The sequence below is a fragment of the Sphingomonas sp. SRS2 genome, from assembly GCF_000971055.1.
Taxonomy (GTDB): domain Bacteria; phylum Pseudomonadota; class Alphaproteobacteria; order Sphingomonadales; family Sphingomonadaceae; genus Rhizorhabdus.
Genome location: NZ_LARW01000059.1, coordinates 1 through 51,763, shown reverse-complemented (window position 1 = coordinate 51,763; position 51,763 = coordinate 1). Strand labels below are relative to the sequence as shown.

60 protein-coding genes, 1 tRNA gene and 2 pseudogenes are annotated in these 51,763 nt (G+C 65.0%); 18 read left to right on the top strand and 45 right to left on the bottom strand.

Annotated elements, in window-relative coordinates; genetic code table 11:
- Positions 1-111 (top strand): annotated as a pseudogene (locus WP12_RS25725) (IS5/IS1182 family transposase); the annotation flags it as partial.
- A gap of 13 nt (positions 112-124) precedes the next feature.
- On the opposite strand, the gene dcd reads toward WP12_RS25725, so the two are convergent.
- The 5 genes from dcd to WP12_RS05325 all read right to left on the bottom strand — a co-directional run bounded on the left by dcd (position 125) and on the right by WP12_RS05325 (position 3,240).
- Positions 125-679, bottom strand: coding sequence for a dCTP deaminase (dcd, locus tag WP12_RS05345; RefSeq protein ID WP_046192723.1), 555 nt, complete (start codon positions 677-679; stop codon positions 125-127).
- A 17-nt stretch (positions 680-696) separates the two neighbouring features.
- Positions 697-1,149 carry a cytidine deaminase gene (locus tag WP12_RS05340; protein WP_046192733.1) on the bottom strand — a complete coding sequence of 151 codons (453 nt, stop codon included), beginning with the start codon at positions 1,147-1,149 and terminating at the stop codon, positions 697-699.
- A 10-nt stretch (positions 1,150-1,159) separates the two neighbouring features.
- On the bottom strand, positions 1,160-1,642 hold the full coding sequence (locus WP12_RS05335) for a UPF0262 family protein (protein WP_046192722.1): 483 nt from the start codon (positions 1,640-1,642) through the stop codon (positions 1,160-1,162).
- Positions 1,643-1,765: 123 nt separating this feature from the next.
- On the bottom strand, positions 1,766-2,800 hold the full coding sequence (locus WP12_RS05330) for an HlyD family secretion protein (protein ID WP_235398975.1): 1,035 nt from the start codon (positions 2,798-2,800) through the stop codon (positions 1,766-1,768).
- Positions 2,801-2,808: 8 nt separating this feature from the next.
- Entirely contained in the window at positions 2,809-3,240 is a 432-nt protein-coding gene (locus tag WP12_RS05325; RefSeq protein ID WP_084690977.1) for a MarR family winged helix-turn-helix transcriptional regulator, read from the bottom strand.
- Positions 3,241-3,395: 155 nt separating this feature from the next.
- Here WP12_RS05325 and WP12_RS05320 point away from each other — a divergent pair, with 155 nt between their 5' ends.
- Positions 3,396-4,907 (top strand): replicative DNA helicase, encoded by a 1,512-nt coding sequence (locus WP12_RS05320; RefSeq protein ID WP_046192719.1) that lies wholly within the window; start codon positions 3,396-3,398, stop codon positions 4,905-4,907.
- 62 nt (positions 4,908-4,969) lie between these two features.
- On the opposite strand, the gene WP12_RS05315 is transcribed toward WP12_RS05320, so the two are convergent.
- From WP12_RS05315 to WP12_RS05265, 13 genes and pseudogenes are all read right to left on the bottom strand, one after another.
- Complete coding sequence (locus WP12_RS05315) at positions 4,970-5,734, bottom strand: phosphoadenylyl-sulfate reductase (protein ID WP_046192718.1); 765 nt, start codon at positions 5,732-5,734, stop codon at positions 4,970-4,972.
- Positions 5,727-6,152 (bottom strand): DUF934 domain-containing protein, encoded by a 426-nt coding sequence (locus WP12_RS05310; protein WP_046192717.1) that lies wholly within the window; start codon positions 6,150-6,152, stop codon positions 5,727-5,729. The genes WP12_RS05315 and WP12_RS05310 overlap by 8 nt, the downstream gene beginning before the upstream one ends.
- Before the next feature lie 140 nt (positions 6,153-6,292).
- The gene (locus WP12_RS05305) at positions 6,293-7,927 is read right to left on the bottom strand and encodes a nitrite/sulfite reductase (protein WP_046192716.1); all 1,635 of its coding nucleotides are present in this window, start codon (positions 7,925-7,927) and stop codon (positions 6,293-6,295) included.
- Between the two features lies 1 nt (position 7,928).
- On the bottom strand, positions 7,929-8,225 hold the full coding sequence (locus WP12_RS05300) for a DUF2849 domain-containing protein (RefSeq protein ID WP_046192715.1): 297 nt from the start codon (positions 8,223-8,225) through the stop codon (positions 7,929-7,931).
- Positions 8,222-9,031, bottom strand: coding sequence for a uroporphyrinogen-III C-methyltransferase (cobA, locus tag WP12_RS05295; RefSeq protein ID WP_046192714.1), 810 nt, complete (start codon positions 9,029-9,031; stop codon positions 8,222-8,224). The genes WP12_RS05300 and cobA overlap by 4 nt, the downstream gene beginning before the upstream one ends.
- Before the next feature lie 95 nt (positions 9,032-9,126).
- Positions 9,127-9,576, bottom strand: coding sequence for an HGGxSTG domain-containing protein (locus WP12_RS25495; RefSeq protein WP_200894462.1), 450 nt, complete (start codon positions 9,574-9,576; stop codon positions 9,127-9,129).
- Between the two features lie 239 nt (positions 9,577-9,815).
- Positions 9,816-10,067: a type I restriction-modification enzyme R subunit C-terminal domain-containing protein gene (locus WP12_RS26425; RefSeq protein ID WP_443027853.1), complete on the bottom strand. Its 252-nt coding sequence runs from the start codon at positions 10,065-10,067 to the stop codon at positions 9,816-9,818.
- Positions 10,050-10,649: pseudogene (locus WP12_RS05285) on the bottom strand (DEAD/DEAH box helicase family protein); the annotation flags it as partial. The pseudogene WP12_RS05285 and the gene WP12_RS26425, both read right to left, overlap by 18 nt.
- A 308-nt stretch (positions 10,650-10,957) precedes the next feature.
- On the bottom strand, positions 10,958-11,212 hold the full coding sequence (locus tag WP12_RS25490; RefSeq protein ID WP_200894461.1) for a hypothetical protein: 255 nt from the start codon (positions 11,210-11,212) through the stop codon (positions 10,958-10,960).
- On the bottom strand, positions 11,191-12,408 hold the full coding sequence (locus tag WP12_RS05280) for a class I SAM-dependent DNA methyltransferase (RefSeq protein ID WP_200894460.1): 1,218 nt from the start codon (positions 12,406-12,408) through the stop codon (positions 11,191-11,193). Before WP12_RS05280 ends, WP12_RS25490 begins: the two co-directional genes overlap by 22 nt.
- Positions 12,409-12,584: 176 nt before the next feature.
- Positions 12,585-14,366, bottom strand: coding sequence for an SLC13 family permease (locus WP12_RS05275; RefSeq protein WP_235398977.1), 1,782 nt, complete (start codon positions 14,364-14,366; stop codon positions 12,585-12,587).
- Positions 14,367-14,749: 383 nt separating this feature from the next.
- Positions 14,750-14,941, bottom strand: coding sequence for a hypothetical protein (locus tag WP12_RS05270; RefSeq protein ID WP_046192711.1), 192 nt, complete (start codon positions 14,939-14,941; stop codon positions 14,750-14,752).
- A 161-nt stretch (positions 14,942-15,102) separates the two neighbouring features.
- Positions 15,103-15,441 (bottom strand): hypothetical protein, encoded by a 339-nt coding sequence (locus tag WP12_RS05265; RefSeq protein ID WP_046192710.1) that lies wholly within the window; start codon positions 15,439-15,441, stop codon positions 15,103-15,105.
- Positions 15,442-15,631: 190 nt separating this feature from the next.
- Here WP12_RS05265 and WP12_RS05260 point away from each other — a divergent pair, with 190 nt between their 5' ends.
- Entirely contained in the window at positions 15,632-16,465 is an 834-nt protein-coding gene (locus WP12_RS05260) for an NYN domain-containing protein (protein ID WP_046192709.1), read from the top strand.
- 69 nt (positions 16,466-16,534) lie between these two features.
- Here WP12_RS05260 and rsgA read toward each other — a convergent pair whose 3' ends face one another.
- Positions 16,535-17,533: a ribosome small subunit-dependent GTPase A gene (rsgA, locus tag WP12_RS05255; protein ID WP_046192708.1), complete on the bottom strand. Its 999-nt coding sequence runs from the start codon at positions 17,531-17,533 to the stop codon at positions 16,535-16,537.
- Between the two features lie 67 nt (positions 17,534-17,600).
- The gene (locus WP12_RS05250; protein WP_046192707.1) at positions 17,601-17,978 is read right to left on the bottom strand and encodes a response regulator; all 378 of its coding nucleotides are present in this window, start codon (positions 17,976-17,978) and stop codon (positions 17,601-17,603) included.
- A gap of 249 nt (positions 17,979-18,227) precedes the next feature.
- Here WP12_RS05250 and WP12_RS24735 point away from each other — a divergent pair, with 249 nt between their 5' ends.
- Positions 18,228-18,410, top strand: a complete 183-nt coding sequence (locus tag WP12_RS24735; RefSeq protein ID WP_152663901.1) for a hypothetical protein — start codon at positions 18,228-18,230, stop codon at positions 18,408-18,410.
- A 94-nt stretch (positions 18,411-18,504) separates the two neighbouring features.
- Here WP12_RS24735 and rnk read toward each other — a convergent pair whose 3' ends face one another.
- The 6 genes from rnk to WP12_RS05215 all read right to left on the bottom strand — a co-directional run bounded on the left by rnk (position 18,505) and on the right by WP12_RS05215 (position 21,731).
- Positions 18,505-18,906 (bottom strand): nucleoside diphosphate kinase regulator, encoded by a 402-nt coding sequence (gene rnk, locus WP12_RS05240; RefSeq protein ID WP_046192705.1) that lies wholly within the window; start codon positions 18,904-18,906, stop codon positions 18,505-18,507.
- Between the two features lie 3 nt (positions 18,907-18,909).
- Positions 18,910-19,158, bottom strand: coding sequence for a hypothetical protein (locus tag WP12_RS05235; RefSeq protein ID WP_046192704.1), 249 nt, complete (start codon positions 19,156-19,158; stop codon positions 18,910-18,912).
- 87 nt (positions 19,159-19,245) lie between these two features.
- The gene (locus WP12_RS05230; protein WP_046192703.1) at positions 19,246-19,602 is read right to left on the bottom strand and encodes a hypothetical protein; all 357 of its coding nucleotides are present in this window, start codon (positions 19,600-19,602) and stop codon (positions 19,246-19,248) included.
- 299 nt (positions 19,603-19,901) lie between these two features.
- Entirely contained in the window at positions 19,902-20,588 is a 687-nt protein-coding gene (locus WP12_RS05225) for a CDP-alcohol phosphatidyltransferase family protein (RefSeq protein WP_046192702.1), read from the bottom strand.
- Between the two features lie 57 nt (positions 20,589-20,645).
- Positions 20,646-21,134 (bottom strand): glutathione peroxidase, encoded by a 489-nt coding sequence (locus tag WP12_RS05220; protein WP_046192731.1) that lies wholly within the window; start codon positions 21,132-21,134, stop codon positions 20,646-20,648.
- Between the two features lie 93 nt (positions 21,135-21,227).
- The gene (locus WP12_RS05215) at positions 21,228-21,731 is read right to left on the bottom strand and encodes a MarR family winged helix-turn-helix transcriptional regulator (RefSeq protein WP_046192730.1); all 504 of its coding nucleotides are present in this window, start codon (positions 21,729-21,731) and stop codon (positions 21,228-21,230) included.
- Between the two features lie 130 nt (positions 21,732-21,861).
- Here WP12_RS05215 and WP12_RS05210 point away from each other — a divergent pair, with 130 nt between their 5' ends.
- Positions 21,862-22,743, top strand: a complete 882-nt coding sequence (locus WP12_RS05210; RefSeq protein WP_046192701.1) for a branched-chain amino acid aminotransferase — start codon at positions 21,862-21,864, stop codon at positions 22,741-22,743.
- A gap of 150 nt (positions 22,744-22,893) precedes the next feature.
- Here WP12_RS05210 and rarD read toward each other — a convergent pair whose 3' ends face one another.
- The 9 genes from rarD to WP12_RS05170 form a co-directional block, all read right to left on the bottom strand.
- Complete coding sequence (gene rarD, locus WP12_RS05205; protein WP_046192700.1) at positions 22,894-23,790, bottom strand: EamA family transporter RarD; 897 nt, start codon at positions 23,788-23,790, stop codon at positions 22,894-22,896.
- Between the two features lie 35 nt (positions 23,791-23,825).
- On the bottom strand, positions 23,826-24,584 hold the full coding sequence (locus tag WP12_RS05200) for a sulfate ABC transporter ATP-binding protein (protein WP_052730227.1): 759 nt from the start codon (positions 24,582-24,584) through the stop codon (positions 23,826-23,828).
- 1 nt (position 24,585) lies between these two features.
- Positions 24,586-25,458, bottom strand: coding sequence for a sulfate ABC transporter permease subunit CysW (gene cysW / locus WP12_RS05195; protein WP_046192699.1), 873 nt, complete (start codon positions 25,456-25,458; stop codon positions 24,586-24,588).
- Positions 25,455-26,297 carry a sulfate ABC transporter permease subunit CysT gene (gene cysT, locus WP12_RS05190; protein WP_046192698.1) on the bottom strand — a complete coding sequence of 281 codons (843 nt, stop codon included), beginning with the start codon at positions 26,295-26,297 and terminating at the stop codon, positions 25,455-25,457. The genes cysW and cysT overlap by 4 nt, the downstream gene beginning before the upstream one ends.
- Positions 26,298-26,373: 76 nt before the next feature.
- On the bottom strand, positions 26,374-27,909 hold the full coding sequence (locus WP12_RS05185) for an OprO/OprP family phosphate-selective porin (RefSeq protein ID WP_046192697.1): 1,536 nt from the start codon (positions 27,907-27,909) through the stop codon (positions 26,374-26,376).
- Between the two features lie 108 nt (positions 27,910-28,017).
- A complete protein-coding gene (locus tag WP12_RS05180; RefSeq protein ID WP_046192696.1) occupies positions 28,018-29,031 on the bottom strand; it encodes a sulfate ABC transporter substrate-binding protein in 1,014 nt (337 codons plus the stop codon).
- Positions 29,032-29,172: 141 nt separating this feature from the next.
- Entirely contained in the window at positions 29,173-29,340 is a 168-nt protein-coding gene (locus WP12_RS25485) for a DUF5818 domain-containing protein (protein WP_200894459.1), read from the bottom strand.
- Between the two features lie 26 nt (positions 29,341-29,366).
- Positions 29,367-30,047, bottom strand: a complete 681-nt coding sequence (gene pyrF / locus WP12_RS05175) for an orotidine-5'-phosphate decarboxylase (protein WP_084690974.1) — start codon at positions 30,045-30,047, stop codon at positions 29,367-29,369.
- The gene (locus WP12_RS05170) at positions 30,044-30,355 is read right to left on the bottom strand and encodes a lipopolysaccharide assembly protein LapA domain-containing protein (protein ID WP_046192695.1); all 312 of its coding nucleotides are present in this window, start codon (positions 30,353-30,355) and stop codon (positions 30,044-30,046) included. Before WP12_RS05170 ends, pyrF begins: the two co-directional genes overlap by 4 nt.
- A 272-nt stretch (positions 30,356-30,627) precedes the next feature.
- Here WP12_RS05170 and WP12_RS23925 point away from each other — a divergent pair, with 272 nt between their 5' ends.
- Positions 30,628-31,869, top strand: coding sequence for an HWE histidine kinase domain-containing protein (locus WP12_RS23925; protein WP_084690973.1), 1,242 nt, complete (start codon positions 30,628-30,630; stop codon positions 31,867-31,869).
- Between the two features lie 91 nt (positions 31,870-31,960).
- Here WP12_RS23925 and WP12_RS25210 read toward each other — a convergent pair whose 3' ends face one another.
- The 3 genes from WP12_RS25210 to WP12_RS05150 form a co-directional block, all read right to left on the bottom strand.
- Positions 31,961-32,131 carry a hypothetical protein gene (locus WP12_RS25210; RefSeq protein WP_160299158.1) on the bottom strand — a complete coding sequence of 57 codons (171 nt, stop codon included), beginning with the start codon at positions 32,129-32,131 and terminating at the stop codon, positions 31,961-31,963.
- A 113-nt stretch (positions 32,132-32,244) separates the two neighbouring features.
- Positions 32,245-34,596, bottom strand: a complete 2,352-nt coding sequence (locus WP12_RS05155; RefSeq protein ID WP_046192693.1) for a patatin-like protein — start codon at positions 34,594-34,596, stop codon at positions 32,245-32,247.
- Between the two features lie 145 nt (positions 34,597-34,741).
- Complete coding sequence (locus WP12_RS05150; RefSeq protein WP_046192692.1) at positions 34,742-34,951, bottom strand: hypothetical protein; 210 nt, start codon at positions 34,949-34,951, stop codon at positions 34,742-34,744.
- A 15-nt stretch (positions 34,952-34,966) separates the two neighbouring features.
- Between WP12_RS05150 and radA the strand changes: the two genes are divergently transcribed.
- From radA to WP12_RS05130, 4 genes are all read left to right on the top strand, one after another.
- Positions 34,967-36,334 carry a DNA repair protein RadA gene (gene radA / locus WP12_RS05145; protein ID WP_046192691.1) on the top strand — a complete coding sequence of 456 codons (1,368 nt, stop codon included), beginning with the start codon at positions 34,967-34,969 and terminating at the stop codon, positions 36,332-36,334.
- Between the two features lie 170 nt (positions 36,335-36,504).
- On the top strand, positions 36,505-37,074 hold the full coding sequence (locus WP12_RS05140; protein WP_046192690.1) for a CvpA family protein: 570 nt from the start codon (positions 36,505-36,507) through the stop codon (positions 37,072-37,074).
- 147 nt (positions 37,075-37,221) lie between these two features.
- Positions 37,222-38,310, top strand: coding sequence for a PA0069 family radical SAM protein (locus WP12_RS05135; RefSeq protein ID WP_046192689.1), 1,089 nt, complete (start codon positions 37,222-37,224; stop codon positions 38,308-38,310).
- An 83-nt stretch (positions 38,311-38,393) separates the two neighbouring features.
- Entirely contained in the window at positions 38,394-38,945 is a 552-nt protein-coding gene (locus tag WP12_RS05130; RefSeq protein ID WP_046192688.1) for a hemerythrin domain-containing protein, read from the top strand.
- 155 nt (positions 38,946-39,100) lie between these two features.
- Here the strand turns inward: WP12_RS05130 and moaB are convergent, their stop codons facing one another.
- From moaB to WP12_RS05115, 3 genes are all read right to left on the bottom strand, one after another.
- Positions 39,101-39,628, bottom strand: coding sequence for a molybdenum cofactor biosynthesis protein B (gene moaB / locus WP12_RS05125; RefSeq protein ID WP_046192687.1), 528 nt, complete (start codon positions 39,626-39,628; stop codon positions 39,101-39,103).
- Between the two features lie 148 nt (positions 39,629-39,776).
- Positions 39,777-41,546: a lytic transglycosylase domain-containing protein gene (locus WP12_RS05120; protein WP_046192686.1), complete on the bottom strand. Its 1,770-nt coding sequence runs from the start codon at positions 41,544-41,546 to the stop codon at positions 39,777-39,779.
- Positions 41,546-42,313 carry a uracil-DNA glycosylase gene (locus WP12_RS05115; RefSeq protein ID WP_046192685.1) on the bottom strand — a complete coding sequence of 256 codons (768 nt, stop codon included), beginning with the start codon at positions 42,311-42,313 and terminating at the stop codon, positions 41,546-41,548. The genes WP12_RS05120 and WP12_RS05115 overlap by 1 nt, the downstream gene beginning before the upstream one ends.
- 110 nt (positions 42,314-42,423) lie before the next feature.
- On the opposite strand from WP12_RS05115, the gene WP12_RS05110 reads away from it, so the two are divergent.
- Entirely contained in the window at positions 42,424-44,073 is a 1,650-nt protein-coding gene (locus WP12_RS05110; protein ID WP_046192684.1) for an electron transfer flavoprotein-ubiquinone oxidoreductase, read from the top strand.
- A 33-nt stretch (positions 44,074-44,106) separates the two neighbouring features.
- Here WP12_RS05110 and WP12_RS05105 read toward each other — a convergent pair whose 3' ends face one another.
- Positions 44,107-44,373: a hypothetical protein gene (locus WP12_RS05105; protein ID WP_046192683.1), complete on the bottom strand. Its 267-nt coding sequence runs from the start codon at positions 44,371-44,373 to the stop codon at positions 44,107-44,109.
- A gap of 85 nt (positions 44,374-44,458) precedes the next feature.
- Here WP12_RS05105 and WP12_RS05100 point away from each other — a divergent pair, with 85 nt between their 5' ends.
- Positions 44,459-44,824: a hypothetical protein gene (locus WP12_RS05100; RefSeq protein WP_046192682.1), complete on the top strand. Its 366-nt coding sequence runs from the start codon at positions 44,459-44,461 to the stop codon at positions 44,822-44,824.
- On the opposite strand, the gene WP12_RS05095 is transcribed toward WP12_RS05100, so the two are convergent.
- Together WP12_RS05095 and WP12_RS05090 are read right to left on the bottom strand one after the other, a co-directional pair.
- Complete coding sequence (locus WP12_RS05095; RefSeq protein ID WP_046192726.1) at positions 44,821-45,669, bottom strand: 4-(cytidine 5'-diphospho)-2-C-methyl-D-erythritol kinase; 849 nt, start codon at positions 45,667-45,669, stop codon at positions 44,821-44,823. The two genes, WP12_RS05100 and WP12_RS05095, sit on opposite strands and share 4 nt — an antisense overlap.
- Positions 45,670-45,679: 10 nt before the next feature.
- Complete coding sequence (locus WP12_RS05090) at positions 45,680-47,335, bottom strand: tetratricopeptide repeat protein (protein ID WP_046192681.1); 1,656 nt, start codon at positions 47,333-47,335, stop codon at positions 45,680-45,682.
- A 273-nt stretch (positions 47,336-47,608) separates the two neighbouring features.
- Here WP12_RS05090 and WP12_RS05085 point away from each other — a divergent pair, with 273 nt between their 5' ends.
- Positions 47,609-48,199 (top strand): peptidylprolyl isomerase, encoded by a 591-nt coding sequence (locus tag WP12_RS05085; protein WP_046192680.1) that lies wholly within the window; start codon positions 47,609-47,611, stop codon positions 48,197-48,199.
- Between the two features lie 113 nt (positions 48,200-48,312).
- Here the strand turns inward: WP12_RS05085 and WP12_RS05080 are convergent, their stop codons facing one another.
- Entirely contained in the window at positions 48,313-48,801 is a 489-nt protein-coding gene (locus WP12_RS05080) for a flavin reductase family protein (RefSeq protein WP_046192725.1), read from the bottom strand.
- A gap of 254 nt (positions 48,802-49,055) precedes the next feature.
- On the opposite strand from WP12_RS05080, the gene infA reads away from it, so the two are divergent.
- The 5 genes from infA (at position 49,056) to WP12_RS05055 (ending at position 51,307) form a co-directional block, all read left to right on the top strand.
- A complete protein-coding gene (gene infA / locus WP12_RS05075; protein ID WP_010162480.1) occupies positions 49,056-49,274 on the top strand; it encodes a translation initiation factor IF-1 in 219 nt (72 codons plus the stop codon).
- Positions 49,275-49,435: 161 nt separating this feature from the next.
- Positions 49,436-50,020 (top strand): Maf family protein, encoded by a 585-nt coding sequence (locus WP12_RS05070; protein WP_046192724.1) that lies wholly within the window; start codon positions 49,436-49,438, stop codon positions 50,018-50,020.
- A complete protein-coding gene (locus tag WP12_RS25480) occupies positions 50,013-51,014 on the top strand; it encodes a hypothetical protein (protein ID WP_046192679.1) in 1,002 nt (333 codons plus the stop codon). The genes WP12_RS05070 and WP12_RS25480 overlap by 8 nt, the downstream gene beginning before the upstream one ends.
- Entirely contained in the window at positions 50,992-51,165 is a 174-nt protein-coding gene (locus WP12_RS05060; protein ID WP_235398973.1) for a DNA gyrase inhibitor YacG, read from the top strand. Before WP12_RS25480 ends, WP12_RS05060 begins: the two co-directional genes overlap by 23 nt.
- 66 nt (positions 51,166-51,231) lie before the next feature.
- Positions 51,232-51,307 (top strand) — tRNA-Phe (locus WP12_RS05055).
- Positions 51,308-51,763: the final 456 nt, after the last annotated feature.

Here is a 51,763-nt window from a genome sequence, read left to right as displayed (position 1 = left end):
TTCTTCTGCAAACTCAAAGAGTTCAAGCGCATCGCCATGCGCGCCTGCAAAACCGATCTAAGCTTCTCCGCAATGATCTACCTCGCCGCAGCCGTCATCAACTCGCGATGAATCCCCACAACCCCTAGAGCTTCGGCAGAGTTACGCCCTGCTGGCCCATATATTTGCCGGCGCGGTCGGCATAGCTGGTCTCGCAAGGCTCGTTGCCCTGCAGGAACAGGAACTGGCATGCGCCTTCATTCGCGTAGATTTTCGCGGGGAGCGGTGTCGTGTTCGAGAATTCGAGCGTGACATGGCCTTCCCAGCCGGGCTCGAGCGGAGTCACGTTCACGATGATGCCGCAGCGCGCATAGGTCGATTTGCCGAGGCAGATGACCAGCACGTCGCGCGGCACCCGGAAATATTCGACTGTGCGCGCCAGCGCGAAGCTGTTGGGCGGGATGATGCAGACGTCGGTCTCGCGGTCGACGAAGCTATTGGGCGCGAAGTTCTTCGGGTCGACCGTCGCCGAGTCGACGTTGGTGAAGATCTTGAACTCGGGCGCGACCCGCGCGTCATAACCATAGGAGGACAGGCCGTAGCTGATGCAGCCGTCGCGGCGCTGGGCCTCGACGAAGGGCTCGATCATTCCGTGCTTCTGCGCCTGTTCGCGAATCCACTTGTCCGACATGATCGACATGAAATTCTCGTCTCCCCCTATTTCACGCCGAGATCGGCGGGGCCGAAGGCATGCGGCAACAGCTCCGATGCCCGAAAATAGGCGAAGGCGCTACCGTCGGCCGACGCGCAGTAGATATCGATGTCGCGCCCGGCGAGTTGGGCCGCTTCGTTGATGATCTGGCGGCAGCGGCCGCAGGGGGTGACCAGCGCCGAACCGCCGAGCGTCCCGTCCTTCGCCAGCGCGCCGCCGATCACCCCGATCGCGACGATTTCGCGCAGCCGTCCCTGGCTGTTCGCGGTGGCCAGCGTGACCGTCTCGGCGCAGAGCGACAGCCCATAGCTGGCGTTTTCGAAATTGGCGCCCGTCACCATCTGCCCGTCGGCGAGCAGCGCCACCGCGCCGACGCCGAAATGGGAATAGGGGGCGTGGGCGTGGGCCGCGGCTTCGCGCGCGGCGTCGATCAGGACGCGGCCGGCAACCTCGCGCATGTCGACGGGCTCAGCCACGAATGTGCAGCACGCAGATGAGGGTGAACAGGCGGCGCGCGGTATCGAAATCGACGTCGATCTTGTTTTCGAGGCGCTCCTTGAGCAGCTGCGCCGCGTCGTTGTGGATGCCGCGTCGCGCCATATCGACGGTTTCGATCTGTTGCGCGGTCGAGGTACGGATCGCAGCGAAATAGCTGTCGCAGATCGCGAAATAATCCTTGATCGGGCGGCGGAAGCTGCCGAGCCCGAGGATCAGCGTTTCGAGCAGCTCGCCGCTCTCCGCATTGACGTCGATAGCCAGCCGCCCCTCCTCGACGCGCAGCTTGACGCGATAGGGGCCGGCATAATCCTGCGGATAAGCGCGCAGCGGCCTGAAATGATTGGCTTCGAGCAGGTCGAAGATCGCGACGCGCCGTTCCTGCTCGACATCGGCATTTCGCCAGATGATCGTCTTTTCATCGAGATCGATGGCGATGATGCGCGGGTCGGACATGAGCGCTCCGCTCTTAAAGCGTGATCGGGCAGGGTGGAAGCGCTTTGCGTGTCGGTATCGCCGGCAAAAATGAAGCATGCAAACCATGGTCTGCATGCTTCCAGTTTGCCTCGGGGGAGGAACTCAATCGGCGACGCGCACCGTGACATGGGCGCTCCAGCCCGCGACCAGTGGCCGGTCGAGCCTGTCGTCGATCTGGATGCGGACGGGGACGCGCTGGGTGACTTTCACCCAGTTGCCGGTCGCATTCTGCGGGGGAAGCAACGAGAATTGCCCGCCGGTGCCCGCGTTGATGCCGATGACGTGGCCCTTAAGGGTGCGGCCGGGCATGGCGTCGATCTCGATCTCGGCGCGCTGGCCGATGCGGATTTTGTCGAGCTGGGTTTCCTTGAAATTGGCGTCGATCCAATAGCCATGGTTGCTGACCACATTGGCGAGCGGCAGCATCTGGACCGCCATCGTTCCGGGCTGAAGCTTTTCAGCCTGGCTGATCGTGCCGTCGATCGGCGCGCGGATTTCGGTGTGGGTCAGGTCCAGCTGGGCCTTGTCGCGTGCGGCCATCGCAGCCTCCACCTGTGGATGCCCGCCAGCTTTGGAGGTGCCCAGCACGGCGCGGGCCGATTCGGCGTCGGATGCCGCCGACATCCGCTCAGCCTGCGCCGCCGCCAACCCGGCCTTGGCCGCGTCGAAGCTGGCGCGGGTCGTGAAGCCCCGGGCGAGCAGTTCCTGCTGGCGGCGGAACGTGTCGCGCGCGAGGCCGACATCGGATGCGCTCTTCTGGGTGTCGGCCTGTTTGGCGTGGTAGGTGCTTTGGAGCTGGGCAACGGTCAACTGCGCGTTGCCGACTGCGGCCTCGGCCTCCATCAATGCGATCCGATAGGGGGCGGGATCGATGCGGAATAGAAGGTCGCCCTTTTTCACGGTTTGATTCTCGCCGACATAGACGTCGACCACGCGACCCGCGACCTCCGAGGTGACTTCGACGACATGGGCGTTGATCTGTGCATTGTCCGTGGAAACGGTCCGCCCGCCGGTCAGCCAGAAATAGAGCCCGACCACCGCCAACAGGGCGGGCACCGAGAGCATCAGCGCCAGCCGGCCCAGCCGGCGTTCCTCCACCGGCGCCCCGGCGACCGCCTCGGCGGCTATGCTGCTCATGTCGTTCATCACCGGCCACCGGCGGGCATGGGCAATGGCTGGTCGTCGCCTTCGCGCATATTGTCGCGAACCTTTATCAGTAAATTGGTCAGTGTCTCGCGTTCCGCGGGGGAAAGCGGCTGCAGGATATTATCCTCCATCTCATCGGCGATGGCGCCGAGTTGCTCGATCACCGGCGCCGCGCGATCAGTGAGATGCAGCCTCCAGACGCGCCGGTCGGACGGGTCTGCCCGCCGTTCGACCATCCCCGCCTCCGCCAGCCTGTCGACCATCCGGCACAGCGTGATCCGCTCGACATCCAGGATATCGGCCAGTTCGCTTTGGGTTGGACCATCGGTGCGTGCGAGATTGAACAGAACGCGCCATTGCGCCCGCGTCGACCCGGCCGAGCGTGCGCGCGCGTCGAACAAATATCGCGCGCGTCGCGAGATGTCATGCATCAGGAACGGTACCCGGCGACTCGAATCTGTAACCATACTTACATTGTGGTCACTCTCAATAAGGATGACAAGTACGGAATATCCACAGATCGGCCCCCGCTTCTTTTTATCCGCGGCGCTTGCGGAGAGGGCGCGTCGGGCGGATAATCGCGTTCATGGTTGAGCCGATCCGAGCATATCCCGCCCCTGCGGCCGAACCCGCGTCCCTTCCGCAGAATATCGAGGCGGAGGCGGCGTTGCTCGGCGCGATGATGCTCGACAACCGACTGGTCGAGGATATCCAGATCCGGTTGCGGCCCGAGCATTTCTTCGAGCCGCTGCACGGCCGCATCTATGATGCGATCCTGCGCCTCATGGACCGTAATATGCTGGCGACCCCGGTCACGCTGCGTCCGATGTTCGAAGGCGACGTCGGCATGCGCGAGTTGGGCGGACCGGCCTATCTGGCGCAACTGACCGGCAGCGGCGCCGCGCTGATCGGTGCGCGCGACTTCGCCAGCCAGATTTATGATCTCGCACTGCTGCGCGCACTGGTCGGCGTGGGACGCGGCATGGTCGAAACCGCGCTCGACACGTCAGAGGATGTCGACCCCAAGGTTCAGATCGAGCAGGCGGAAGTCGCGCTCTATCGGGTGGCCGAAGAAGGCGGCGAGGAGGGCAGCGTCAAGAGCTTCGCCCAGGCGACCAAGATGGTCATCGAGACCGCGAGCGCCGCGCTCAATTCGGGCGGGCATGTCGCGGGCCTCACCACCGGACTGGAACGGCTCAATGCGAAGATCGGCGGCCTGCACCCTTCGGACCTCATCATCCTTGCCGGACGCCCCGGCATGGGTAAGACTGCGCTCGCCACCAACATCGCCTTCAACGTGGCGATGCGTCATGTCCGTGACCAGGAAGCCGGTATCGAGCGATCGGTCGGTGCGCCGGTAGCCTTCTTCAGCCTCGAAATGTCGGCCGACCAGCTGGCGACGCGCGTGCTGGCCGAACAGGCGGAGATCAGCGGCGAGCAGATCCGCATGGGCAAGATCAGCAACGCCGAGTTCACCTCCTTCGCGCGCGCCGCGCAGAATCTGGAGAACCTGCCGCTGTTCATCGACGACACGCCGGGCCTGACGATCGCCGCGCTGCGCACCCGCGCGCGGCGGCTGAAGCGGCAGAAGGGGATCGGGGCGATCATCGTCGACTATCTCCAGCTGCTCCAGGGATCGGGGCGCAGCAGCGAGGCGAACCGCGTTCAGGAAATCTCCGAGATCAGCCGCGGCCTCAAGCAGCTCGCCAAGGAACTGAGCGTGCCGGTGATCGCGCTGTCGCAGCTCAGCCGTCAGGTCGAGCAGCGCGAGAACAAGAAGCCGGTGCTGTCCGACCTGCGCGAATCGGGATCGATCGAACAGGACGCCGACATGGTGTGGTTCGTCTATCGCGAGGAATATTATCTCAACCTGACGAGCCCCAAGGCGGCGTCGATCGAGGCAGGCGATACGGCGGTCGAGGTCACGGCGTTCGAGGACTGGAAGATCAAGATGGAGCGCGCACACAACCGCGCCGAACTGATCATCGCCAAGCAACGCCACGGCTCGACCGGGAGCCTGCCGCTCAAGTTCGAGAGCAAGTTCACCAAATTTTCCGACCTTGCGGACGAATATTATGGCGGCACCGACTACGAATAAACCCGCCTGACACAGCCCCCGATCGGGATGTGTTACGCCACATTACCGAAGCCGCGGGATCGTCAGAAGACGGGTTCCTCGCCCGGGCGGACGATCGGTTCGCCATGGATGCCGCATTCGACCTTGTCCCACCCGCGCCAGCGGCCCGCGCGCGGATCCTCGCCCGGCTTGACCACGCTGGTGCATGGCGCGCAGCCAATCGACAGATAGCCCTGCGCTTCCAGAGGATGACGCGGCAGATCGCGGCTTTCGAACCAGGCGTCGAGATCGGCCTTGGTCCAGTCACCCAGCGGATTGAACTTGATCCGGTCGCCATCGAGCTCGAAGCGCGGAATGCCCGTCCGGGTTGCGGCCTGGAAGCCCTTGCGCCCGGTGATCGACGCGTCGAAATCCTTCATCGCGCGGGCGAGCGGAAGCACCTTGCGGATCTCGCAGCAGCCGTCGGGATCGTAGGACCAGCGTAAGCCGGTCGCGTCCTTCGCCTCGATCGCCAGGGCGTCGGGGGTGATGTTGCGCAGGCCGGTGAGCCCGAGCCGTTCGGCGAGCAGATCGCGATAGGCGAGCGTTTCGGGAAACATCTTGCCGGTCTCGAGGAACAGCACCGGGGTCGAGGGATCGGCGCGCGCGACGAGATCGAGCAACACCGCGGACTCGGCGCCGAAGGACGACACCACCGCGATCTCGCCGAGCAGCTTCTCGGCAAGCACCGTGCGGATCACCTCCTCGGTCCCCACTCCTTCGAAGCGCGCGTTGAGGCGCGCGACATCGGCCGCGGTGAAGCGGGGCGCGGAATCGATCCGGTCGATGACGCGCGCTGGCTCAGCCATGCCGGCGGGCCCAGATGGGCGCGCGGCCATCGACGGTCTTCTGATAGACATCGTCATAAAGCGCGCCGAGCTTCGCCAGCGTGTCGCGATCGATCTCGGCCTCCGACAGGAAGGCGTCGAAGCCGCAGCGCCGCATCGGCCCGATCTGATCGACCAGCACGTCGCCCGCCGCGCGCAGCTCCCCGGTATAGCCGGCCTCGCGCAGGATGCTGCCGATCGAATAGCCGCGCCCGTCGCGGAACTTCGGGAAGGACACCTCGATCAGCGACAGCCGCTGAAGATGCGGGATCAGCGCGCGCGGATCGTCGGTCGGCTCAAGCCGCACCGCGGTCGCGTTCGATTGGCCGAGAAAGGCGTCGAGCGTCACCGACGGCTCCTCATGCGCTTCGTCGTCGCGGAAGCGGACCAGATCACCCATGATATACGCTCCCCGTTATCCTATCCGTCATGCCAGCGAAGGCTGGCATCTCGTGAGGCAAGCGATGCATTCCACCTGCTGAGATCCCAGCCTTCGCTGGGATGACGGAAGGGAGAATGACGGGGAGGGGAGAATGGAGATCACCCATAGATCGCCTCCTTGAACGGGGCATCGCCGACGCGACGATAGGTGTCGATGAAGCGTTCGCCGTCGGCGCGCAGCGTGGTGTAGACGTCCACCGCCTTTTCGATCGCGTCGACGACGCCGTCTTCGGAGAAGCCGGGGCCGATGATCTTGGCGATGCTGGTGTCCTCCGCCGCCGATCCGCCGAAGGAGAGCTGGTAATTCTCCTCCCCCTTACGATCGACGCCAAGGATGCCGATGTGGCCGGCATGGTGGTGGCCGCAGGCGTTGATGCAGCCCGAGATCTTGAGCTTGAGCTCGCCCAGGTCGCGCTGCTTGCCGAGATCGGCGAAGCGGCCCGCAATCTTCTGCGCCAGCGGGATGGAGCGGGCATTGGCGAGGCTGCAATAATCGAGGCCCGGGCAGGCGATGATGTCGCCGATCAGGTCGAGATTGGGCGTGGCCAGCCCTGCCGCGTCGAGCTGCTGCCAGATCGTATAGAGGTCGGCCTTCTTCACATGGGGAAGGACGACATTCTGGGCATGGGTGATGCGCAGCTCGTCGAAGCTGTACGCCTCGCCGAGATCGGCCATCAGGTCGATCTGCGCCGAGGAGGCGTCGCCCGGAATGCCGGTGGTCGGCTTCAGGCTGATATTGACGATCGCATAGCCGGGCGTCTTGTGCGGCGCGACCTGCTGGTCGAGCCACAGCGCGAAATCCGGGTCGCTGCGGTCGATATCGTCGGACAGGCCGGTTTCATAGGCGGGCGGCGCGAAAGTGGCGGCGATCCGCGCGAACTCGGCTTCGGGCGCGTCGAGGCCCAGCGTCTTCGTATGGAGGAACTCCTCCTCGACCTGACGGCGATATTCGTCGGCCCCGATCTCGTGGACCAGGATCTTGATCCGCGCCTTATAGAGATTATCGCGGCGGCCGAAGCGGTTATAGACGCGCAGGCAGGCTTCCATATAGGCGAGGAAATCGGCCTTTGGCAGGAACTCGCGGATCACCGGGGCGATCATCGGGGTGCGGCCCATGCCGCCGCCGACGAAGACGCGGAAGCCGGTCTCGCCCGCATCGTTGCGGTGCAACTGCAGCCCGATATCGTGGAGCTTGACCGCAGCGCGATCCTCCTCGCAGCCGACGACCGCGATCTTGAACTTGCGCGGCAGATAGCTGAACTCGGGGTGGAAGGTGCTCCACTGGCGCAGCAGCTCTGCCCAGGGGCGCGGATCCTCGACCTCGTCGGCGGCCGCGCCGGCATATTGATCCGACGAGATGTTGCGGATGCAATTGCCGCTGGTCTGGATGGCGTGCATCTCGACCGTGGCCAGTTCGGCGAGGATATTCGGCGCGTCGGACAGCTTGATCCAGTTGTACTGGATATTCTGCCGAGTGGTGAAGTGCCCGTAATCCTTGTCATAGGTGCGCGCGATATGAGCGAGCATGTGCATCTGCTTGCCCGACAGCGTGCCATAGGGAATGGCGACGCGCAGCATATAGGCGTGCAGCTGAAGATAGAGGCCGTTCATCAGCCGCAGCGGCTTGAACTGGTCCTCGCTCATTTCGCCGGCGAGGCGGCGGTTCACCTGATCGCGGAATTCCTCGACACGAGCGTCGACGATCGCCTGATCATATTCATCATAACGGTACATATCAGATCACCCAGTCGCCGATCGAGGGATCAGCGGGTTTGAGGCCCAGATCGGTGCGCACGGTGGGGCCGATCGCGCGGATGCGGTCCTTGATGTGCGCGGGGCGGGGGCCGGCATCGGTCGGTTCGGCCTGGATCACATAGGGCCCGTTGACGCGGCGCGCGGCTTCCTCGCGCGCGCCGATTGCATCGCCCTGACTGTCGACATCGACGGCGTGCTCGACATGGCGCGACCAGCCGTCACCCGTCCACCAGATGACGTCGCCGGTCACCAGATCATTGCCTGTCACTATCTTCACGCTTCGTCTTTCGTCGTTTCGGCCTGGCGTTCGGCCAGCGCCGCATAGCCCTTGAGGCGGTTGTCGGCATCGGAGAGCAGCACGACTTCCCCCACCACGATGATGGCGGGGCTCACCACCTTCTCGCGCAGGATCATGTCGCCGAGATCGGCGAGCAGGGTGCGCATCGCGCGCGATCCTTCGAGCGTGCCGCGTTCGAGCACCGCGACCGGCATATCGGGCGCGACGCCATCGGCCATCAGCTTGTCGGCGATCGCCGTCGAGCAGGTGACGCCCATATAGATGACCAGCGTGCGGCCCTGCCCGGCGAGGCCGGACCAGTTCTGCTCGCTCAGGCCCTTGCAGGTGCCGGCGACGAAGCTGACCGCGCTGGACCAGTCGCGATGGGTGAGGGGCAACATCACCTCGGCGGCGCAGCCGAGCGCCGACGACACGCCGGGAATGACCTCGACCGGCAGGCCCGCCGCGCGGACCGCCTCGACCTCCTCGCCACCGCGCCCGAAGACGAAGGGATCGCCGCCCTTGAGCCGGACGACCACCGATCCCGCCTTCACATGGGCGATGATCAATGCGTTGATCGCCTCCTGCGGCAGGGTGTGACGGTCGCGCTGCTTGGCGACCGAGATGCGTTGCGCCGCCGCCGGCGCATGATCGAGCACGCGCATGTCGATCAGCCCGTCATGGACGACGACATCGGCGACGCGCAGCGCCTCGACCGCGCGCACGGTGAGCAGGCCGGGATCGCCGGGACCGGCGCCAACCAGGATGACGCGCCCGCGCGCTTCAGGATCAAGCAGGGATACCATGCCTGCCACATGGCCCCCGATGCCGCATTGCGCAAATCAAGGATGTTTGCAGGTGGGCCAAGTTTTCTTTGCCTCAATAGCTTAGCCACTGTCTCTCACCCCTCCCCACGGGGGGAGGGGCCGGGGGTGGTGGGCCGCGCCGAAATGCGCTCCTCCAGTTGCGACCGGTTCGCTGGAATCCGGGGTGCATGGGGTTGATGTCGCGATTTCGTGTTTTTTTTATTTTCCGCCGTCTCCCCCGGCGCGCCGGGCGTGCCGCCCGCGGTGGCGTCCATGAAGCCGCCCTCGACCCGCCCGGCAAAGGCGCCGGGGCCGGTGGCGCGCAGATAGCGGACGATCGCCCTGATCCGGGCGGAGTGCCAGCCATGCTTCCACGCATTGCGATTGCCACGCGGCGCACCGCTGCCCTTGCCGCCGTGCATGCGGCAACGATGGTGGCCGCGTATGGCCGGGGAACGGCAGGGGGCGCCGGTGCGGGTGCGGGCCCCGCAGCGGGGGGCATTGGCGAGGACCTCGGGCTGGGTGGGTTTGGTCGGGTTCGGCATGATCGATCTGGCTCGGTGTTGGCAGGACCGGCCAATTTGGGAGGCTAAACCCTACATCGCAAGAACAAAAAAAGAACGAATTGCGCTTTCATGTTCGGCGCTTTTCTAGTGTGCCCGGTAGCGGGCTTCAGGCTTCGACCGGCCGAAGCTTCCGCCCGCTCGCCTCGACATTCCGCCGGTAATCGACCGGCTGGCTTTAGGCCGTTAGCCGACTGTCCGCTTTCCAGCCGCCGACCCGCTCAGTTGCTCTCGCCTTCATACAGTCCGCGCTGGAAGCCGAGGAACGTCGAGCGGATTTCGGCCACCGATCCAAGCTCACGCACGGCATCCATGGGCGTGCCGTATTTCAGTTCCAGCAGGGCCGGCAGCTTGCCGTCGTCCAGTTCGCTTTCGCCAACGGTGGCATATTGCGACAGGACGAAATCAAGGAAGTCGCGCTGCTTTTCGTCATAGCGGGAGAGGATCGCGTCGCGCCGGGTGCCGTCCTCCACCTCGCCCTCGATCACGGCATCGTCGGAGGTGTAGACATATTCGTCGATCGTCGTGCCGATCTGGCGGACCTTGAACGGCGTGAGATAGCCGTCGTTGATCCCCTCTTTCAGCGAGTAGGTGTAAACCGGCTGACCGAAATAGGCGTAGGTATCGGCGTTGTTCTTCCGCTTTGGCGTGGCGGTCAGCCCGATCTGTACGGCCGGCGCGAAATAGTCGAGGATCGCGCGCCATTCGCTTTCGTCCTTGGCGCCGCCGCGATGGCATTCGTCGATAATGATGCAGTCAAAGAAATCTGGCGGATAGTCGCCGAAATAGGGCGCGGGATCGCCATTGGTGTCGGTGCCGCTGGTGAAGGTCTGGAAGATGGTGAAGAACACGCTGGCGTTCTTCGGCACCGCGCCTTTCTTCCGAATGTCGCCCGGCGTGATCCGCGCCAGCGCGCCATCGTCGAAGGCGGCGAAGCTGTTGTAGGCCTGATCGGCGAGAATGTTGCGGTCGGCCAGGAACAGGATGCGCGGATGGCGTGTCGGTTCGCCTGCCGCCTTCCAGTCGGTGAGGTTCCAGCGGGCATTGAAAAGCTTCAACCAGTACCAAAGATAGCGCCTATCAAGGACCGCACTAGCCAAAAGAGGCATCACCTCGGTTGAACAATGCCCCGCGAAATCGGGAACCAGAGATTTGTTTAAGTACGGCCTTAGCCGACCGTAAAGAACGTGCCGATCGTCAAATCCGAAGGTTGTGCTCTTCACAGTCTCAGTAGGATCATTGCCTGACAGGCGGCCGGTGTTGCTCTCAATGTCTTCAAGGCCAACGTAGCGTCGTCCTTTCCACAGGCGCTGATCCCGATCGATCGAGACGACATTGCCGAGACGCACTGAAGCAAAGCTGTTCACAGCAATTCCCTCACCCGCGCTAGAATCTGCGCACTTTTGGCATCCAGCGCGGCGATCTCGTCGAGTATTTCCTGCGGGCTGCGTAGCGTTTCGGCTTCGGGCGCATTGGGATTGCGCACGGTCAGGTCGAAGGCGGCGGGATCGAGCGTGTCTGCCACAACACTCCAACTGTTCGGCCCATCGGTGAAGCTCGCCTGCCGCGCGATGAAATCCGCCATATCGGCATCGTTCAGCGGGTTCGTCTTGCCCATGCTGCGGCCGGGATCGAGCTGATAGAACCAAATGCTCCGGGTCGGCTCGCCTTGTCGAAGAACAGCACCACGGTCTTGACGCCTGCGCCCTGAAAGGTGCCGCCGGGCATGTCGAGTACGGTGTGCAGATTGCAGCTTTCCAGCAGCTCGCGGCGCAGCGCCACGCTGGCATTGTCGGTGTTGGACAGGAAGGTGTTCTTGATCACCACCGCCGCCGATCCGCCCGCGCGCAGCGACTTGATGAAGTGCTGGAGGAACAGATAGGCCGTCTCCCCGGTCTTGATCGGGAAGTTCTGCTGGATTTCCGGCCGCTCCTTGCCGCCGAACGGCGGGTTGGCCAGAATCACGTCGAAGCGGTCCTTCTCCTGAATGTCCAGCACCTGTTCGGCCAGCGTGTTGGTATGGACGATGTTGGGCGCTTCGATGCCGTGCAGGATCATGTTCATCGTGCCGATGACATAGGCGAGGCTCTTCTTCTCCTTGGCGAAGAAGGTGCGCTTCTGGAGCCGTTCGAGGTCGCCAGCAGTCTTCGCCAACGGCCGGAGATAGTCATAGGCTTCGCACAGGAAGCCGCAGGAACCGGCCGCGCCGTCATAGACGGTATCGCTCAGCGTCGGCTTCACCACCCTGATCATCGCGCGGATCAACGGGCGCGGGGTATAATATTCTCCGCCGTTTCGCCCAGCATTGCCCATGTTCTTGATCTTGGCTTCGTACAGCTCCGAAAGCTCATGCTTCTGAATCTGGCTGCCGAAGGACAGTTCGTCGATCGCGTCGATCGCATCGCGCAGCGAATAGCCCGACTGGAACTTGTTGCGGATTTCGCCGAAAATCTCACCAATCTTGTATTCGATCGTGTCGGCGCTGGTGGCGCGGCCCTTGAAGCCTTCCAAATAAGGAAACAGCTCACGATTCACATAGGTGATCAGGTCCGGCCCGGTCTTGGCGCGGTTGTGATCGAGCTTGCCGGCGGCATCCTTGGGCGCGGCCCACAGGCCCCAGCGATGCGCGGCGTCGATAATCGGCGTGTAGGTCTGCCCGCGCAACTCGGCATCGGTGGCGCGGCTGGTTTCCAGATCGTCGAGGTATTTCAGGAATAGCAACCAACTGGTCTGTTCAGTGTAGTCTAGTTCCGAAGCGCAGCCGGCTTCCTTGCGCAGAATATCGTCAAGGTTCTTGAAGGTCTGTTCGAACATGCGCGAGAGGTAGCAGCGCCCGGCGGCGGATCACAAGCCGAGATCGTCGATGCCCTTTCGTCATCCGCAGTCACCTGAGTGGTTTCTCGGATAGCGGGTACAGGCCGACAGTAGGGCAGCTTTCGGGATCGACCTGATGGTTTCGGAATGACGGGATTTAGCGCAAAGCTGTCTATTCAGAGCGGCCAGGCCCACATCACGAGGGGGGTGCCGACAATCACGACCAAGATAGATAGCGGTGCTCCCAGTCGTGCATAGTCGCTGAACCGGTAGCCGCCGGGGCCCAGCACCAGCGTATTGCATTGATGGCCGATCGGGGTGAGGAAGTCACAGCCTGCGCCTATCGCGGTCGCGATCAGAAAGGCTTCGGGGCGATAGCCCAGATCGTGCGCAAAGACGGCCGCGATCGGCGCCATGACCAGCACGGTGGCGGCATTGTTGAGGAAGGGCGTCACGGCCATCGCCACGACAAGGATCAGTGCGACGGCGCCCCATGCCGGAAGGGTGGCGCCGAACGTGGCGAGATTGCTGGCGATAACGTCAGATGCGCCCGTCGTGCGGAGCGAGTCGCTGACAGGAATAAGCGCGCCGAGCATCACCAGGATCGGCCACTCGACCGCATTATAGGCTTCGCGCGGAGGCAGTGCTCCGGTTGCCATCACTAAACCCGCAGCTGCGAAGAAAGCTACCGCGACCGGAACGAGCCCACTCGCGGTGGCCGCCATTGCGATGGCGAGTATGATCAGCGGCAACCAGCTTCGGTCGGAATTGCCAAGGCGCAGCGCTCTCTCCGCGAGTGGAAGCACGCCGAGATCCCGCAGACGTTCAGGCAACAGGCTGAGCGGCCCCTGCAACACGATGACGTCGCCGGGATTGAGGCGCGTCTTGCCCAGTTCGCGTGTCAGCCGCTCGCCCGCACGCGCCACCGCGATCAGGTTGATGCCATATCGTTGCTGGAGCCGCAGACGGGCCGCCGTCTGTCCTTCCAGGATGGAGCCCGCGCCGATCACGCCCTCCGCGACGCCGATGTCGTCGCCCTCACTTCCTTCGGGTACCTGCCTCTGCTCGCCGTCGAGCGCCAGGCCATCGCCGGCAATCACCCGCTCGAGCGCGTCGGGCTCACCCGATAGAATGAGCGTATCGCCTTCATGGAGCGTCAGACCAAGCGAAGGCACCGTCCGCATCCCGGCGCGCAGCAGGCCGCTGACGCTGACGTCGCGCTCGTGTCGGGTGACGAACTCGCGCACCGTCTCGCCGATCGCCGGCGAACCATCGGCGATCGTCACCTCCGTGACATAGCTCGAAATGTCCAGAGCTTCGCCGAGGGTTGCCGTCGCGCGGCGCTCCCGCGGGAGCAGCCTGTAACCGAAGCGCAGGAACAGGAGTCCGACGACGAGGAGGCCAAGCCCCGTCGGAAGATAGTCGAACATGCCAAAGGGCTTGCCCGTCATCTCTTCGCGTACCCGGCTGACTATGATGTTCGGCGACGTGCCGACGAGCGTCATGAGCCCGCCCAGCAGCGAGGCGAATGCCATCGGCATCAGGAAGACCGATGGGCTGGCGTCATTCTTTTTCGCCATCTGGAAGGCCGCGGGCATCAGCATCGCCAGTGCCCCGACATTCTTCACCAGAGCAGAGGCCACCCCGACCGATGCCGTCAGCACGAGAAGCTGCGATCGGACGCGTGTAATATATTTCGCGATGAAACCGAGCGCGCGCTCGATCAGCCCCGACCGCTGCATCGCCGCCGACATGACCAGCGCCGATCCGACGATGATCACGATGTCGTCCGAGAAGCCGGAAAAGGCATCCTTGGGGCTGACAATTCCCAACGCCAGCGCCGCCAGGAGCGCGATGATCGCGGTTACATCATAGCGGAACCGACCCCAGATGAAGAGCGCCATCATCCCGACAAGCGTGGCGATCGAAAACCATTGCGGCGTGGTCAATGACGGCACCCTTCCCGAAGATGGGCACGAGGTTCGCGTCCATAGAGCGGCAACGCGCCAGTGGAGCGCAAGTCGCATCGCCAGTTTTCTTAATGGTCGTTGTCGCGGTGGGGCTATGAAGCCTGGGGGATCTACCCAAGACGCCCCTCCGATCTCTCGGAATACTGCAGTTCTTCGTCATTCCGAGCCTGGGCGATCCCGCCGTCCAGCAGGCGCTGTTCGCCGCGCTGATCGTCGCTGTCCGCGCTGAGGTCGCTGTCGCCTTTGCGTCAGGTCGGTTCGTCTCCCAGCTCCCGACCCCAGCCATCCTGCGGCGCAAAGCCGACCGGCCGGTTACCGGCACGCCGTCTTCCCGCCCGATGCTCGGCCAGCATCGGGCGTCGATCGGTCGCTTATTCGCGCGAGGCCACCGCGGCGTGGAATTCGGCTTCGGCTGCTTCGAGCGAGGTGAAGGAGCGTGTGCCGGGGGATCTGTCGTCGGTCAGGACGTAAGTCGTCTTGACGAGGCGGGCGCCTTCCATCAGCTCCACCTGTTCCAGGCGAACGCCTACCGATTTCTGCTTCAGAGTCCGTTTCGCCGCCATAGAGTATTTCCTCGGTTGTTGCTGACGCCGCCCTCTAGCATGGGAGACGGAATGCGAGTCTAGCCCTGTTAAGCGAAACGAGGCGAAGTCGTTGGTGCTTTGCCCGATCTATCGAGCTTCCCGAGTTCGCCGATCGGGTAGCGGGCCAGCCACGCAACCGATCAGCGTTTCTTCCTGGCGAGGGTCGCCGTGAAGTCGGGATCCTTGTTCGCGACCCAATCGACGAATTTGCGGACGTTGGGATTGGCCAGGAGGCTTTCGACATCCATCCCGTGGCGCTGCAGCTCGGAATTGGTGAAATTCAGCGTCAGCGTCTGCTGGCAGATCGCGTGCATCGGCACCACGTCGCGTCCGCCCCGGCTCTTCGGCACCGGATGATGCCAGATGATCGTCTTGCCGGTGGCGCGGCCGCAGAGCCAGCAGGATGGCGGCGGCGCCGGAGCTTCCTCCTCGCCGTGCGAGTCGCCATAGGGATCCTGTTTCGAATGTCTGCGGGCCATCGGTCTGCCTGAATTGCCTGAACGTGCGCTGCGCACCTACCGCCGTGCGGTCAGCATGACCACAAGCATCTCCGCCTTTGCATCATGCCGACTGCGTAGCATGGCTGGCAGGGCTTATCACAGGGCGCGCGCGGGGCGATCGGGCGCGGTTGCTATTGCACGGGCGATCGGAAGGTCACAAAAGCCGGGGATGAACCCTGACCAGCTATCCAGCCCGACACCCAATCGCCGCATCGCGCTGCTGATCGACGCCGACAATGTGTCGCACACGAAGATCGCCACGATCCTGGCCGAACTGTCGAAATATGGCACGGCCAATATTCGGCGGGCTTATGGCGATTGGGCGAGCGCGGGGCTGAAGGGCTGGAAGGACAAGCTCCACGCATTCGCGATAAGGCCGATCCAGCAATTCAGCTATTCCGTGGGCAAGAACGCCACCGATATCGCGCTCGTCATCGATGCCATGGAGCTGCTGTACACGCAGAAGCTCGACGGGTTCTGTATCGCGTCGAGCGATGCGGATTTCACGCCGCTGGTGATGCAGCTCAAGGCGAATGGTCACGACGTCTATGGTTTTGGAGAGCGGAAAACGCCGGAGCCTTTCGTGAACGCCTGCACCACCTTCCTCTATCTGGACGGTGTGGTCGATGCGGAGGCGTCAGCCCCATCCCCCGGCCGCCGGCGCCCCACGCGAAGCAGGACGCGCAAGGCCGACGTCGCGGAGGAGAGCAAGCCCGAGCCGGTCGCCGACCCGAAGCTGGCGATCGCGCAGGACGCCACGCTGGTCATCGCGCTGCGCGGCGGCGTCGAGGCCGCGGAGCGCGACGACGGGTGGGCCCTGCTGTCCACCGCGGGCAGCGCCGCCAGACGGCAGGCGCCGATCGATCCCCGCAATTACGGCGTCAAGAATTTCCCGGCCCTGTTCGAGGCGACGGGGCTGTTCGATATAATCCGGGGCGAAAACGGCCTGACCTACGTCGCCGACAAGCGCAACAAGGACCGCACGCCCCGGCCGAGCAACTGACAGGCCGGTTATAGTCCAGTGACGCGGGAGCGGGCCGGCATCCGCCGGTCCTCGGAGGCGAAGCAGGCGCTATCGGGGACGCCGCGTTGCAAGTTGGGCGGCGTTAAGACGCTCTTCCGCTTCCAGTTTGCGCCATCGCTCGAACCGGTCGGTGGTGAGTGAGCCCGCGCCAATCGCGGCCCTGATCGCGCAGCCCGGCTCGCCGCCATGCGCGCAGTTCGAAAAGCGGCAATCCTGCGCGAGCAGCGCGAGATCGTCGAAGACCTCGGCGATGCCGGCGGCGGCGTCGAACAGCTGCAATTCCCGCATGCCGGGCGTATCGAGCAACCAGCCGCCATGATCGAGGCGATACATTTCGCGCGTCGTGGTGGTATGCCGGCCGGTGCTGTCCCCCGCCCGAACCGCCTGGGTGGCGGCGCTGTCCGAGCCCCGCAAGGTGTTGACGAGCGTCGATTTCCCCACGCCCGAAGAGCCCAGCAGCGCAACCGTCTGGCCCTTGCCGCACCATGAGGCGAGGCCGGCGACACTGGCGGGATCGCGGCCGTTGACGGTTTCGACGCGCAAGCCCGGCTCGATCGCGCGGGCCGCCGCCGCGAAGTCCTGCGGCGTGTCGGTCAGGTCGGTCTTGGTCAGAACCACGACCGGGTTCACGCCCACTTCGCGCGCCAGCACCAGATAGCGTTCCAGCCGCGCGACGCTGAAATCCTCGTTACAGGAGGCGACGATGAACAGCGTGTCGACATTGGCGGCAATCATCTGCTCCCTGCGCCGGTCGCCCGGCGCGCGCCGCTTGAACAGGTTCATCCGGTGGAGCACGCGTGTCGGCTGCAGGCTGTCGCGGTCGATGAGCAGCCAGTCTCCGACGGTGGGATAATCGTCCATCGGACGGGCGCCGGGGATTTTGGGCGCGACGAAGCCCTGCGATGCCGCGCCCGCAACGGCGATCTTGCCGCGATGAACGGCCATCACCCGGACGGGATGACACTGCCTGACCTCCTCCGCGGAAAGCTGGTCGCTGAAATATGCCTTCCAGCCGAGGTCTTCCAAAGTCTGGTGGGTGGGTTTCATACAGGGCCAGCTATCAGCGCCGTCCCGCGCCGTCCACAATGGCATGGGAAGGCTGACCCGCCCCGGATCACCGGCTCGCGAAAAGCCGCTCGACTTCCGAAGCGAGCGTCACCGCGTCGAATGGCTTCGAAATGACGCCCAGCACGCCTTCGCCCTTCAGATGGGCCAGTTCGCGGCTTGAGACCGATGCGGTGATGAAGATCACCGGGACATCGGCGAAGCCCGGAATGTCTCTCATATGTTCGACGAATTCGATGCCGTTCATGGTCGGCAATTGCACGTTGACCAGCGCGAGATCGAACTTCGCGTCCGATGTCGATATCGCCTTCAGAGCATCTATTCCGCTCGAGAAGGATGTGATCTCGAATAATCCAGAGTGGGTAAGAGAAATTTGCACGATAAACTGAACATCAGGCTCGTCCTCAATGAACAATACTTCGATCATTGAGTGGCTCCCGATATGTGTGGCTATATTGGCGGCACGAATGAATATTGTTTCGTAAGCATCAAGAAAATTTCGGCATTAACATGAATCAATGAAATTTATCTCTGCCTAATGCCCGGGATTAACTTCAGATAAGGACTATCCGCTTTGGACTTTTTTATACATGGAACTGTCGATTCCCTCTCTGATCGGCTGGACCGCGTCGGCCCTCCCCCCCCTCTGGCGCGGTCCAAATATTTGGAGGTGCAGATGATCACCGTCTTCGATGAGAAAAATCGGGCCTATCACATGACACGCGCTTCGGAGGCGACGAACGCTGCCCGCAATGCTCGCGATCCGGCTCTCAGGGCGGCGCAGCATGGACTTGCCGCGCACCACATGCGGGCTGCGCGCGGCGAACATGATTACAGAATATCAGAGGAGCGATTCTGACGTCCGCAGCATGTGCCGGCTTGCCGGGTGAAGTTGCACTTGATGGTCCGGCGTCGGGGATGGCTTTTGCGCATCCTCCAGGCCGGAGCCGCGCCTAAGCGCTTACCCTGACGATCGTCAGCCGGCGTTCCCGGCCTTCACGGTCGGGCCACAGGATCGACTGCCCCTGCCGCAGCCCGATCAGGCCCGCGCCGACCGGGGTGAGGATCGAGATTCGGTCGAGGGCGATATCGGCCTGGCCGGGATAGACGAGCTGCACGGTGCGCGCGCCGCCGCCGCTTGCTTCGTCGCTGAACTCGACGCGCGCGTTCATCGTGATGGCGTCGGGCGGGATCTCGCCGGGCCTGTGGATGATGGCGCGGTCGATTTCGGCGAGGAGCAGGTCGCTGACCTGCCTCACCCGATCGCGGGCAGCGATCGCCAGCGCGGCGAGAGCGTCGGCTTCGCTGTCGATCATATGGATTGGAGGGCGGGTCTGCGTGGCGGTTTCGGCCATGGCTCAATCTTTCCAGTCATAGGATGCGGTGTCCGCCGTTTCGGATGTGGATGCGGATGCGGGTGCGGGTGCGGGCGCCGACGGCCCGCGGCCCCGGCGGATCGCGTGGAGCAGCGCCCGGGCGCGGGGAAAAGTGCGGTGTTCGAACAGGCGGAAGCCGTTGTCCGAAGCGAAGAAGCGGTATCCGCCCGCGACCCGCAGGGCGAGGCCGACGGTGCGGCCATCCATTTCGACGACAAAGCGCGATGACATTTTGGTCTCCTTATAAGGATGAGGGCCGGACCCGGACGCCGATAGGCCACAGGTCCGGACCGCGATGCAGCGGCGGATCTCCGGCGGTCAGGCGGCGGCGGCCTGCAACGACACCCAGAAGCGATCGGCGCATCGGGCGACGAAATCGTCCGACGCTCGCTCGCCCAGCGAATCGCGGAGAATGGGCGCGAGCCCGTCGCCGAAGCGGCTGGCATGGCGGCGGATCGCCGGATCCCTGACCGCCGGGTGGATCGACGACGCAGCACCCGGGCCCTGCAGGCCATCCAGCATGAGGCCGAACAGCAGGTGGGCGGCAGTCTTTTCCTCCGCCTGGGCATGGCCCTGATGCGCGCCGGCCAGATATTGAGACATGGCGGCTTCGATGATGTCGCGGCGGGCGATCAGAGCGGGGACGTGGTCGTGCGAAAGCGTGTCGATGTGCATGCGGGTTCTCCATGGCAGCACGTCGCGCCGGGCGCGCGCAAAGGCATGCGCAGCGGAGCGATCAGTTGAAGATGTGGAAACTGCCTCGGGCGCCCGAGCGCACGGATTTAGCGGCCGCGGAGCCCCGAGGCGGGGAGCCGCGTCATGAGGCTACCGCCATGAGCCGAGAACCGACGAAGGGCTTTCTGGAAAAGCATATAATCAATATAGGCCGTTCCGGCGGCGGAGCAAGCCTTGCAGCCTTGCGGCGGGCGGCCATCGCGGTGGGCCGTCAACCCGGTCGCGCTTTTTCGACGCCGTCAGCGCCGGTCGAGCCGCGCCAGCCTCCGCCCCGTGACCCAGGTCTGGCCGATGAACAGCGCGATCAATATCGCCGCGACCGATCCGACGAAGACATCAAATCCCGACCAGCGGCCAAAGACGCCCGGACCATTGCCCAGCATCATCATCATCGCGGTCAGTGCGATGAGCACCAGCCTGAGTTCGGTCGGCCCCGCCGCGAGATAGGAGAGCTTGAGCTCGCCCAGCACGCGCGCGGCCAGGAAGGCGTGGATCGACAGGAGGAAATAGCCCGCCAGCGCGAGCATGGCGACGTCCATCGTTACGAACGGGCTAAGCCCGATGCCGGCGAGAATGAAGAGGGTCGCCAGTCCGTCGCAGCTATGATCGATGAAATAGCCATAGGATGGCCGCTCGATCGACCGGTGGCGGGCCAGGCTTCCATCCATCGAGTCGCCGAACCAGTGCACGAGATAGCCGACGATCGCGAGCAGCAGCCATTCGGCGCGGAAATTGCTGCCGACATATCCCGCGAACACCATGATCGCGCCGGCCATGCCGATCGTGGTCAGGCGATCCGGGGTGATCCAGCCCGGCATGGCCCGACACAGCCGGTTGAGCAGCTGGCGCTCCTTCGATGCGAGCCAGTTTTGCTGGATGCGTTCCAGCGACTTCGGCGATTGCGCCTTATTGTTCTGGTCTTTCATATCGCTCTTCACCGCAGGGCAGGGTGGTCATGACGATCGAGGCGGCCACCTGCCCCTTCATGCCACTTCCAGCAATTCCTCGATATCCCCCCGTATCGCCTCGGGCTTCGTCGTCGGCGCGTAGCGGCAGACGATGCCGCCGTTGCGGTCGATCAGGAATTTGGTGAAGTTCCACTTGATCCCCTCGGTGCCGAGGATGCCCTTGGCGTGACTTTTCAGCCAGGCGTAGAGCGGATGGGCGTTAGGGCCGTTGACCTCGACCTTCGCGAACATCGGGAACTTTACGTCGTAGGTGGTCGCGCAGAAGGCGGCGATCTCGGCCTCGTCGCCGGGTTCCTGCGCGCGGAACTGGTTGCACGGAAAGCCGAGGATGACGAGGCCCTGATCGGCGAGCTGCTCGTGCAGGGTTTCGAGCCCCTCATATTGCGGGGTGAAGCCGCATTTGCTCGCGGTGTTGACGATCAGGAGGACCTTGCCGCGATAATCGGCGAGGGAGACATCGGCGCCGTCGATCGCCCTGGCGGTGAAATCATAGATGGCGGTCATGTCATTGCCCCGTGCTGCTGTCGGCCGATCTTCGCGCATATGCCATTGCGGCGAAAGCGGGAAGCCGTCGACGGCGGAGCATCGCGCCAATCCCTATTTGCGGGTGTGGGGCATCTGGTTCTTCTCATCTGGCGGGACCAGCCCTTCGAGTACTGCCCAGAAGCCCGTCACTGCATTCTGCCCCGCTTGGGCATAGGCGGTGGAGAGGCGTTCGCGCAGCGCCTCGAACAGGCCTGCCTCGAACTTCGCGCCGGCCTCGGTGACGCGCAGCAGGCGCTGGCGACGGTCCTCGCGGCCGGTGCGGGTCTCGATCAGGCCCTGGTCGCTCAGCTCGTTGACGACACGGCCCAGCGACTGCTTGGTGATGCCGAGAATGCGTAGCAGCTCGCTCACGGTGATGTCGGGGTTGCGGGCGATGAAATAGAGCGAGCGATGATGCGCGCGGCCCAGGCCCTGTTTCGCCAGCCCCTCGTCGATGCCGCGCAGCATATGGGTATAGCCGAAATAGAGCAGTTCGACGCCGCGGCGGATCTCCGGCTCGCGCAGGAAGAGCGGCGATGCCGTACGAAAAGGGTCGGATGAATTTTGGACAGCCATGTTGACGTAATTTGCCATCCCGCTTATCGGAACGCAACGCCAAAGCGGCCACCGGACGAAATGATCCTATCCGGCAGGGCAATATCGGCGAAAAACTACCAATTGTCATGCGCAGAAGCAGGAATGTGAAATGGCCGAGGAACCTACCTACGACGATCGCGACGGTTTTATCTGGCATGATGGCCAGCTGGTCCCCTGGCGCGACGCGAAGGTCCACGTCCTGACCCATGCCATGCATTATGCGTCGTCGGTGTTCGAAGGCGTGCGCGCTTATGACGGGGTGATCTTCGAGGCCGACTGGCATAGCCGCCGCCTGCGCGAGAGCGCCGCGATGCTCGGCTTCGACCTGCCCTGGTCGGTCGAGCAGATCACCGCCGCCTGTTATGAGACGATGAAGGCGAACGACCTGAAGGACGCCTATGTCCGCCCGGTCGCATGGCGCGGTTCGGAGCAGATGGGCGTTTCGGCGCAGCGGACCAAGCCGCACATGGCGATCGCCTGCTGGTATTGGGGCCAGTATCTCGATCCCGGCGCGGGCGGGCTGAAGCTCGACATCGCGCCGTGGCGCCGCCCCGCGCCGTTCACCGCGCCGGTCCAGGCCAAGGCGGCCGGCCTCTACATGATCGCGACGATGTCGAAGCATCATGCCGAGGCGCGCGGCTATCAGGACGCGCTGATGTTCGACTATCGCGGGCAGGTGGCCGAGGCGACCGGTGCGAACGCCTTCTTCATCAAGGACGGCGTGATCCATACGCCGACCCCCGAATGCTTCCTGAACGGCATCACCCGCCAGTCGGTGATCAAGCTGGCGCGCGCGCGGGGCATCGAGGTGATCGAGCGGGCGATCTGGCCCGAGGAGCTCGAAGGCTTCGAGCAGTTCTTCCTGACCGGATCGGCGGCCGAGATCGTGCCCGTCGGATCGGCGGGGCCGTGGAACTTCGAAGTGGGTGACATGACCCGGCAGATCCAGAAGGATTATTCCGATCTGGTGCGGGGCAAGCTGAAGCTCTGAGCGGCGTGCCGGCATTCGCCCATGCCGGCTGCGAAGCGCGATTTTCTGTGCTCCGGTGTTCACGTACATTAAGTACGCTGCGCTCCGGTGCTCAAAAATAACTCCTTTAGGCGCAGCCTGAGCAGAATGCCGACACGCCTTTGCTGACGTCTACTCTGGCAGGGCGGGGGTGACGCGTCCGCGGTGCCAGGTGGCGGCCGCATAGAAGACGAGGCCCGTCCAGATCAGGCCGAAGGTGAGGATGTGGATCGGCAGCAACGGCTCGCCGAATACATATATCGCGATCAGCAGCGCGATCGTCGGCCCGATATATTGCAGCAGGCCCAGCTCCGAATAGCGGATACGCTGTGCCGCGCCATTGAACAGCAGTAGCGGTACCGTGGTCATCACGCCGCCAAGCGCGATCATCGGCAGCGAGGGGAGCGGGCCTGCGTCGGCGGGCGGCGGGGTGCTGGCGAACAGCAACCAGGCGATAGCCAGCGGGGCGAGCAGGCCGGTCTCGATCAGCAGCCCTTCCACCGGCGCGATGCCAATCACCTTGCGGATGAGGCCATAGAGGCTGAAGGTAAAGCCGAGGGCGAGCGGCATCACAGGCAGCGCGCCCTGTTCGATCGTCAGCGCGGCGACGCCGGCGGCGGCGAGCAGGACCGCGACGGCTTCCGCCCGCCCGAGCCGTTCGCGCAGGAAGACCATGCCGAGCAGGACGTTGACGAGCGGGTTGATGAAATAGCCGAGGCTTGCCTGAAGCGCGTGGCCGCTATTCACCGCATGGATGTAGAGCAGCCAGTTGCCGGCCGCCAGCACCGTGGTGGCCAGCAACGCCAGCGCAATGCGCGGTCGGCGGAGAGCGCCCAGCGCCGCGCCGGCGCGCTTGTAGACCAGCGCGATCAGGGCAAGCAGCAGCAGCGACCACAATATGCGGTACGACAAAATGTCCATCGACGACAGCGGCAGCAGCGCCTTCAGGTAGAGTGGCAGGACGCCCCATAGGCCGTAGGCGCCGACGCCCATGAGCACGCCGGTCCGCGCGGGGGAAAGTGCTGGCATGCGCCGCCCCTATGGCCGCGAAGCGGGAAAAGCAATCAGGCGGTGGCGAATGAGAGGGCTGGCTTGTCTTCGTCCTCGTCGGTGATGAAGTCGCGGACGAAAGCGTTGGCGGGCGAGCGCTCGATCTCGGCCGGGGGAGCGAACTGCTCGATCTTGCCGAGGTTGAGGATCGCCACGCGATCGGCGAGCGCGAAGGCCTCCTCGCGGTCGTGGGTCACGAAGATCGAGGTGATACCGAGTCGGCCGTGGATCTGTCGGAGCGCCTTGCGCAGCTCGCGCCGGACCTTGGCGTCCAACGCGCCGAACGGCTCGTCGAGCAGCAGGATGCGCGGGTTGCGGGCGAGCGCCCGTGCGAGCGCGACGCGCTGGCGCTGGCCGCCCGACAGCTGCGATGGATAGCGTCCGCCGAGGCCGGCAAGCTGGACGAGTTCGAGTAGTTCCTCGACCCGGGCGTCGATATCGGCCTTGGACGGGCGTGCCTTGCGCGGCAGGACGTCGAGCCCGAAGGCGATGTTCTTCGCGACGGTCATGTGACGGAACAGCGCATATTGCTGAAACACGAAACCGATCCCGCGATCCTGCACCGGCATTTCGGTGACGTCCTCGCCGCCGAAGGAGATGCTGCCCTGTTCGGCATATTCGAGGCCGGCGATGATCCGCAGCAGCGTCGTCTTGCCCGATCCCGAGGGGCCGAGAAGGGCGACGAACTCACCTTCCGGAAGGTCGAGCGAAACCCCGTCGAGCGCGGGGAACTGGCCGAAGCGGCGCGAGATATGGTCGATCGTGATCGTCATTTCAGTGTCCCGAAGCTGCGAGGGCATCATGGTGACGCCATTCGAGGTAGGTCTTGAGGGCGAGCGTTACCAGTGCCAGCAGCGCAAGCAGCGCCGCGACGGCGAAGGCAGCGACGAAATTATACTCGTTGTACAGCACTTCGACGTGCAGCGGCATCGTGTTGGTTTCGCCACGGATGTGGCCGGAGACGACCGATACCGCGCCGAATTCCCCCATCGCGCGGGCGTTGGTGAGCAGCACGCCGTAGAGCAGTCCCCAGCGAATGTTGGGCAGGGTGACACGCATGAAGGTCTGCCAGCCGTTCGCGCCAAGCGACAGCGCGGCTTCCTCCTCCGAACGGCCCTGCGCTATCATCAGCGGCACAAGCTCGCGGGTGACGAAGGGGAAGGTGACGAAGATCGTCGCCAGCACGATCCCCGGCGTCGCGAAGACGATGCTGATGCCGTTGTCGGCGAGCATCGGGCCGAACCAGCCATGTGCCCCGTAGAGCAGGATGTAGATAAGGCCCGCGACGACCGGTGAGACCGAGAAGGGCAGGTCGATCAGGGTCAGCAGGAATTCCTTTCCGCGGAAATCATGCTTGGCGATCAGCCAGGCGGAGGCGACGCCGAAGATCAGGTTGCATGGCACCGAGATCGCGGCGACCAGCAGGGTCAGCCGGATCGCGGCGAGCGCGTCGGGTTCGGTAATCGCCGCCTCGGCGGCTTCCCAGCCGTTGCGCAGCGCCTCGACGAACACCGCCGCGAGCGGCAGCAGCAGCATGATGCCGACATAGGCTATCGCGAGTGCGAGAAGCCCCAGCATGACGGGGCGCGGCGCCTGAAGCGGATCGCGGCGGGGCGAGCGGTTGCGGGGCGCGCCATTGCTGGTCACAGGCCGGCCTTTCTGCGGTTATATTCCTGGATGCGGTTGATGATCAGCAGCATCGTGAACGAGATGAGCAGCATCACCACCGCGATCGCGGCCGCGCCCTCATAATCATATTGCTCAAGCTGGGTGATGATCAGCAGCGGGGCGATTTCCGAAATCATCGGCATGTTGCCGGCGATGAAGATCACCGAGCCATATTCGCCGACGCCGCGCGCAAAGGCGAGCGCGGTGCCGGTGACGAGGGCGGGCATGATCTCCGGCAGCACGACGCGGGTGAAGACCTGCCAGCGATGCGCGCCGAGCGTGATCGCGGCTTCCTCTATATCGCGGCCAAGATCGGCGAGCACCGGTTCGACGGTGCGGACGACGAAGGGCAGGCCGATGAACGCCATCGCGATGACGATGCCCTGCGGCTTATAAGCGACCGCGATGCCAAGATCGGCCAGCGGTTTGCCGAGCCAGCCGGTGTCGGCGTAGATCGCGGTCAGCGCGATGCCGGCGACCGCGGTGGGCAAAGCGAAGGGCAGGTCGATCACCGCGCTGAGCAACTGGCGGCCGGGAAAGCGATAGCGCACCAGCACCCAGGCGATCAGCAGCCCGAACACCGCGTTGACGAGCGCCGCGATCGCGGCAGCGCCGAAGGTGACGCGGTAGCTCGCCAGCGCGCGCTCCGAAAACGCGACCGACAGAAAATGATCGAAACCCTGACCAAAGGACCGGATGAACACAGCGCTCAGCGGAATGAGCACGATGAGGCTTAACCAGGTGATGGTCAGCCCCATTGTCAGTGGAAATCCGGGTAATATCCGCATGGCCGGGCGGCCCATCGCCCTGCTCGTCATGTCTAGCCCACCTTTTTCATGTAAATACGAAACAGGGGCCGGACGTCGCCCGGCCCCCGACATCGTCGCAGTTCGATCAGAAATCAACCTGCAGTCGCGTTCCGAAGATATCGCCCTTGGCGGTCGAGTTCGGCCCGTTCAGCGCCGCCGCCGGGATCGCCGGGAAGACCAGCGGCGAATTCTGGCCCTTGAAGCGGATGTAATTGGCGACGAACTTGACGTTCGGATTGAGATACCAGTTGAGGCCGGCGGTCCAGGTCTCGCCCTTACGCTTGACGGCGCTGCCGGCGATGCTCTGGAAATCGGCGTCGGTCAGATCCAGCACGTCGTAGCGCGCCAGCAGCTCGAACGCGCCCCAGCCGCCGCCGGGGGTGAAGTCGCTGAACGGCTTGGTCCGATCGGCACTGCCGTTCTTGAAGCTGCGCGATTCTCCGGTGATGAACCAGCTGGCGAAGACATAATAGCCATCGGCGTTGAAGTTTGAGGCCGCGCCGTAACGATCGATCTTGAGCTTGCTATATTCGCCCTGGACCGAGAAGGGCCCGAACACCGCCGCGCTTTCCAGGCCCCAGTAGGTGGCGCTGCGCGCGCCGGTCGGCGCGCCGCCATTCGGCGCGGTGCCGTTGATGTTGACCGAGACGAGGCGCCCGCCGTCGACGCGGCTGCCCGGCCGGTCGCCAAGGCTGGAGATGGTGTGCGCCGGGAAGCCCGCCGCCTTGAACGCCGATGCGCCGACATGGACGATCTTGCCGGTGTCGAGGATCGGATCCCAGGTGACGCGCGCATTGACGCCATAGCCTTCGTCGGGGGTCGATTCATTGCGCTGGACGGCCTCGCCGCTGCCGAACAGGCCAATCGTCGCGTTGAGCTTGTCGGTCTGATAGGCGGCGGTCACACCGACGCGGCGTTCGGCGCCGACCGCGCCGAAAGCGACATTGGCCATGCCACGCTCGAGAAAGCTGTTGAGCGCGTCGGTGGTGTTGGCTTCGAGGCCGTAGGGGGCCTTCTGCTGACCGACGGTGAACACCCAGTTCTTGATGCCGCCATAGCTGACATAGGCGTCGAGCAGGTTGGTCGCACCCTTCACGATTTCGGCTTCGATGCGATATTTGAAATGCTTGAAGAGGGTGCCATCAAAGCCCAAGCGGCCGCGGCGGATGTCGGTGCCGCTGTTATAGTCATAGGTGCCGGCGCCGCGGCGATTATAGCCGGCATAGTCGATCTGGAAGGTGCCGCGCGGCTTGAAGGTGAAGTTGCCGCCGACATCGGCGAAGGTCGGCGCGGGGCCTGGTTGCACGGAACGGGCGGCGCGGACTTCGACCTTTTCGACGCGGGTCTGGGTTGCGGCGGCTGCCTCTTCGAGTTGCCTGTTGCGGCTCTCGAGCGCCTGGAGCTTGGCTTCGAGCGCGTTGAGCCGGTCGAGAACGGGATCGCCGGTGCGCGCGACCGTGGCGACGGGTGCGTCTTCCGACGGGATGACGGTGTCGATCGTGCTGGCGCCTTCGGGGAAGGCCTCGACCTGATCGGGAATGGTAGCGGGGGCTTCCTGCGCGAGCAATGGCGCGGGCAGGAGCGCGAGAGCGGCTACGCCCCCGAGAAGGAAAGTGCGCATGTTGATCTCCCTGTTAAAGGATTTTTTTGAAGGATTTTTGCGTTTTTGGCGTGAGACCCAGTTGGGGAGAGCAAAGGTGGGCGCCCGCTCTCCCCGCCCCGGGGACTCTTACTTCTTGGCGTCTTCGAGAATCTGATCGAAGAGCGCTCCGTCGTTGAAATGGGCGGCCTGCGCCTTGTTCCAGCCGCCGAAGTTCTTGATCGTGAACAGCGACACGTTCGGGAACTGCGCCTTGAACTGGGCCGCCACCTGCGGATTGCGGGGCCGGTAATAGTTCTTGCCGATGATCTGCTGCGCGGCCGGCGTGTAAAGGAAGCGCAGATAGGCTTCGGCCGCCTTGCGGGTGCCCTTCTTATCGACATTGGCGTCGACGATCGCGACCGGCGGTTCGGCGAGGATCGAGACCGACGGAACGACGATATCGAACTTGCCTTTGCCGAGCTGATTGACCGCGAGGAACGCCTCATTCTCCCAGGCGAGCAGGACGTCGCCCTGGCCGCGCTGAACGAAGGTGGTGGTGGAGCCGCGCGCGCCGCTATCGAGCACCGGCACATTGCGGAACAGTTTGACCAGATAGTCGCGCGCCGCGGCGGTGCTGCCGTATTTCTTCTGGGCATAGCCCCAGCCGGCCAGATAGTTCCAGCGCGCGCCGCCCGAGGTCTTCGGGTTCGGAGTGATGACCTTGACGCCCGGCTTCACCAGATCGTCCCAATCCCTGATCGCCTTCGGATTGCCCTTACGGACGAGGAAGACGATCGTGGAATAATAGGGCGCGCTGTTGTTGGGAAGGCGGGCCTGCCAGTTGGCGGGGAGCAGCTTGCCCCTCGACGAGATCTCGTCGATGTCATAGGCAAGCGCGAGCGTGACGACATCGGCGGGCAGGCCGTCGATCACCGAACGGGCCTGCTTGCCCGAGCCGCCATGGCTCTGCCGCACCGCGACATCCTGACCGGTCTGCGCCTTCCACGATTTTGCGAAAGCGGCGTTGATCGCGACATAGAGTTCGCGGGTGGGATCATAGGATACGTTGAGCAGTTGCACCGGCGCGGCCGACACGACCGCAGTCGACACCGTTGCGAGCGAGGCGGCGAGGGCCGCGAAAATGGTCAGACGCTTGTTCATTGATGGTCCCCTTGTCGATGGCGGGATCATATCTCTACTCATTTGAAAGAGAACAAAGAAAATCTATTGAAACGGTAGAGATATGATTGCAGCCCTGCGAATATGGCTGCAACTCGTGCGATAGTTGCAGGGTTCCGTGCCTCAGGCGGGTTGTACGCCATCCGCATCGACGTGATCGGGACCGGTCAGGACGCCGACCAACCGCACGCGTTTTTCGACGAGGTCGACGGGCGTGCGGTGAAGATCGAGCCGGTAGAAACCGCCGGCATCGCGCTTCAGGACGAAGCCGCCGCCGTCGCGCAGCAGCATGCCCGTCTCGTCGACAGCTCGACCGCTCAGAGCGTCGCCTCTATCGCGCGGGCGGCGAGATCGGGGTCTTCCGCCTGGGTGATCGGGCGGCCGATGACGAGGATCGACGCGCCCTGATCGAGCGCCTGGCGCGGGGTCATCACCCGCTTCTGATCGCCATGGCCGTTGCCTGTTGCCGGGCGGATGCCGGGGACGACGAAGAAGCCTTGCGGCCAGAGCTTCTTGGCCGCCTTCACCTCGTTGCCCGAGCAGACGACGCCGTCGAGCCCGGCCTCCTTCGCGAGCAGGGTGAGGCGTTCGACCTGGGCATGGGTATCGGGCGCGACGCCGATCGAGCCGAGATCGTCGGCGTCGAGGCTGGTGAGGACCGTGACCGCGACGACCTTCGTGCCGACCGGCGCGGCGGCCTTGGCGTCTTCCATCATCGCGAGACCGCCGGCGGCATGGACGGTCAGGATCGCGGGCTGAAGACCGTGCAGCGCCTGGACGGCTTTCGCGACGGTGTTGGGGATATCGTGGAGCTTTAGATCGAGGAAGATCGGCAGGTCGAGCGCCGCCATCTCGCGTACCCCGGCCTGGCCGTGCGCCGAGAAGAACTCCAGGCCCAGCTTGATCCCGCCGACATGATTGTGGACTCGCGAGGCGATTTCCTTGGCGCGGGCCATATCGGTCGTGTCGATGGCGACGTAGATCGGGCTGCGCGTCACAATGGGGATTCCGTGGTCTGGATGAAGCCGGGTTCGGCGGCCGGCGCGGCTGGCGCGGGTTCGGCCGAGAGCAGCGCGTTGCGTTCGAGATTGTCAATCCGCCGCTTGAGCCGCCAGAGCTTGGTGCGGTGGACGGCATAGGTCGGCAGGAAGCCGATCAGCACGGCGATCACCAGCAGGACGGGCAATTTCACGTCGGCGGTCATCCCGGCCCACAGATTGATCGGGACCGGCTGCCAGTTGCGGAGCGAGAAGATCACCGCGGTGACGGCGAGGATCACCCAGAACAAGGTCTTGAGGAAGTGCATCAGGCGCTTGTCCTCCAGCGGTGGGGCGGGGTCAAGGGTGGGGTGAGTGGGGCATCGCGGTGGCCGGGCGTCGGACGAGAATGTGGTAAGCCTTGTTTATGGCGCCAGCTTCCTCGGCGGTTAACCGCTCAACCACTGTTCTTCTGGTATAAACTATGAATTTCGTTAAGGCTGCGTAACTCTTGCATTCTCTGACAGAAATGTCGGGCTTTCATACCCGTTTTATCGGCCCTTTCTTTTAGAAGATAAGGCCCTCTTCCCAGGAACTGACGATGGCATTGACTGATTCTGCGCCTATCGTGTTGGTCGTCGAGGACGAGATGGTGTTGCGGATGCGGGCCGTGGACATTGTCGAAGATGCTGGATTTGTGCCGATTCAAGCCGTGAGTGCTGATGAGGCGATCCAAATTCTTGAATCGCGCGATGACATATCGCTGTTGTTCACAGATATTCAGATGCCGGGAAGCATGGACGGACTGAAGCTCGCCCATGCAGTGCACAGCCGCTGGCCGCATATCAAGATCATTCTGGTGTCCGGGCAGATCGTCGTCACCGACGCCGACAAACCTTCGGACAGCCGTTTCTTCTCTAAACCGCTCGAAATTCCCCAAATGGTCCTGCAACTTCAGGAGATGGTCGGCAAAGGCGCGTTGAAGGTGATGCCATTGCTGATCGTCGCCGACGATCCGCTGACCAAGGAAAACAAGGACCTCCGCGACCAGCTTCAGCAGGCGGGTGTCGACGCGAAAGCCCTGCTCCTGAAGACTGTCCTCGATACCGAGAAGCAGCAGCTGATCATAGATGAGGGCCGGCCGCTGCGAGATGCCCTCGCGACCGAGAACGACGCGCTAAGGCTGGCGCTGGAGCAGGCGGGCATCGACGCCAAGGCGCTGCTCGTCCAGTCCGGCATCGATGCGGAGGAACGCCAGGCCGCCGACAGGTTGCAGCATTTGATCCACGCGGAACTGCACCACAGGATCAAGAATATGCTCGCCACCGTCGGGGCGATCACTCATCAGAGCCTCCGGACCGCAACCAGCATGGCCCATGCCAGCGATGCTATCAATGGCCGGCTCGCCGCTCTCGCGCGGGCCCATGATCTCCTGACCCGGGTGAGCTGGGAAAATGCGACGATCGACAGCATAGTCCGGAGTGCCATCGAACCGTTCGATCAGGGCCAGGGCCATTTCGTGATCACGGGCGACGATATCCGGATCACGTCGAGCTCCGTAATTGCGTTCGCGATGACCCTGAACGAGCTTTGCACCAATACCACCAAGTTCGGAGCCCTGTCGGTGCCGGAGGGTCAGGTTCGCATTGCCTGGTCGCTCAATGACGGGCGCCTTCATTTCGCGTGGACGGAAACCGGCGGGCCGGTTGTCGTCGTGCCGACGCGCTCCAGTTTCGGAACGCGGATGATGACATCGCTTGGTCAGCAGCTGAACGGCAAGGTCGAGCTTCGCTACGACCCGACAGGTTTTGTCTACACGCTCGACGTGCCGCTCGACGCCTGAACCTCCAAAGAAATGGCGGTGATCGGGACCGCGTTTCGCGACGTCTGCGCAGCCGCGCTCGCCGAATACCGACCGGCTCCGTCCATGTGAACTATCCGCGCTTCCCGAGCGCATGCCGTTCGGCGTCGTCAATCGCGTCCAGCAAGGCCTCGAACCCGTGCACGTCCTGGACGGGTATCGCCGCGCGAAAGCCTCTCCCCAACAGGTCGAGATCCGCCCGTGTGAGAAGCCCGACGGCAATGATATTCTGACGATCGACCATATTTTGTTCCTGACGACCTGTAACGCGGCGCGGCCAGCTAAGTGCCGCCGACATCGAAGGCGTCGAACAGTGCGGATCAAATATCGGGCAGTGTCGCGGATGCGGGCCTGATATTATGCGCGTGCATTTTGCTTGGCCGGGCCACCGAGTTGAGCGACTTCCCGCTCGATCGTGTCGATCAGGTCGGGCACCGCGTTCAGCCGCCCCCGTTCCTCGTCGAGGATCGCGCGGAAGAGGGTGCGTTTGATCTCGGTGATATCGGTGGTGGCGATCGTCTCGCCTGAGGGGAGCGTCGAGATCAGGATGTCGACCGTCCGCTCGGCGCCGTGGAGGCGGCCCCAGAGATAGTCGTTCTCGCGATAGGCGCGGCTGAAGAAGGCGCCGAACAGGTTGAACTCGATGCCCTTGAGGGTCGCCTCCGCGCCGCCTTGCCGGATCGATCCGCAGTCGTCGGGGGAGATGCGGTCGACTTGGATCGCATGGAATTCCTGCGCGCCCTGGACGCGCATCAGCGACAGGGTGGCGAGGTCGTAGAAGCTGAAGCCGAGATAGGCGAGCAGCAGCGTGCGCCGGTCGGTCTTGGACAGGCGCGGCAGTACGGCGGCGATCGCGCGGTCGGTGGCAAGGTCGAGCGTTTCGAGATTGCGGGTCGCGCCGATCGCCGCGATCGCAGTCTCGGGGTCGTCGGCAATATGCTGCGCGGCGGCGACCACGGGCCGCTCATAATGGTCGCGCATTTGCAGATTGAGGAAAGGCGCGAGCGAGCCGTAGATCGCATCGCGCGCGGCCTGCACCCCCACCTCGTCGCTGCCGCCGCTGCCCGCCTCGATCTCGGTCAGCCGGTCGGCGAGGAAGCGCAGGCGGCGGATACGGAAGCCGAGATCGTGCTGGCGCAGGAAATCGATCAGCGCGTCGCTGGTGTTGCCGGCCCTCAGCGCGTCGGGTTCCTCGAAGCCGAGGCGGCGCATATGCGCGCCGATCAGCGCGCGGATCGCGTGGCGCTCGGCGACATCCTCGGTACCCGCCAGCAGCGCGATCATCGAGGTGAGTTCCTCGGCGATGATCGTCAGCTTGAGCTGGCCGTAGCCGGCATAGGTGAAGCCCGCGCGTTTCGCCGCCTGTTCGTGCGCGCGGGTGCGCCAGCCGCCGATGCGTTCGGCGCTTGGGCGATAGAGGAGAAGCTGCCGCTCCATCGCGCTTTCGACGGCAGCGTCGACCTCGGGCCGGATCGCGTCGATGATCCGCTTCGTCTGGGCGATGCGGACCGAGCGCTGCTCGATGACCTCCAGATTGTCGCGGATCGGCTGTTCGCGCGGGATGGTCGACATCGCCCCGAAGATCGTCGCGAAGAAGCCGGGGAGGCGAACGATGCCGTCGCTGTGCCGCTCGGGCATCGCCTGAACATTCGCGGTGGGATCGAGATAGACGAAGCGCCGGTCGACCTCGCGCCGGGCGGGGCGGTTGCGCAGCGCCTCGATCGCCGGGCGGAAGGGCGCGTTGGCGAGGACCGAGCCGTCGATCAGCACGAGATCCTCGGGGCTACCCCCCGCCGCCGCGCGCGGGAAGATGCGGTGGAGGAAGGTCTCGCGGCCCGGCCAGTCGCGGTCGCGGCTCTTCAGCACCTTGTCGAGCTCGGCGACGTTGAACGGCGGGAAGGCGCCGGGAAAGCTTGCGGTCGCGCGCGCGGCGAAGGTGAGTTCGGCGGCGTCGGCGAGGTTCCGGCCGTCGACGCCCCGATCGGTGAAGGCGATCGTCAGCCGGTGCTCGCGCTCCTCGGCCAGCGCCGGGCTGTGCAGCCGCAGTCGCTGATTATAGCCGTGAAAGTCCGTGACCGTGACCGACACGTCGAGCGGCTGGCGTTCTGGCAGCAGCGGCGGGCCGGCGGGGGCGGCGGCCATCGCGTCGAAGGCGTCGAGGATCAGGTTGGAGAAGGTGACGCCGCCGAAGGGCGGATGGAACCAGCGGGCCCGCACGAAGCCCGACAGCTTGCGGCGGACCTCGGCGCGGGTGCCGGCGGCGACGGTGCGCTCGACCGTGCCGCCGCGCCGCCGGGCGAGCATCCAGGCGAAGGGCAGCGCCCAGAGCTTCGAGAAGCGCGACAGCGGGCGGGCATCGGGATCGAGCAGCACCTCGACATCGGCACGGTCGAGCCACAGGTCGGTGAGCGGTTCGAGCGACTGGCCGGAGGAGATCGCCTGCCCGAGGAACAGCCCGTTCATGCCGCCCGCGCTGGCCCCCGCGATGACGTCGATCAGGACGCGCAGCTTCACGCCATGATCGGTTTCGATGCGTTCGAGCAACTGGCGGTAGATCGTCTCGCTGCCCGGGGCCGCGGGATCCCCGTCATGATAGGCGCGGCTGGCGCGGGCGAGGCGCCACAGTTCCTTGCTGATCCCGTGCATGTAGACGGCAAGGCTGACTCCGCCATAGCAGACCAGCGCGAGCCGCAGTTCCTTCTCCCGCATGGGGGATGTTTTCCATTGTTGGGGGAAGGACGCCAGTAAAAATAAAGCGTCGCCCCGGCGGAGGCCGGGGCCGCCAGAAGTTCCTGCGGCTTTTGTATCGCGAGAGCCTATGGCGGCCCCGGCCTCCGCCGGGGCGACGAGGTGTTTACAGCCAGCCGCAATCCTTGAGCATGCGCCGCCGCTCCTGTTCGCTGGCGCGGTGCCAGGCGTAGCGATTGCGGCGGGTGGTTTCGTCTTCCACGCGCGGCGGCGCACTGGTCAGCAGTTCGGCGAGCCGGGCGCGGCTGCGGGCTTTATCTTCGGGGTCGCTTGTCATGATGATGGTGATGATGTACCCCTTTTGTTCGTAGAGCAAGCGCGAAGGGACGAAATGGCGAAGCCGCAGAAACGCTATGTGTGCCAGGCCTGCGGTAGTGTCGCGACGCGGTGGCAGGGGCAGTGCGCCGATTGCGCCGAGTGGAACACGATGGCCGAGGAGGCCTCGAACGTCACCGTCTTTTCGGCCAAGCATAATTTGCGCACCGGCGGCCGCGCGATCGCGATGGTCGGGCTCGATGCCGATATTCCTCTGCCGAAGCGCTGGTCTACCGGGATCGCCGAGTTCGACCGCGCTCTGGGCGGCGGACTGGTGCCGGGATCGGCGACGCTGATCGGTGGCGATCCGGGGATCGGCAAGTCGACCCTGTTGTTGCAGGCGGCGGCGCGGATGGCGCTGGCGGGGCAGTCGGTCGCCTATATCTCGGGCGAGGAGGCGGCCGATCAGGTGCGGCTGCGCGCGCGGCGGCTAGGGCTGGGGATGGCCCCGGTGCAGCTCGCTTCCGCTACGTCGGTGCGTGACATCCTCACGACGATGGAGAAGGCGCGGCCGGGACTGCTGGTGATCGATTCGATCCAGACGATGCACAGCGACCTGATTGAGGGCGCGCCGGGCACGGTGAGCCAGGTGCGTGCGTCGGCGCAGGAGCTGATCCGCTTCGCCAAGGAAAGCGGTGCCGCGCTGGTGCTCGTCGGCCATGTCACCAAGGACGGATCGATCGCGGGACCGCGCGTGCTCGAACATATGGTCGACACGGTGCTGAGCTTTGAGGGCGAGCGCAGTCATCAATACCGCATTTTGCGCGCCGTGAAAAACCGCTTCGGCGGCACCGACGAGATCGGCGTGTTCGCGATGGCGGAGGAAGGGCTCGACGAAGTCGCGAATCCCAGCGCGTTGTTCCTGACCGCACGAGGCGAGGGGATGAGCGGGGCGACCGTCTTTCCGGCGATCGAGGGAACGCGGCCCGTGCTGGTCGAGATCCAGGCGCTGACGGTACGGTTGCAGAGCGGGGCGACGCCTCGGCGTGCGGTGGTCGGCTGGGATTCGGGGCGGCTGGCGATGATCCTCGCGGTGCTGGAGGCGCGCTGTGGGCTGAGTTTCTCGACCGCCGAGGTTTATCTGAACATTGCCGGCGGCTATCGGGTGTCCGATCCGGCCGCCGACATGGCGGTGGCGGCGGCGCTGGTATCGGCGCTTGCCGAACGCCCGGTGCCGACCGACTGCATCGCCTATGGCGAGGTCGCGCTGTCAGGGGAGATACGGCCGGTGGCGCATGCCAATCTGCGCCTGAAGGAAGCCGCGAAGCTGGGTTTCGGCAAGGCGTGGGGGCCGGCGGGCAAGGACGAGAAACAGGCGGGGATGCGGGTGGAGAGCTTCTCGACGCTTGGCGCTCTCGTTGACCATATCCTTGGGCGGCGGTAGCTAGCGGGGGTGTTTTCATCATCCCCCTATCCTCATGCCGTCATGCCGAATTTGTTTCGGCATCCATCCCCACAGCGGAGCGGCGCTCAGGGGAGTGAGTGGACCCTTGACCCCTGTCTTCGCAGCGGCAGGCAAGTTCAGGGTGATGGCTACAACGGGGATATCACGCCATGAGCGGCCTGACCGGTCTCGACATCATCGTGCTGATCGCGATCTTCGGCGGCGCGCTCTTCGGCATGCTGCGCGGCTTCGTCACCGAGGTGATCTCGCTCGGTTCCTGGGTCGCGGCGATCCTCGCGCTCAAGCTGCTGCACACCCCCTTCGCGAAAATGCTGACCGGGGTGGTCGGGAGCGCGAGCGGCGCGAGCGTCCTCGCCTTCGCGCTGCTGTTCCTGATCGTCTATGCGGGCGGCAAGCTGATCGCCGGTTCGATCGGGCGGCGGACGCGCGGCTCGGTGCTTGGGCCGCTCGATCGGGTGCTGGGCTTCGGCTTCGGTGCGCTGAAAGGGCTGATCATCGTCACGCTGGGCTATCTGCTGATCAATCTCGGCTATGACACGCTCTATGGCTCCACCGCCGAACGCCCCGGCTGGATGCGCACTTCGCGAACCCATCCGCTGCTCAACGCGACGGGGCGGTCGATCGTCGACTGGGTCGGGAATCGCCGCAAGGCGGGTGGGCTGGTGGGCAGCGAGCCGAGCAATTCGGCCGAGCCGGCGAAGGGCAAGAAGGCCAACTAAATCTCGTCGCCCCGGCAGAGGCCGGAGCCGCCTCTGCTCATTGCTTCGACCTCATTACAGAGCCGCTGGCGGCCCCGGCCTCCGCCGGGGCGACGCGTGTACGATCCCGCTTGCGTGCATATTTGTTCCTGTTATGTTCCTATCATCATGGCCGAGTCATCCAGACCCTCGCCGCCCCTGGTCAAAGGGCGTGGCGCGACCAACGCCGGGTTGAGCGCGCGCTTCGACGACAAGGCGCGTGAGAGCGACGGCGACTGGCTCGACGCGCGTGAGGACATCGATGGCGAAGGGCCGCCGCTGCGCACCGAAGTGACGATCGAGACGCCGCGCACGATCATCACCCGCAACCAGTCGCCCGACATCGCCTTCGACCGCTCGATCAACGCCTATCGCGGCTGCGAGCATGGCTGCATCTATTGCTTCGCCCGGCCGACCCATGCCTATCAGAACCTGTCGCCGGGGCTCGACTTCGAGACGAAGCTGTTCGCCAAGCCGACTGCGGCGGCGCTGTTGCGCAAGGAACTGGCAAAGCCGAGCTATCGCTGCGAGCCGATGGCGCTGGGCACGAACACCGATCCCTATCAGCCGATCGAGGAGCGCTATCGGATCACCCGCGAAATCCTGGAGGTTCTGTCCGAACATGATCATCCGGTGGTGATCACCACCAAGTCGGCGCGCATCCTGCGCGATCTCGACCTGCTCGGGCCGATGGCGGCGAAGGGGCTGGCGGCGGTGATGATGTCGGTGACGACGCTCGATCCCGCGCTCGCCCGGCGGATGGAGCCGCGCGCATCGGCCCCGGCGCGGCGGATCGGTGCGATTGCCGCGCTATCGAGAGCGGGGGTCCGGACGTCGGTCAGCGTGTCGCCGATCGTGCCCGCGATCAACGATCATGAGATCGAGGCGATTGTCGCGGCGGGCGCAGAGGCGGGGGCGAAGTCGGCCTTCTCGATCGTCGTGCGGTTGCCCCATGAGGTCGCGCCGCTGTTTCGCGAGTGGCTGGCGGTCCACTATCCCGATCGCGCCGCCAAGGTGATGGCGATGATCGCCGCGATGCGCGGCGGGCGCGACAATAATCCGGACTTCTTCGATCGCTTTCGGCCGCAGGGCGCCTATGCGGCGGCGCTGCAGGCGCGGTTCAAGCTGGCCTGCCGCAAACATGGCCTGAATGTCGAGCGGTTCGGCGCCCGCACCGACCTGTTCCGGGTGCCGACCGACCAACTGAATCTGTTCTAAGAGGTTGTTTCACCTGCGTTTCCGCAACCGGGCCGGGCCTGCTTCGTTCTGACGCCAAACCCCGAACACGCAGGAGAGACGTCATGTTGGAGGAAAAGACCACCCGCAGCTTCGCGATCGGCGCGGCGGCCGGATTGACGGCGGGGCTCGCCGCTAACGCCGTGCGAAAGATGTTCGTCCAGGCACCGACCCTGATGGCGGGCGAATGGGACGATGCGCTCGCGGCCGAGCATCAAGCAACGCTCGCGATCTTCGACCAGATTGAAAAGACCGAGGACAAGCACAGCACGCGCCGGGCGATCCTGCTCACCCAGCTAAAGCATGCCCTCGCCAAACATGCACTCGAGGAGGAGAACGCGATCTACGCGGCGCTGCGTGTCCATGGCCAGGTCGCCGAGGCGGATCATCTCAACAGCGACCATGGCTATGTGAAGCAATATCTTTTCGAACTCAGCAGCATGGCCGCCAATCATCCGCAATTCCTGCCGAAGATCCGCGATTTCCGCGCGATGATCGAGACGCATATGCGCGAGGAGGAGGAACGGATCTTCCCGAAGCTGCGGAACATGCTGAGCGAGGAGGAGAACGCCGCGCTGACGAAGGCGATGAACCTGGAGGGGTTGAAGATAGCGTAATTATTTGGCCCTCAAGCGCCGGGCGGCGGCATCCGCCGCCTTGGCTTCCTCGCATAAGCTCGGGCGGCCGTTCGGCCTTGCGGACCGCATTCGCGGTCCGCGACGCGGCAAAATCCCCGAATCAAGTCCAGGGTGACGGTCGGTGTGACGGCGGGCTACCGCTCCAGCAATCTCGGCATCAGTTCGACGAAGTTGCAGGGCATGTGGCGGCTGTCGAGCTGGTGGACAAGGATGTCGTCCCAGCCATCCTTCACCGCGCCAGTCGAGCCGGGCAGCGCGAAGATATAGGTGCCGCGCGCGACGCAGGCGGTGGCGCGCGACTGGATCGTCGAGGTGCCGATCTTGGCATAGCTCAGCCAGCGGAACAGCTCACCAAAGCCGGGGATTTCCTTGTCCCACACCTGCCTGAGCGCTTCGGGGGTGACGTCGCGGCCGGTAACGCCGGTGCCGCCGGTGGTGATGACGCAGTCGACTTGCGGGTCGTCGATCCAGCCGTGGAGACGCGCGGTGATCAGCTCGACATCGTCCTTCACGATCGCGCGGTCGGCGAGGATGTGACCGGCGCCTTCGATCCTCATGACGAGCGTGTCGCCCGAGCGGTCCTGTGAAAGGTCGCGGCTGTCCGAGACGGTTAGCACCGCGATGCAAACGGGGTGAAAGGGGAGGTCTTCCTTGATGGGCATGTCTGTCTCACCGTCAGCCCAGCGAAGGCTGGGTCTCAGGAGACGATGTAGCGCTTGCCGCACGAGATGCCAGCCTTCAGCTTTGCTGAAGTTTATCCTGAGCGCCTGTAAGTCAGTCGAAGGGCTGGCATGACGGGTATCGAGGGGTTCAGTCCGCCGCAGCCGGTGCGCCGAGCGAGGTCATGCGGATCGCGTCGCGGCCGGGCAGGCCGGGAAAGCGCGGCCACAGGCCTTGGCTGATCGCCATGAGGCTGGCCGGCTTGGCGCCCGCCTGACGCTGATACATCCAGTAATTGCGCAGCACGATCGCGACATAGGCGCGGGTTTCGACGAAGGGGATCGATTCGATGAACAGCAGCGGATCGGCGAGGTTGCGGCCGCGCGCGTTCCAGTTGGCAACCGAAGTCGGTCCCGCATTATAAGCGGCAATGACCTTGGGCAGGAGCCCCCCCGTCGCGTTCATGCCGCCGAGTTCGCGCAGATAGGCCTGACCGAGATCGATGCTGGTCGCGGGCTGCGAGAGCGAAGAGGGATCGAGGGTGCGGCCCTGGTGCCGGGCGATCATCTGCGCGGTGCCGGGCATCAGCTGCATCACGCCGCGTGCGCCAGCTGGGCTGGTCGCATCGGTGCGGAACTGCGATTCCTGGAGCGCGTGGGCGAAGATCAGCGCCTTGTCGACCTGCCAGCCCGAAGGCGGGGTCCAGCCGGGCATCGGGTAGCGCGACGATGCGGACAGCCGTGCGCCCGACGGGCCGTTCTGCGCGAGCCATATCTGGGTAGCGGGCAGGTTGAGCCGCGCGGCGAGATGGACGAGCGATTCATGATCGCGGCTCAGCCCGATCCGCGCCTGATGGCGCAGCAGCTGATCGGCCAGTGCGGTCTCCCCGATCTCGGCGAGCGCGGTCGCGCGGCGGACATTCGGGATCGCGCCGATCGCCGACCAGTCGTTGGCGGTCAGCTTCATGTTCGATCCGCCGTCGTCGGTCAGCCCCAGCGCTGCCTGGGAGATCAGGCCGTAGAAGCTTTCCTTCATCCGCGCCGCCGAGCGCAGTCGCGCCTCGACCCGTTCGGGATGGTTGCAGGCCATGTCGGCGCGGCTCGCCCAGTAGAGACCGGCGGCGATCATCTCGGGATCGCGCGCGCGGCTTGAGACCTGTTCGAAGGCGAGGCCGGCGGCGGCGCAGTCCTTCTGCCGCCAGGCGGCGAGGCCGGCGACCCAGTTCGCCTGCACCGCCCAGTCGCCGACGCCCGGACGGGCGCGATCGGCGACGCGGCGGGCATTGGCGTCGTCGCCGGACAGATAATAGGCCCAGGCGACGCGGTGCAGCCATTCGGCCTGCGCCTCGGGTGAAAGATCATTGAGACGGGCAGTGACGAGCACCTCGGCCTCGCTCGGCTGATCGTTGCGGACCATCGGCCCGGCGACCTGCGCCAGCGCGGCGGCGGCACGGTCGTTGCGCTGCGCGCGCGCAGACTGGCGCTTCGACGGACCAGCGAAGCGGATGAGGTCGCGGATTGTCGGCAGCGCGCCGGTCGTCAGGCCCCGACGCGAAGCGATCGCAGCGAGTTCGGCCCCCTGCGGGAGTTCCGCCGAGCTGGTCAGCAACATCGTCACGCTGTCGTCGGACGCCTTGGGTGATCCTTTGGCGAGGATCAGCTCGGCCTCGGCGACATCGGTGAGCGGACCGTTGGGCAGGGCGTCGATCCCGGCGCGGGCGGCCGTCCAGTCATTGCTGCGGATCGCGGCGAAGATGCTGCGATATTTACTGCGCTGGTCGACGGTCAGCCCTGAGACGAGCGGGAGCGGCTGCGCAGCGGCGGCGATGCCCGCGGCGGCGGCCGGCACTGTCACCGCGCTCTGCGCCGCAGCGACCGCGGGGGTTGCGGCCAGCAGGCCGGCGAGAAGCAGCGTACGCATCAACCAAGGGCCTTCATGAGCAATTGCAGGTCTTCCCAGGCACGCCGCTTCTGTTCGGGATGCTGGAGCAGGGTCCGGGGATGGAAGGTCGCGATGGCGGGGACGGCGCCGCCCGCGAGGCTGACATCATGGACGCGCCCGCGCGCCTCGACGAAGCCCATGTTGAGGAAGGCGCGCGAGGGCTGCTCGCCCATCAGCAGCAGGATGCGGGGCCGGGCGAGCGCGACATGGTGCCGCGCCAGTTCACCGAACAACGCGCCCGACGCCTTGTCCACATAACCGCCGGCAGGGCGGCCGGGCGCCATCGCGGCAAGGTAAAGGCTGTCGCGGCCGCGGCCGATCGCGGCGACCATCTTGTCGAACAGTTGCCCCGCTGCGCCCGACAGGAGCTTGCCGGCCAGATGGTCTTCGGCCTCGGGTAGATCGACCAGCACCATGGCGCCGGATGCGGGATCACCCGCCGCCGCGACCCGCGCGGCGAGGGGAATGGAGAGCTTCTCGCTGCCCGCGAGCCAGGCCTGAAAAGCGGGAAGACTGTCGGGGAAGGCCGGCTTTGCGGCTGCCGGCGTTGCCGCGACCGGCGCGGCGCGCGGGGCTTCGGCAGGCGCCGGAGCAGCGCCCGTCACAGGCGCGGCAAAGGCCGGGTCGACCTTCGTCAGCCAGTCGCGCGGCGTCTCGTCGACAAGCACGTCGAGGCCCGCGTCTTGCCACCATGTGACCAGACTCGAGAACGCCTCCGACGATTCTATATTTCCCCCCAAAACCATGAGCGGACTAAAGTAATGTGTTGACGAAGCAGTCAATCTGGGGGCAGCGGCTTTCGGGCGTGACGTTTTTTTGACGGGACGATCGGAAGCAAGGAACAAGGACGGACAAGATGTCGACGCGCGACTCCATGGCATATGATGTCGTGATCGTGGGAGCCGGCCCGGCCGGGCTGGCCGCCGCGATCAGGCTGAAGCAGCTGGCGATAGAGAGCGGCCGCGAGATCGGCGTCTGCGTGCTCGAAAAGGGCTCCGAGGTGGGTGCGCACATCCTGTCCGGCGCGGTGGTCGATCCGATCGCGCTCGACGAACTGCTGCCCGACTGGAAGGACATGGACAGCCCGTTGACCGTGCCGGTCACGGAGAACCATCACTGGATCCTGACCAAGAACCGTCAGTTTTCGATGCCGCATATCGCGATGCCCGGCTTCATGCACAACAAGGGCACCTACACGCTGTCACTCGGCAATCTGTGCCGCTGGCTGGCGGGGCAGGCCGAGAATCTGGGAGTCGAGATATTCCCCGGCTTCGCCGCCGCCGAGATCCTCTACAATGAGGATGGATCGGTGAAGGGCGTCGCGACCGGCGACATGGGCGTCAGCCGCGAAGGCGAGCACAAGCCCGACTATCAGCCCGGCATGGAACTCCACGCGAAGTACACCTTCTTCGCCGAGGGCGTGCGCGGTCATTTGTCGAAGATGCTCAAGGGCAAGTTCGACCTCGAGTCCGATTGCCAGCCGCAGACCTATGCGATCGGCATCAAGGAATTGTGGGATATCGATCCCGACCTGCACGTTCCCGGGCGGGTGATCCACACCCAGGGCTGGCCGCTAACCGACGAGGTCGGCGGCGGCTTCCTCTATCATCAGGCCAATGGCCAGGTCGCGCTCGGCTTCGTGGTCGGGCTCGGCTACAAGAATCCGCACCTCTATCCGTTCGAGGAATTCCAGCGCTGGAAGCAGCACCCGAAGATCCGCGAGATTCTGAAGGGCGGCCGCCGCATCTCGTACGGCGCGCGCGCGATCAACGAGGGCGGCTGGCAGGCAGTGCCGAAGCTGGTCTTCCCCGGCGGCGCGCTGATTGGCTGCTCGGCGGGTTTCGTGAATGTGCCGCGCATCAAGGGCAGCCACACCGCGATGAAATCGGGCATGCTCGCCGCCGAAGCCGCGTTCGACGCGATCGGCGCCGAGCGCGAGGGCGACGAGCTGGCCAGCTATCCAGCGGCGCTCAACGACAGCTGGATCGCCAAGGAGCTAAAGATCGTCCGCAACGCGGAGCCGTTCATCGCCAAGTTCGGGCCCGTCGGTGGCACGCTGCTGGCTGGCGCGGATATGTGGATGCGCAACCTCGGCATCGGGCTGCCCTTCACCCTGAAGCACCACAAGGACAATGAGGGGATGTGGCGCCAGGATATCGCGCCGAAGATCGCCTATCCCAAGCCCGATGGCGTCGTCAGCTTCGACCGTCTCTCCTCGGTGTTCCTGTCGAACACCAATCATGAGGAGGACCAGCCGGTCCATTTGCAGCTGAAAGACCCGACCGTACCGGTCGACATCAACCTGCCCTGGTATGACGCGCCCGAGCAGCGTTATTGCCCGGCAGGGGTCTATGAGATCGTCGGCCGCGAGGAAGGCGATCCGAAGCTCCAGATCAACGCGCAGAACTGCGTCCACTGCAAGACCTGCGACATCAAGGACCCGACCCAGAATATTAACTGGGTGACGCCCGAGGGTGGCGGCGGGCCGAACTACCCGAATATGTGATGTGGGACGGGCCGGGGAAAGTTCCGGCCCGTTTCAGTTGCAAGCGTCGTAATCCCCTGCGCGGCAGGCGGCGACGCGAGCCCGCCATTCGTCGCGCTGACGCTCATAGCGCTCCTGATTGCGGCGATTGGTTTCGCGGACGTCCGCATTGCCACGGTCGCGTTTGTCCACAACCGACTGAGCGCGCTTGTTGAGTTCGATCGTGCGCAGCCGGTCGGCGCGATGCTCGGCGTCCTCCTCTACCTGGGCCTGTGCGGGCAGGGCGACGAGGAGCGATAGCGGGAGCAGGATACGAAGCATATTTCCCGATAGCGGTGCCCAGCTTGCGTCAGCCTTAACCGCAGCGCGCTTGCGTATTGCGCGATGCCCCGATATGCGCCCGGCAATGTCCACTCCGCGCAAAACCCTATCGCTCGGCCGCGCCGCAGCGCCAACCGAGGGCCCCGCGCTCTCGACCGAGGCCGAACTGATCGTCCAGGCGATCCGCCGCAAGCTGTGCATCGTCGCTACCTATAACCGCACGAGCATGCAGATTGCGCCGCAGATCCTCTACACCAAGCATGACGATCTGTTCATCGACGGTGTCGCGGTACTGCGCGATGGCAAGGTTCCCTCGGAGCTGAAGCTCGGCACGTTCAAGCTCGCGGGGCTCAACAATGTCTCGCTGACGGCCGAGACCTTCACCGTCCAGTCGCTCTTCAATCCGGCCGAAGCCAAATATGAGGGCGTGACGATCGCTAAAGTCGCTTAGCGCAGCGTCGAGGCCATCCGCCACCAGCCCGGACGGGCGGCGGCGATAGTCATATCCGCGGCATCACGCCGATCCAGCGTTTCGAACAATGCGAAGCAGGTCGCGCCCGATCCAGACATCCGGGCGAGGAGCGCGCCTGGCTGCGCCGCCAGCATCGTGACGATGTCGCCGATCACCGGGCATAGCGCCCTGGCTGGCGGTTCGAGGTCGTTGCGGCCGGCCAGCGCCGCCGCGAGCGGATCTCCGCCAGCGAGTGGGCCGCGATCGATCCCGTCCCACGCCTTGAAGACCGGCCCGGTCGCCAGCGCGATGCGCGGGTTGACGAGGAGCAGCGGCAGGCCGGTAAGGGTGGTCGCCTCAACCGGCAGCAGATCGTCGCCGCGCCCGTCGCCCCGCAACGTGACCGACGCGAGGCAGGCGGGCACGTCCGCGCCGAGATCGCGGGCCAGCGCGGCGACGCGTGGATCGTCGAGCGTCATCGCGTAGCGGCGGCACAACAAGCGCATAACCGCCGCCGCGTCGGCCGATCCGCCGCCGATCCCCGCCGCGACGGGGAGCATCTTGTCGAGCAGGATGGCGGGCGCGGGCTCGCCGGCCAGCGCGGCGAGCCGCCGCGCGGCGCGCATCACCAGATTATGGTCGGGATCTTCGCCCGCCAGCGCCCCGGCGAAGGGGCCGCGCAGTGACAGGCGCGCGTCGCCGTCTATCGTCTCGATCAGGTCGCCACGGTCGGCGAAGGCGAAGATTGTTTCGATATCATGATAGCCGTCGGCCCTGCGCCGCCGGACATGGAGCGCGAGGTTGATCTTGGCATAGGCCGTTTCGGCGTTGGTGGTGGCGGTCACGGTAACAAGGCTATTTGGCGGTGAGCGCGTCGCCCGGGCCATCGGAAAGCTTGCGGTTGATCCGCTCGGCGCTCGGCTTGTCGGCCTGGACGAGCGCGGCGCGCCAGGCGTAGCGCGCCTCGATCCGCCGGCCCGCCGCCCAATAGGCGTCGCCGAGATGCTCGTTCATCACCGACTGGCCGGGATCGCCCGACACCGCGCGTTCGAGCGCGGCGATCGCCCCGGCATAATTGCCGCGCTTGTAATAGAGCCAGCCGAGCGAATCGGCGATTGCGGCGTCATTGGGATCGAGCCCGCTCGCCCGTTCGATATAGGCCTGCGCCTCAGCGAGATTCTCACCCCGGTCGAGCATGCCGTAGCCGATATAGTTGAGGATGATCGCCTGACCGGGGGCCAGCGCATTGGCCTGATGCAGCAATATCTTTGCGCCCGCCCAGTCGCCCGACCGGTCGAGCGCGCCGGCCTTTAGGAATATATGGATCCAGTTCAGCTTGCCGTCCGCCTTGCCGAGATCGAGCGCTCGCTGATAGGCCTGCGCGGCCTCGGCCGGCCGGTCGAGATCGGACAATATGCCGCCCAGATCCATGAACGCCGATGGGCCAGCATCGGGCCGTGCGGCGACCTTCTTCGCTTCGGCGAGCGCCGCTTCCTTGTCGCCCTTCGCGAGCAGGATGCCGCTGCGCTGCTGGCGTCCGGCTTCGGCCAGCGGATTGTCGACGGGCACCCTGGCGAGCGCCGCCAGCGCCGCCTCGTGATAGCCGTTGGAGGCGAGCAGATCGGCGGTGGCGATGGTCGCGGCGGCATTGTCGGGCGCGAGATAATTGGCGAGGCGGGCGAGCTGGAGCGAGACCGGCGAGCGCCCGTCATTGCCCTTCACGTCGATCGCGAGTTGGGCAAGCAGCTCGGCAAGGCCGAGCGCGGGGGTGTCGATCGCGCCGATGACGGGCCGGCCAGCGGCGACCGCGGCGCGGGCGATCTCGAGCTCCGGCGCGCGTCCCTGCAGGATCTGCGCGGCGTTGGCGGCGTCGCCGCGGCGCATGAGCAAGGCGGCGGCGGCAAGTTGCAGCCGCACGGCGCGCGCGTCATTGGCGGCCATCAACCGGCGCAGGTCGCCGAGTATATCGGTGCGGCCGGCGGCGAGCGCGATCAGCAGATAATGATCGCGGGCATAGGCATTGGCGAGCTGGGAGCCCGCCGATGGCGCGACCAGCCGGGCCGGATCGTCCTTGCGCTGACCAAGCGCGACCCAGCCGCGCATTACCGGCGCGAGAAAGGCGAACACCTGCTCGCGCTCCAGCCGGTTTACGACGATCGAGGCGCGGTTCCAGTCCCTGACGTTCACCGCGTCGGCCAGCAGCATCAGCACCGCGTCGGGCGGCAGCGCCGACAGCCGGTCGAGCTGCTGCGCGGCCTGGCTGGCCAGCTTGAAATTGCCGGCGGTGAGCGCCTGCCGATAGGTGCGCAGCGCTAGGCGCTTGTCCTGGGGCGCGGCCTGAAGCAGGCGGGCATAGCTGCTGGCCGCGGCATCGGGCATGCCCGCGGCGTCGGCTAGGCGCGCGCGGACATATTGGCGCATCTCCGACGAGTTTTCGGTGATACTGGCCTGACCCATGCCGGGCGTGGCGATCAGCAAAGCCGTTGCAACATATCCAATTTTTAGCCGCACGTCAGACTCCGCCCTCAAACCGGGCGGTCTCTATCGCAGAATATCGGCGGCGGACCAAGTTTGCTGAGATGAAACTCGCAAGGCAATTTATGCTATTGCGAATAAATATCAACAGCGCTATCGGTTTTCGACAATGCTGATGACGCAGACACGGCCCCTGCCCCGGGGCCGCGGGCGCCGGCCCGCCCGCTTCTTGTGCCCTAACGATGGGGGCGGATGCGGGCCGGCGCCAACCACTCTGGAAGAGCGTCACGGGTGCGCTAGGATAGGCGGATGATTCGCCGCCTTCTTTTGCTAGTCGCCCTCATCCTCTGTCCGCCGGTCCTCGCCGCCCCTTCGAAGGTGCGGGTGGCGCTCAAGACAAGCGAGGGGACGATCACCGTCGCAGTTGATGTTCGCCGCGCGCCGATCACCGCGAATAATTTCCTGGCCTATGTCGATCAGAAGAAGTTCGACGGCACCAGCTTCTACCGCGCCGCGCCGGCGCGGGGGAATGCGGCCATGGGCCTTATCCAGGGCGGGATCCGCCGCGCGGCGATCCGCTCGCTGCTGCCGATCGCGCATGAGCCGACCAGCAGGACCGGACTGCGCCACGTCGACGGCACGATATCGATGGCGCGCGGCGCGCCGGGCAGCGCGATGGGCGATTTCTTCATTCTGGCGGGCCCGTCTCCGGCGATGGATGCGCGGCCCGGCGGACAGGGCGACAGCGCCGGCTATGCCGCGTTCGGAAAGGTGGTTTCGGGCATGCCGGTGGTGAAGCGAATCCTGGCCGCGAAGACCTGGCCCGGCGGGGCCGGGGCGATGAAGGGGCAGATGATCCGCAAGCCGATCGTGATCATCGAGGCGAGGCGGGTGGATTAGACGCCCGCCGACCCCATTTCGTCATTCCAGCGAATGCTGGAATCTTTTGAGGCCAGAGCGCCCGAATTTTTCTGAGATGCCAGCCTTCGCCGAAATGACGATCAGATATCCGGTTACCGCGCCGCGTTGGCGAAAGTGCCATCGACCCAGACCAGCGGGGTGATCTCGTCATGATTGACGACATTCTCGACCTCTCCGATGAACAGCGTGTGGGTGCTGACATCGATCGTCTGGGTGACGCGGCACATCAGGCTGGCGAGCGCATCGTCGAGGACGAGGACGCCGTCGGCGCCCGGGGTCCAGCCGCCGTCTTCGAAGCGTTGGAGGCCTTTTTTCTTGCCGCTGAAGATGCCGACCAGATCCTGATGGCGATCGGCGAGCAGGTTGACGCAGAAGCGCTCGGACGACGACAGCACCGGATGGATGCTCGCCGTGCGATTGACGGCGATCAGCAGTGTCGGCGGATCGGCGGTCACGGACATCACCGCCGTGGCGGCCATCCCGGTGCATTTATCGTCGCGGCCGGCGGTAATCAGGGCGATCGTGGTGGCGAGCCGGCGCATGGCGTGGCGAAAGCCGTCCCTGATTTCGTCGTCGGTCACATGAATCTCCTCTTCCGCGCTGAGCAAAGCCGCTATCGAAATACCGCAGCCCACGCAACGTTGCCGGGACCCATCGTCTAGGGCGAAGCGCGGCGCGCTTCCAATGATGTTTACTCTAATGATCGTGGCCTCATGTCACCGTCGGGCCGATTTGGGATGAATGCCGTCCGCCATCGCCAAGCGCCGCTTTTCTTTTCGTGGCCAAGCGCGTATGGCGACGCCGATTCCACGCGAGATGTTTAAGAGGCTGCGGTTTGGCGAAAGAAGAGTTGCTGGAAATGCGCGGGCAGGTGGTTGAGCTTCTGCCCAACGCCATGTTCCGGGTTAAGCTGGAAAATGACCATGAGATTCTCGGTCATACCGCCGGCAAGATGCGCAAGAACCGGATCCGCGTGCTCGTCGGCGACGAAGTGCTCGTCGAGCTGACGCCCTATGATCTGACCAAGGGTCGCATCACCTATCGTTTCAAATAAGGACGGCGGCGTGTCATCAATTGACCCAGGCCGGCCTGCAAATGCTGCTTTTCTGCGCGTCCGGTGCTCATGTACATTAAAGTACGCTGCGCGCCGGTTCTCGAAAAACACCATTTTCGGCTCGCCCTGAGTCAATTGATGACACGCCTTTGTCGCCGCTGATGACTCCCCTCATTTTGGCTTCGGGCAGTCCGCGCCGGGCCGAACTGATCGGCCGGCTGGGGATTCGCCCCAGCGACATCGATCCCGCCGATATCGACGAGACCCCGCTGAAGGGCGAGGATTCCGCGCGCTATGCCGCGCGCGTTGCCGCAGCCAAGGCGGCGCTGGTGGCGGCGCGGCATCCGGGTGCGCTGGTGTTGGGAGCCGACACGGTCGTCGCCGCCGGCCGGCGGATATTGCCCAAGACGGAGGATGTCGCCGAAGCCCGGGCCTGCCTGCAGCTTTTGTCGGGGCGGCGGCACCGCGTCCATTCGGCGGTGACGCTGATCGATGCGGCGGGCGTCGCGCGGCACCGCCTGTCGACCAGCATCGTGGCCTTCAAGCGGCTGACCGTCGCCGAGATCGAAGCCTATCTTGCCGGTGGCGAATGGCGGGGCAAGGCGGGTGGCTATGCTATTCAAGGCTATGCCGAAAGCTGGGTGCGGATGCTGTCGGGCAGCCATTCGGGGGTTATGGGCCTGCCGCTGTTCGAAACCCGCGCGTTGCTCGTCGCGGCCGGGCTGCTGCCCGATTCCGATGCGTGAATGGCTATATGAGGCCGGCATCGGCGAGATACGCGCTGCGCTGATCGAGGATGGCGCGATCGTCGCCGCCGCGATCGAGGCCGACGACGACGGGGTGCGCGCCGGGACGATCGCCTGGGCGCGGCTGAGCCGCATCGTCATACCAGGCCGGCGGGCGATCGTGACGCTCGACGGTGGCGAGGATGCGCTGATCGAACCGGTGCCCAAGGGGGTATCCGAAGGGGCGCGACTGCTCGTGGAGATTCATCGCGCTTCGCTGCCTGAGCCAGGCCGCGCCAAGCTGGCGATCGCGCGGCAGGCGGCGGCCGACGCCGTGGCCGCCGATGCGCCCACCTTATTGGAACGGATAGAGGCGAGCGGCGAATCGCTGCGCCAGCTTCAGCCGCATCAGCCTGACGCGCTGGAGGCGGCGGGCTGGTCCGAATTGATCGAGGAGGCCGCGACCGGCCTTACCGATTTCGAGGGCGGCGCGCTGCGCCTGTCGCTGACGCCGGCGATGAGCCTGATCGATGTCGACGGCTGGCTGGGTCTGGCAGAACTGGCGGTAGCGGGGGCAGGGGCGGCGGCGCGGATGATCGTGCGCCATGGCATCACCGGCTCGATCGGCATCGACCTGCCGACCGCGGGCAGCAAGGCGGCGCGGCAGGCGGCGGCCGACGCGGTCGACGCGATCCTGCCGCAGCCATTCGAGCGCACCGCCGTCAACGGTTTCGGCTTTCTCCAGATCGTCCGCCGCCGCGCGCAGGCGTCGCTGCCCGAGCGTATACAGGGTGATCCGCTGGGCGTGGCCGCGCGCGGATTGCTGCGCCGGGCTGAACGTACCCCGGGGGCAGGGACGCGGACGCTGGTCGCCGCTCCTGCCGTCATCGCCCTGATCGGGAAGCGCGAAGACTGGCAGGCCGGGCTCGCCCGCCGGATCGGTGCGCCGATCGGCTTGCGCGCCGAGGCCAGGCTCGCCATATCGGCGGGATATGTCGATGCAGAAAACCCCTAAATGCCCCGTCTGCCGCAAGCCGGAAACCGCGCAGCATTCGCCGTTCTGCAGCCAGGGCTGCCGCGATCGCGACCTGTTAAAATGGCTGGACGAGGGATATCGCATTCCCGGGCCGCCGGCCGATCCGGCGAGCGATCACGAAGCTGAATAATTTGGCAAAAGCGGGCTGGACAGAATGATTGGCCCCCCTCTATAGGCACGCCTCCAGCGCTATCGTGCCCAGGTAGCTCAGTTGGTAGAGCATGCGACTGAAAATCGCAGTGTCGGCGGTTCGATCCCGTCCCTGGGCACCATTTTCCTCCCTTTGACAGAGCAGTGCGGTGAGCCGATTGGGCATCGCCGTGATTAGTGGCGGAATTGCGGGGTTTCCTCGCTCGCTATGCATCAAGCACCGTGCTTGGAGACGTTTTAACGCACTGACAATCGGGGATCGACGTGGGCTGTTCTCGTTCGCCCCCAATTCGCGGTCGCCTGATGCGCTCCAGTTTGGCTGCAAGAGGAGCATCTTTGCTTCGACTGTCGAGACAGCTGCCCCATTCGTGGGAACAATAGGCGAGCCTCAAATAGCAATCGCATCTTGCTGCACATCGCATCCGCCGACCGCGCGTTCCGACGAAAGAGGCATGGGTTCGCACCATGCTCGTGGTCGTGCCGGTCTCATCGATGAACACCAGCGACTGGAAGTCGAACCCGGCCTGCGCCGCCTGCCAGATCGCACGTGCTATCGCGACGTCGGGCCGGTCTTGCTC

Excerpts from the sequence above, each read along its gene's own strand:
- WP12_RS05335 (WP_046192722.1), bottom strand. The coding sequence starts at position 1,642 with ATGTCCGACCCGCGCATCATCGCCATCGATCTCGATGAAAAGACGATC.
- cobA (WP_046192714.1), bottom strand. The coding sequence starts at position 9,031 with ATGGTATCCCTGCTTGATCCTGAAGCGCGCGGGCGCGTCATCCTGGTT.
- rarD (WP_046192700.1), bottom strand. The coding sequence starts at position 23,790 with ATGCCAGCACTTTCCCCCGCGCGGACCGGCGTGCTCATGGGCGTCGGC.
- WP12_RS05315 (WP_046192718.1), bottom strand. The coding sequence starts at position 5,734 with ATGGCTGAGCCAGCGCGCGTCATCGACCGGATCGATTCCGCGCCCCGC.
- WP12_RS05115 (WP_046192685.1), bottom strand. The coding sequence starts at position 42,313 with ATGGTTTTGGGGGGAAATATAGAATCGTCGGAGGCGTTCTCGAGTCTG.
- WP12_RS05105 (WP_046192683.1), bottom strand. The coding sequence starts at position 44,373 with ATGCTTCGTATCCTGCTCCCGCTATCGCTCCTCGTCGCCCTGCCCGCA.
- WP12_RS05250 (WP_046192707.1), bottom strand. The coding sequence starts at position 17,978 with ATGATCGAAGTATTGTTCATTGAGGACGAGCCTGATGTTCAGTTTATC.
- WP12_RS05180 (WP_046192696.1), bottom strand. The coding sequence starts at position 29,031 with ATGAACAAGCGTCTGACCATTTTCGCGGCCCTCGCCGCCTCGCTCGCA.
- dcd (WP_046192723.1), bottom strand. The coding sequence starts at position 679 with ATGTCGATCATGTCGGACAAGTGGATTCGCGAACAGGCGCAGAAGCAC.
- WP12_RS05280 (WP_200894460.1), bottom strand. The coding sequence starts at position 12,408 with ATGTTCGAACAGACCTTCAAGAACCTTGACGATATTCTGCGCAAGGAA.
- WP12_RS05265 (WP_046192710.1), bottom strand. The coding sequence starts at position 15,441 with ATGGCCCGCAGACATTCGAAACAGGATCCCTATGGCGACTCGCACGGC.
- WP12_RS05070 (WP_046192724.1), top strand. The coding sequence starts at position 49,436 with ATGACTCCCCTCATTTTGGCTTCGGGCAGTCCGCGCCGGGCCGAACTG.
- WP12_RS05340 (WP_046192733.1), bottom strand. The coding sequence starts at position 1,149 with ATGCGCGAGGTTGCCGGCCGCGTCCTGATCGACGCCGCGCGCGAAGCC.
- WP12_RS05330 (WP_235398975.1), bottom strand. The coding sequence starts at position 2,800 with ATGAGCAGCATAGCCGCCGAGGCGGTCGCCGGGGCGCCGGTGGAGGAA.
- WP12_RS05220 (WP_046192731.1), bottom strand. The coding sequence starts at position 21,134 with ATGACCGCCATCTATGATTTCACCGCCAGGGCGATCGACGGCGCCGAT.
- WP12_RS05100 (WP_046192682.1), top strand. The coding sequence starts at position 44,459 with ATGTCCACTCCGCGCAAAACCCTATCGCTCGGCCGCGCCGCAGCGCCA.
- WP12_RS24735 (WP_152663901.1), top strand. The coding sequence starts at position 18,228 with ATGATCACCGTCTTCGATGAGAAAAATCGGGCCTATCACATGACACGC.
- WP12_RS05325 (WP_084690977.1), bottom strand. The coding sequence starts at position 3,240 with ATGCATGACATCTCGCGACGCGCGCGATATTTGTTCGACGCGCGCGCA.
- WP12_RS25480 (WP_046192679.1), top strand. The coding sequence starts at position 50,013 with ATGCGTGAATGGCTATATGAGGCCGGCATCGGCGAGATACGCGCTGCG.
- WP12_RS05060 (WP_235398973.1), top strand. The coding sequence starts at position 50,992 with ATGTCGATGCAGAAAACCCCTAAATGCCCCGTCTGCCGCAAGCCGGAA.
- WP12_RS25210 (WP_160299158.1), bottom strand. The coding sequence starts at position 32,131 with ATGGTCGATCGTCAGAATATCATTGCCGTCGGGCTTCTCACACGGGCG.
- WP12_RS05130 (WP_046192688.1), top strand. The coding sequence starts at position 38,394 with ATGTTGGAGGAAAAGACCACCCGCAGCTTCGCGATCGGCGCGGCGGCC.
- WP12_RS05230 (WP_046192703.1), bottom strand. The coding sequence starts at position 19,602 with ATGCACATCGACACGCTTTCGCACGACCACGTCCCCGCTCTGATCGCC.
- WP12_RS05270 (WP_046192711.1), bottom strand. The coding sequence starts at position 14,941 with ATGGCGGCGAAACGGACTCTGAAGCAGAAATCGGTAGGCGTTCGCCTG.
- WP12_RS05120 (WP_046192686.1), bottom strand. The coding sequence starts at position 41,546 with ATGCGTACGCTGCTTCTCGCCGGCCTGCTGGCCGCAACCCCCGCGGTC.
- WP12_RS05200 (WP_052730227.1), bottom strand. The coding sequence starts at position 24,584 with ATGACGATCACGATCGACCATATCTCGCGCCGCTTCGGCCAGTTCCCC.
- WP12_RS05140 (WP_046192690.1), top strand. The coding sequence starts at position 36,505 with ATGAGCGGCCTGACCGGTCTCGACATCATCGTGCTGATCGCGATCTTC.
- rsgA (WP_046192708.1), bottom strand. The coding sequence starts at position 17,533 with ATGAAACCCACCCACCAGACTTTGGAAGACCTCGGCTGGAAGGCATAT.
- WP12_RS05210 (WP_046192701.1), top strand. The coding sequence starts at position 21,862 with ATGGCCGAGGAACCTACCTACGACGATCGCGACGGTTTTATCTGGCAT.
- WP12_RS05135 (WP_046192689.1), top strand. The coding sequence starts at position 37,222 with ATGGCCGAGTCATCCAGACCCTCGCCGCCCCTGGTCAAAGGGCGTGGC.
- WP12_RS05170 (WP_046192695.1), bottom strand. The coding sequence starts at position 30,355 with ATGCACTTCCTCAAGACCTTGTTCTGGGTGATCCTCGCCGTCACCGCG.
- WP12_RS05085 (WP_046192680.1), top strand. The coding sequence starts at position 47,609 with ATGATTCGCCGCCTTCTTTTGCTAGTCGCCCTCATCCTCTGTCCGCCG.
- WP12_RS05310 (WP_046192717.1), bottom strand. The coding sequence starts at position 6,152 with ATGGGTGATCTGGTCCGCTTCCGCGACGACGAAGCGCATGAGGAGCCG.
- WP12_RS25495 (WP_200894462.1), bottom strand. The coding sequence starts at position 9,576 with ATGCCGAACCCGACCAAACCCACCCAGCCCGAGGTCCTCGCCAATGCC.
- WP12_RS05155 (WP_046192693.1), bottom strand. The coding sequence starts at position 34,596 with ATGCGGGAGAAGGAACTGCGGCTCGCGCTGGTCTGCTATGGCGGAGTC.
- rnk (WP_046192705.1), bottom strand. The coding sequence starts at position 18,906 with ATGGCCGAAACCGCCACGCAGACCCGCCCTCCAATCCATATGATCGAC.
- WP12_RS05185 (WP_046192697.1), bottom strand. The coding sequence starts at position 27,909 with ATGCGCACTTTCCTTCTCGGGGGCGTAGCCGCTCTCGCGCTCCTGCCC.
- radA (WP_046192691.1), top strand. The coding sequence starts at position 34,967 with ATGGCGAAGCCGCAGAAACGCTATGTGTGCCAGGCCTGCGGTAGTGTC.
- WP12_RS25485 (WP_200894459.1), bottom strand. The coding sequence starts at position 29,340 with ATGCTGCTGCGCGACGGCGGCGGCTTCGTCCTGAAGCGCGATGCCGGC.
- cysT (WP_046192698.1), bottom strand. The coding sequence starts at position 26,297 with ATGACGAGCAGGGCGATGGGCCGCCCGGCCATGCGGATATTACCCGGA.
- WP12_RS05305 (WP_046192716.1), bottom strand. The coding sequence starts at position 7,927 with ATGTACCGTTATGATGAATATGATCAGGCGATCGTCGACGCTCGTGTC.
- WP12_RS05110 (WP_046192684.1), top strand. The coding sequence starts at position 42,424 with ATGTCGACGCGCGACTCCATGGCATATGATGTCGTGATCGTGGGAGCC.
- moaB (WP_046192687.1), bottom strand. The coding sequence starts at position 39,628 with ATGCCCATCAAGGAAGACCTCCCCTTTCACCCCGTTTGCATCGCGGTG.
- WP12_RS05235 (WP_046192704.1), bottom strand. The coding sequence starts at position 19,158 with ATGTCATCGCGCTTTGTCGTCGAAATGGATGGCCGCACCGTCGGCCTC.
- WP12_RS05225 (WP_046192702.1), bottom strand. The coding sequence starts at position 20,588 with ATGAAAGACCAGAACAATAAGGCGCAATCGCCGAAGTCGCTGGAACGC.
- WP12_RS23925 (WP_084690973.1), top strand. The coding sequence starts at position 30,628 with ATGGCATTGACTGATTCTGCGCCTATCGTGTTGGTCGTCGAGGACGAG.
- WP12_RS05215 (WP_046192730.1), bottom strand. The coding sequence starts at position 21,731 with ATGGCTGTCCAAAATTCATCCGACCCTTTTCGTACGGCATCGCCGCTC.
- WP12_RS05320 (WP_046192719.1), top strand. The coding sequence starts at position 3,396 with ATGGTTGAGCCGATCCGAGCATATCCCGCCCCTGCGGCCGAACCCGCG.
- WP12_RS05260 (WP_046192709.1), top strand. The coding sequence starts at position 15,632 with ATGAACCCTGACCAGCTATCCAGCCCGACACCCAATCGCCGCATCGCG.
- WP12_RS25490 (WP_200894461.1), bottom strand. The coding sequence starts at position 11,212 with ATGGGCAAGACGAACCCGCTGAACGATGCCGATATGGCGGATTTCATC.